Below are 57,671 nucleotides of genomic sequence, written 5' to 3'. Positions count from 1 at the left end.
CTGTTCTCTCTGAGAAGAGCTACTGTTTTTGCCAGCTGACGTAGAGCCACCGGATATCTGGCAGGCGCCACACTGTAACGAAGTACCACTGCGTGATAGCCCATTCCCATAAACCGGACAGCAATGGCTTCTGCTTCTCTGTCTGAAGTCATGCAATAAGCTCCGCCCGGACAGATCACTATGACCGGACGCTTCTGTCCCGGATAGAGTTCTTCCGATTCCTGCCAGAAATAAGTTTCTATCCATGCCTCATTATAATCCTTTGTTTTCTCTTCGATCACAATTCTTTCGTTGACCATTCCGGTTTTCCCCTCTTCATTTCATCGCTTCTCTGATCGCTGCAAGAAGTTCATCGTATTCTTCGTAAGCAGGAATTTCCGGATGATCTGCACGGATCTGCTCTGTACTGCGGAAAAGGAAGCCTGCTTTGCTTGCCTGGATCATTCCGAGATCATTGTAGGAATCCCCGCTTGCGATAGTCTCAAATCCCATGGACTGCAGTGCTTTCACAGTTGTCAGCTTGGATTTCTCACAGCGCATCTTAAAGCCTGTGATCTCTCCATTCTCTGCTACTTCCAGGGAATTACAGAAAAGTGTCGGTCGTCCAAGCTTCTCCATCAGTGGAGTTGCAAACTGTGTAAAGGTATCACTAATCAGTATCACCTGGGAAAAAGATCTCAGCTCATCCAGAAATTCTTTTGCTCCCGGAAGGGGATCGATCTTTGCAATAGTCTCCTGGATCTCTTTCAGTCCCAGACCATGCTCCTTCAAAATTCCAAGTCTCCAGTTCATCAGTTTATCATAATCCGGCTCATCACGGGTTGTTCTCTTAAGCTCTGGGATTCCGCTTGCCTCTGCAAATGCGATCCAGATCTCCGGTACCAGTACACCTTCTACGTCCAGACATGTAATATACATCTTTCATATCCTCCTCTTGATCCAACTTACCGTTGATATTTCACAGAGTCTGACTTCTTCCGGCTGTCAGAACTCTTTATTCTTTTAGCGCTTTACCCTGATATTATCATATGCTCTCAAGGTCTGTAAACCGTTTTATTTTTTCTTCTTTTCCGATTCATAGATTTTCAGCTCTTTCAGTGCTTTTTCCCCAAGAGGATACAGCATGAAAATATTAAAGATCGTCATCAGGCCAATTCCTACATCTCCCAGATCCCATACAAATGTGTAAGCCGCGATCCCACCGATAAACAGCATCACCAGTGCCAGCACCTTATATCCTGTCTGTGAGCCCCAGTTATCACCGAAAAGATAGGACACATTGCCTCTTGCATAAAACAGGATTCCCAGGAATGTGGAAAAGCTGAACATAAACAGTGTTGCAGCAATAAAGATCACTCCAAACTGTCCCATATGATAATGCATGGCAGTCTGAAGAAGTTCCATTCCGGAAAGTCCCTGTACCAGATTTTCCGGTGCCAGAAGCATGATCATGGCTGTACAGCTGCAGATCACGATCGTATCCACAAATACACCCAGGGCCTGGACAAATCCGGCTTTTACCGGACTGTCACATTCTGCTGCCGCTGCTGCACAGGGAGCGGAGCCGCTTCCCGCTTCATTGGAAAAAAGACCTCTTTTTACTCCGTTCATCAGCACGACGCCAAATCCGCCGGCAGCAGCCTGACGAAATCCGAAAGCTTCTTCAAAAATCCGTTTAAATACTCCTGGCATACTTCCGAGATTTGTAAATATAATAAACAGTGTGATCACAAAATAAAGCACTGCCATCACCGGCACCAGAATATCCAGAACTTTAACCGTTGCATTCTTCCGAAGCACGATCACAGCTGCGATCACTACCAGCACGATGGTAGTATACAGCGGCGGAATATCAAAAGCATTTTTGAAAGACGCCGTGACGGAATTGCTGATAACCTGACTGATCCCACACCAGCAAATCAGGCCGGAAATGGCAAACAGAACGGAAAGCAGAACCTTTTTTCGTTTTCTGCCCTGTTTTTCTTCCCAGTAGCGATGGATATAGTATGCAGGACCGCCCCTGTAGCCACCATAAAGAGGATCCTTTTCTTTATAGAGCTGTGCCAGGGTCGCTTCGATAAAAGCAGTGGAGGAACCGATCAGCGCCGTGATCCACATCCAGAATACCGCTCCTGCACCTCCTGCTGAGATTGCAGCTACCACACCGACCAGGTTTCCCATTCCCACACGGGTAGCTGTAGATACGATCAGCGTCTGAAATGCTGAAAGATTTTTTTTGTCACTTTTCTTTTCTGACAGGGCTCGCACCATATCCGGAAAAAGACGGATCGGCAGAAGCTTTGTCCGGATGGTAAAATAAATACCAGTCGGAATCAGAAGCAGGATCAGAAGTGAGATTCCCAGCGTACTTCCTCCCGGAAGCGGGATCCTTATCAGATCTCCCCACAGAAATGAATAGACCTTTTCGATCATTGTTACTATCATGTTACTGTTTCCTTTCCCCAATCACCCCATGTGATCGTTTTGTTCTCTTTTTCTGCCCGTTGTTTGTATTTATTTCTGCAACGTTTTAAACGGGCAAAGCGTATCTTTTATTATAGTAGCTTTCTGTTCGTATGTAAAGAAAAATCCCGAATCTTTCGATCCGGAATTTTTTTATATTGGTAACTTTTCTGTTATTCGACAGATTTCTGATATCTGTCTCTTTTTATGAGCATAGCTGCATTTTACTCTCAGCCAGTCAGGTGGAACATCTCAATCAGGAATATCCAGCTCATTCCATAGTATGTTATCACGGCTACAAGGTCATTTACCGTAGTGATCAGAGGACCTGAGGCTACTGCCGGGTCCACACCAACCTTTTTGAAAAACAGCGGTATGCAGGTTCCCACTGCACTGGATACCAGCATGGCCACCAGCAGGGATAATCCGATACAGCCGGATACCGCATAGGCAAATACGAGTGTTTTTCCTTTGAATAAGAAAATATACAATCCGATCAGTACAAAAGACAGAATACCGAGCAGACCACCGTTGCAGAGACCGATCCGCATTTCTTTCAGCACAAGCTCTGCTTTCTGTCTTCCCGTCAGCGTCTCATCCATCAGTACACGGATGGTTACAGCCAGGGACTGGGTTCCAACATTTCCTGCCATATCCAGGATCAGAGACTGGAAGCACATGATGATCGGCAGACAGGTAACTACTTTTTCAAACATTCCCACAACAGAAGATACCAGCATACCAAGGCCCAGAAGAACGATCAGCCAGGGCATTCTTTTTTTCATGCTTTCAAAAAGAGGTTCTTTCAGATCTTCCTCTGCAGTCAGACCGGCCAGCTTTGCATAATCCTCTCCCATCTCATCATCTACCAGATCGATGATCCCTGCGGATGTGATCACTCCAAGGAAACGATTGTCATCGTCCAGCACAGGAATGGAATCTTCGGAATAATCCTTCAGTCGTTCCATACAGTCGTCGATCTGCTCAGTACCATACACATATGGATAGGAAGTTACGATCAGCTCTTCCATAGGGTGGTCCTGTCTTGCTGTGATCAGATCCTTCAGATCCAGGGCTCCATAAAACTCCCCTCTGTCCGTCACTGCAAAGATCGTAGAAATATTATCATTATCTGCCGCCTGAGAAACCAGCTCACTCATGGCCTGCTTTACGGTCAGGTTTTCACGGATCACAATGCAGTTCGTTGTCATTCTGCTTCCGATCTCATCCTCATCAAAGGAGCGGATCATTTCAATATCTTTCCGCACCTGTTCATCCAGAAGCTGGATCAGAAGCTTGCGTTTTTCTTTATCGATCTGCTTTAAAACATCTGCCAGGGCATCGGTTTCCATTTTGGAAAGAATGGCTGCCGCTTTTTTAACATCCATCTCCTCCAGATATTTTACGGTTTCTTCTTCCTCCAGATATTCAAAAACATCTGCCAGCATACTGCTTTCCAGGATACGGTACAGTCTGCTGCGCTCCGCAGTGCTTAATTCTCTTAATACTTCCGCCAGATCGTTTTCGTGGAAATCCTGCAGCCTTTCACTTAAAACTGCCGGAGAAACACTGCTTCGGATCAGACTCAGAATATCTTTTGAAAAATCCTGATTTCTTTTTGTCATTTTCTCATCCTCCTCACATAGTATCGCACAAAATACGCACACCAAAAACAGACATGTTAAAGCATGTCTACGTGCTGTTTGATTTTTGATTGTGTTTCCTTGGGATTTGAGTATAAAGCGAAATGAATTTATACATGATCGCTTTATTGTAAGATTCTCAGAATGAGAAGAATGAAAAAAATATGTATTATAATCCTGCTGCAATTATAATGTAATAACACCGTACAGGTTCTGCTGACATCGTTACATCCTGTCATACATATCCTTCCGATATGCAGATATACTATTCTCACAGATATTCTGTATACTTAAAACAGAATGGAACAGTCTCATCCTTCTCTGTTCTTTCCATCTTTCACTCTGAGAGCTACAACTTCGCCCATGAGAATCACAACTGTCCATTCTGTTCACCTGCCTTTTTTCTTAAAATATTCTATCAACCCGGCCATTATAACGTTCCCGGCCGGGTTTTGTCAACCGGATTTATGGTTAAATTTATTGTAAATCCGGGTAAAATTTTTCCACTTTACAGAGGTGGAGTTTATGCTGCTGCATTTCCGTTGATCGTATCAATGACTTTTTTTATTCCAAGCCAAACACTCATATCTGTAAAGATTTCTGAAATACTCCCACGATCTGTAAACGGAGATTCCAATAAAACAGAAAGATCCTTCATCATTCCATTATGAACAATATACTCAATGATCTGATTTACAAAATAAATCTGCCTGCTGTCCAGACTTACATCCTCAAGATACTTTGAAAAAGCTTCCTTGGCTGCATTCATATCAAGACCTACCATTTCTCTGATAAATTCTCCCAATGGCTTTCTGCCAAATTCTGCTTCATAATCCTCTTTTGTACCAAGCTCGCTCCAGAGAATTTTTTCCAGTTCATCTACATCTTTTTCTGTAAGTGGCTGATTCTTTTTCAACTTTGATATCACATGGTCATCCTGATGCTGCCGGACATAATATTCTACCCGTACCTTATAGTTTTTCAGATCATCGTTTTCCAATTCTGCTTCTTTCCATTCCGTTGAAAGAATTTCGTCTGTAAAATTGGTCATATATTTATTCCTGCTCTTATCCGGAATATACTTCATAAGATCTCTAAGATTTTCCCTGATATTTTCAAATTCATTGATTCCTGCATTTTCCATATAATCTGTATGCAAAATCTGATCGATCAGCCCTGCTTGTGCCTGAATCTCCGGTATATTTGCCACACCGGCAATTCCGGAAACCTTTTTTAAAAGATCTTTTCGTGCACTTGTATATTTCTTTCCAATCAGAGATGCAAGTTCTATTCCATACATAAGTGCATCAAAACGTACTGCTGTTACTTCATCACTTTCAGGCAAAATCAAGGGTGCAACTTCTTCCCGTACAAGTAAAGTATCTTCATAAGTAAGCATCTGATAGTTCGACTCTTCTGAATATAATTCTACATATTTCAAATGTTGGCGAACTGTAAAACTATCTCTTGGGAGCTCTTTTACTTTTTCAGTCATGTGCTTTACAAGCGCAGTCCTGTACGCAGTTAATTTATCTGTCTGATATTTAATATCCTGAAGCTTGTACGAAATCTCAAACTGAAGATTAAAAACCGCACTTTGCAACGCCATCAGATTTGCGCTTGCTTTTCCCTTATTCATTCGGAAAAACTCAAAATTCCCACAGAAATCAAAAATGTAAAACTTTTTCTTATCTTCCCCATCCAGCAATCCCGGGCATAGTCTTGTTCCTCGTCCGATCATCTGCCAGAATTTTGCTTTACTCATGACTTTCTTAAAGAATACAAGATTAAGAACTTCAGGTACATCAATTCCAGTATCTAACATATCTACAGAAATTGCGATCTGCGGTAGTTTTTTCGGATCTGAAAACTCATCAATTGCACTCTGTGCATATTTCATTCTGTTATCGATCACCATGGCATAATTCTTTAAATGCGGATATTCCTTATTAAAAATCTCAAGGATTTTTTCCGCATGATCATGATTTTTCGCAAAAATAATTGTTTTTCCAATCTTCTGTCCATATTCAATTTTAATTCCATCTCTCATCAGGACATGAAGAACTTTTTTAATTGTATCTTCGTTAAAAATCCAGGTATTCAATGCAGCCGAATTTATCGCTTCCGGAAGCTTTCCATTTTCGTCTTCAAAAGTATTTTCATAGATTTCTTTATCTGCTTCTGAAAGTTCATCATATACAATTCCCTGATCAATAAATTTCACCCTGGATTCCACCGAAAGATAATCAACCAGATATCCATCCTTAACCGCCTGCGCCAGATCATATCCATAAGTGGGATCTCCGTTTGCCAGTTCAAATACTTCATATGTATTTTTGTCAATCTCATCTTTCGGTGTTGCGGTAAGTCCTACAAGCAGTGCATCAAAATATGTAAAAATATCTTTATATTTATTATAAATGGATCTGTGCGCTTCATCACAAATGATCAGATCAAAATGACCACTGGTAAAAACTTTTCCTTCTTTGTCATTTATCGTATCAATACAGTTTATCATGGTCTGATATGTGGAGAAAACACATCGCGACATATAATTATTCTTTTCTTCAACCAGATTTGTACAGGAAAAATCCTGCATCCAGTTTACAAAACTTCTTTTCGCCTGTGTTACCAGTGAATTTCTGTCCGCCAGAAAAAGGATATTCTTTACCCAGCCCGCATCAACCAGTACCTTGCACAAAGCCATTACTGTTCTGGTTTTTCCGGAACCTGTGGCCATAACCAGCAGTGCTTTTCTCCGATTCTTTTCATCAAAACTCTGGCATACTGCTTTTATCGCGGCTTCCTGATAATAGCGTCCTGCAATTTTTTTATCTACAGAAATATCCTGCAGGCTTGTCCGCATATTCAAAAGATTAAACCATTTCTCCAGATCCCGTTTGGAATAAATAACCGAACATTTTCTTTCCGGATATTGTCCGTCTATGATCCGGGTTTCAAAACCATTGGTAAGGAAAATTACCGGGCGTCGTTCATATTTCTTTTCCAGCAGATCTGCGTAAAGTTTCGCCTGCTGCCTGCCCTCGGCAACGTCTTTACAGGTACGTTTTGCTTCAATAATTGCCAGAGGTTTCCCTGTATCATCATAGAGAACATAATCAATACGTCCAATTCCTGATTTATTCGGCATTCCTGTCACGGGCATCTCATTTAACCAGTCTTTTCCCTGTGTCCATCCTGCATCAATGAGCATAGAATCTATGTAAAGTTTTCTGGTTTCATATTCAGACAGATCCAGAGGTTTCGGAACATATGTCTGCTGCTGTTTCTCATGACGTGCGGACAGTTCTTCCCTGAGGAAAGTATTTTCTGCCATTAGTTTTTGTAGATCCAGTTCCTGCTGGGCAGTTTTTTCCTGTTCTTTCAGAAGTGTTTCCTTTGTTGTTCTGGCTGTTTCCCTGGATGCCTTTGCCTTCTCAATTCTGTCATCAATAATCGACTTGTCAAATGGATGCTCCTGATACTGTTCTCCATAACAATATGCAACGTAATCTAAAAAAATTGACAGATTTTCAAGGCAGAGCATCGCTGCATCTCTGCCAGGTTTTTTATTGCTATGTGCCACACTGTTTCCACATCTGCGGATATAATCCATCCGTTTCCAAAGATCCGGTCCCACTAACTGTCTGAATTCTTCTATATTCATCAGAGTATGAAGATTATCCTGGTACGGAATCTGCAAACTGTTTTCCACAGAATACAACCATTTCACAGCAAATTCCATAGCCCGCCGGCTGTTAAGAATACTCGCATCCGGATCTGCTAATATAATTTTCTCTGCAGAGATGGCAACATTCGCAAATGCAGAGAATTTTGATTCATTTTTTAAGTAATCAAAGTTTGTTACCATTGTAAAACCTCCCTCTTTTACTTTCACTTTACATTGCCAATAAATTCATTACCAAATTAACCATAATATCTTTTTCTTTTGGATCTGACTCTGCAATCATCAACGTAATTGCTACTAATGCACCATCACTTATCCTTTTCTGTTCATCTTTGTAAAGTATATTATTGCGAGCTAAAAATTCCAAAAATAACGATGCAGCAATTCTCTTACATCCATCAGCATAAGGATGATCTTTTATCATAAAATACAAAAGATTAGCAGCTTTCTCTTCTAAAGAAGGATAAACCTCTCCTCCGAAAACATTTTGGTAAATTGCTGCAAGAATACCTTCAACTTTTCCCATTTCTTTTTCAACACCAAAGACATCCGAATGAAATGAATCTTCCATTGCATTCACCATATTTCTACAATCCTCGTATGTAATTCTGTATATAGCTTTATTTCCTGCAGGCTTTTTAATCGACTGATGATCATACTGATCTAATAACATCAAGGCATTTGTATATAAATCAACAGCTTTTAGCACCTCTGATTCATCTATTTCCAAAGTACATGCAAGCATTTTGGTTTGAATATTTACTGTTCTCTGTAAGGCTTCTAATCTTTTTTCATTGATTGCATAGCCTTGTAAGATATACTGTTTCAGAACATTATTTGCCCATTTTCTAAATTCCACACCTCGATTAGATTTGACTCTATAGCCTATAGAAATAATCATATCTAAATTATAATGTTCTACTTGGTACACCTTTCCATCTGAAGCAGTTGTCGCAAAATTTGCGACAACTGAATTATCCAGTTCTTCTTTTAATGCATTATTAATATGTTTACCAATTGTCTTTACGTCTCTTCCAAATAATTTAGCTAGCTGATTCCTATTAAGCCATACGGTATTATTTTTGACAGACACAGTTAATTTTATTTCCTTATCAGCAGTTTCAAATAAGATTATTTCATTTTGCATATTTAACCCCCTTCTAAAAATATACCATTGTAAATTTCATTCCCCTCGCAGTAAGCAATTTCTCTCATGTATCTTCAAAAACATTTCTTTTGCTTTATTTCACTTTCTCGATTGTATCGTGACATATATAATTCCATTTTCTATAAAAGCTGATTGATAAATTTTGATTTGTCGACCTGTTTAGCAAACTCGACAAAAGATTGTTGTTCTTCCAATGAAGGCAAAGGAATTTGTAAACTTCTGCACTGTTCAAGGCTTAAATTTTGTTGTCTGATTCCTACTGCTTGTCCAATAAAAGGTTCTAGGACTTTCGGTTGCATCAAAGCATGTAGTAAAAATCTAGGCAATATACGATCTTTTGCCCTAAATATTGCAATCGCCTGATTTATATTCCACTCATCAAATTCATCTGTAACAAGTGCAAATTTTCCCAATGGTGGTCCAACAATATTCATTAACACATCATTAGGATACACCTTTGATCGAGCCAACTTTCCATCATGCGTTTCTTTGGGTATATACTGAGGATTATTCTCAAATAGCATTTCCCCTGTAAAACTTAGATTATACACCTTCAAAAATGGAATCTTTCCATCATTATATTCTTCTGCAATTTCTCCTGTTGTAGGAGTTGTTCCCTTCGTTATAAAATCACATATTTCAGATGCTTTTACTATTTCATGATTTCCTTTTTCAAACATCTCGACAAATCGGGCTTTGATGAGATTATCCAATAACTGTAATTCTTGCTCACGAGCCTCTATAATGCTGGAAACTTTATTCAAATTAACAGCAATCTCTGCCTGCTTATCTAATGTTGGATATGGAATCAACGTCGCATCAAAATCTTTCTTTACGATATGTTTCATAGTTGCTCCATGTGTTTTCATTCCCATTTCGACTAATTTCCGACGAACAGCATATACAAAATAATTTTTGTCAATAGCTACTTTATCAAACACAACTTTAAAAATATGCTGATTTAATAAAGCTTTACCTTCGCTCCAAATATACACTCCTAAACTTGCAGACCAAGATATCAATATATCTCCGTCATTTATTTCCACTTTCTTTGGATACTCACCATTATAGAATCCTAAATCATGCGCATTACCAGTAAGATCCTGGATCCGAATAATTGGTAACCCTTCTTCACCTCTATCTTCTGGTTTGAAAGCATAACCATTAATATAAGTCGCAACATCTCCAAGCCTAATCATATTCTCATCCCTACAAACCCGAATTTGAATAAAATTCAGCTCATAAATTTCTGATGAGATGTTTTGACATTGTTTTGATTCACCATCGCATACTGCATCGTTGTATCAATTTGTGAATGTCCTAATATTTTTTGCACCTGTTCTATTGGCATTCCTTTATCTATTGCTCTGGTTGCCATGGTTCTTCGAAATTTATGGGGATGAATGCGTTCCAAATCAATTCGTCTTCCTAATTCCCTTAAACGAATTTCCACTCCGCTTATTTTTAGCCTGTCATGTGGTGCATCCAGGGTCACAAACAATGCAGAATTATTATCTTTTCGGTGATCAATATATTTTTTTAAATGCACCTTCGCTTTTGCATCAAAATATACACGCCGCTCTTTGTCTCCCTTTCCGTATACAATGCACTCACGCCCTTCTAAATCAATGTCATCAACATTCAGATTTACCAGTTCACCTACTCGTATTCCTGTAGAATATAGCAAATCTATAATTGCCAGATCCCTGATTTCTTTACAGTTATCCCTGAGTCGTTCAATCCCTTCATCTGTAATAATGCTTTTTACTACCGTTTTAGTTTTAATCTTATGAATCCGTTTCATAGGGCTTTTTAAAATATAATCTTCTTCCTCTAACCAGGAGAAAAAGCTGGAAATGTTTCTTCGAATGTTATCCACCGTAACATTTGAACATTTATTATTCTTCTGATATTCTGCCAGATATGTCCGTATTTCCTCTGTTGTGATCTTCCTTACAGATGTTTCAATATGGGATAGCAAATGTTCCACTGTAACTTTATAATATTGAATGGTTCTTTCTGAACAGCCTTCGATCCTCTTTGCATCCAAAAACATTCTAAGAAAATCTGTATTGGATATTTCCATTTTATCAGCTTCATTCTCTGCACATACTTTTAAGATTACTTCCTGAAGTTTTTTCATTTGTGTAATTGACAGATATTCTGACATTTCATTCAGTATTTTTACTATTTTTTCTTCCATGCTGGCATACTCCTTTCAAAATATACCAGCATCCTTCAACCATTTTGTTTATAGCATTTTGTTTTCTCGGTACGATTCAAATATATATGACGGATTTTCGTAATATACACTGCTGTTGTAGTCATCAATCTTTGCACTGATAAAAGAATTGTATACTTTTATTAAAGCTTCTATAATTCCAATACCTTCATCTGCTGCAACCATTTTTATCAGCCGCTTATATACTTTTCCAATATCCCAATGTGATGGAATGCTGTATTTACAATCACCCACATTGTCAAATTTTCCCTCTTGTATTCCTGCTTCTTCGATAAAATCATCACTGACTCTGTCAATGTTATCACAATGGTAGACATCTGCAAGGTCATAAATTTTATCAATCCTCTGCTTTCCAAGCTTATTTACAACATCTGCCCGTGTATTCTTTGTTTTCCGTGCAATGTAATCAATCAGGCTGCATGTGTAAAATAAATCATTATCTTTTTTGCTTTCACGTCCTTCTCCTGCCATTTATAGCACCTCACAATCTCTATACTTCAGGCATTTCAATGATTCTTTGGAACAAAATGCTATCTGATGAGTTGGATACTTGAACTTTGCCAGAACCCAGAACTGTTCTCTGGTAATCGTACCGTCCATGTAATCAGAAACAAAATTATAAATCTGATCGTCTGCCATTGCACCGATTACAATATCATATTCATGGTCTTTCCCACTTCGACATGCAATTATAAAATCCAACCATTCTTCTGTCATATCTTTGAATTCTTTTATTTTCAGATTCGATTTTAAACGCACATCATAGACAGATACAACCTTCGTATCATATCTCCTGGCCCATCTTTGAGCCTGTTCTTTTATAATCGTACAGTAAAAACCAGTTCCAAAATCTTTTGTATTACGACCTTTTCTGATTTCCGGTTTCTCTACAGCCTGATATCCACCATGATACACCGTCATTATCGCCATTCAGCTTCTCCCCTTTCTAGCCAAAGTATTGTTGCATCAGACTATCGAATAACTTTTGTGTTTCATCCAGTGCTTTTTGTACTTTAACTTTTGATTTGTCGACTTGTTTGACAAAATCTGCAAATTGATTTTGAAGTTCAATTGGCGGAACAGGAATGACAAGCGTGCCCAGTATCTGTTGATTCAAATTCTGAATATTTGCTCCTCTACCAGTCATTTTCATCCTCATTGAATCTGCCTTTAGTGCCCTTAACAAATACGGAACAATAATCTCATTGTCATGTTTTCTATATCTAATACAGAATCCACTAAAAGTTGTTGGAACATTTCCCGGATACACCGCTATACTACGTCCAACCAGGGCTTTGTTACCATTAGAACGAACAAAAACTATATCATCATCTTTTAACAGATATTCTTCTGAAGGCATTTCTTTTAATGAAACTGTCGGAAGTTCATCTGTATTGTCAATTATAGAAAGCTCTTTAAAATCTCCCACACCTAAACAATTAATTTCAACGCCCTCATCGTCATAATGAAAATTCATTCCATTCTTACACCGCCCCATATCTAATAAAGATTTCGTTATCCACCCTTTTTCATTCATAACCGGATCCCCAAACATCTCGACAAATCGGGCTTTGATAAGCTCATCTAAAGCAGATATTTCTTTATTCCTTTGCTGAATAATCTGTGTAAATTTATCCAAAACATCGACAATTTCACACTGTCTATCAATATCAGTTTCAATATTTACAGTAAACTCTCCAAACTGACTCTTATTTATTATCGGAACAACAGGAGCATTTGCTATGGCAACAAATCTTGGCTTATTGAACAACAAATTATATGCCAAATATTTGGGTTGTACCCTATCATTTGGAATAATTGCATTTATCTGCTGATTAAATGCATATTCTCCATCTGAAGCAATTCCAATTTTCCCAATACTGCCAATACAAGTAATAAAGATTGAGTTTTTGCCAACAATTCTTGCCTTTTTTCTTGCATTTTCAGATATATATTCATTTGAATCCACAATCTCGTTAATGCCATCATCTGCAATAATATCTGGTTTTATAAAGCAAATATCTTCTGAACTCCAAAACGCTTCAGTCTTTTTACTTGGTGTATTACCTGTGATAATTTCACCAAGTTCTTTCATCATTACTTCCATCTACATCACCCCTACAAACCCGAATTTTCGAATCTGCCATCCTTTCTTCTATAATCCCAACAACCGCTCCAACTCATCCATTTCTTTTCCGATCTCCAGCTCCAGCTCCCGAATATTGGCCATGATTTCTGATGTTGGCGGATATTCCACCGGGGTGTATTCGATTTCTTTGTATTTGTTGATACTGAGATCATAATCATTTTCCACAATATCTTTTTTCGGTACCATAAATGACTGGTCTGTTCGTTTCCGTTCTGCTTCTTTATCAAGGTTTTTGAAACGTTCTATAATATCCGGAATGTCATTTTCTGTAACAGGAGTACGTTTATCGTCCAGACTGAATCCGTCTGCTTTCATATCGTAGAACCATACCTGATCAGTTCCGCCATGTTCTGTTTTTGTGAAAATGAGGATTGCTGTGGATACTCCTGCATAGGGTTTAAATACACCGGAAGGCATGGATATCACAGCTTCCAGTCTCTGATTTTCAACAATTTCTTTTCGAATGGATTTATGTGCCCGTGATGATCCGAAAAGTACACCATCTGGTACAATACAAGCGCATCTTCCTCCGATTTTCATAATCCTCAGGAACAAAGCAAGAAATAAAAGTTCCGTTTTCTTTGTCTTGCAAACTTTAAGAAGATCTCCGGAAACAGATTCTGCATCCAGGCTTCCTTTAAAAGGAGGATTTGCCAGCACAAGGGAATACTGATCTTTATCTGCATTCTGATCAGATAAGCTGTCCCGATACTCAATATAAGGATTTTCTATTCCGTGAGTCATCATATTCATGGCTCCAATACGAAGCATGGTACGGTCCATATCGTACCCATGGAACATATGATTCATGTAATGATCTTTTTTCTGCTTATCATAAAAAATTTCTTCTTTTCTTTTTTCTTTCAGATATTCTCCTGCTGCAACCAGAAATCCGGAGGTTCCACATGCCGGATCACAGATAATCTCATCGCTGGACGGATCCATCATCTCAACCATCATCCGGATAATATGTCTTGGTGTACGGAACTGTCCATTCCGTCCGGACTGAGCTATTTTTGAAAGAAGATATTCATATACATCTCCTCTGACATCTGCTGTCTGGATTTCATTCATAAGTTTATAAATTTCATCCAGAGAATCCACCACTTTGGATAAAAGGAGTGGTGTCGGAAGCTTAAATATCGCATCGTCCATATATTTGGAATATGCACTGTTTTTATCATTATGAAGATTTTTTATAAACGGAAATACCCATTCCTGCATGATCATATACATTCTGTCTGCCGGAAAATCATGGAATACGGACCATTTCAGCTGACTTCCGTCAATTGTTCTCTCACCTATTTTTACTTCTCCGGCAAAAATACTCTGAAATGGCAAGCCAAGCATTGCACTTTCTCTTGCACGCATATTATCGGAATCATCCAGATCATGAATAAACATCAGGTATGTAATCTGCTCGATTACTTCCAGTGGATTGACAAGTCCTCCTGCCGCAAATATATCCCATAAACCATCTATTTTATTTTTTAATTCACCAGTGATCATTTTTATCTCCCATCTATCGTTCATTATTCCAGGTATATTTCGTATACCTGCCGCCGCCGATTTTTAAAATTTTTTCTGCTGTCAGTAATTCTGCCAGTGTTCTCTGTATCGTTACCACACTGATATCCGGACATTTTTCTGCGATTTCCTTTTTTGTAATTGTTCCCAGAGTATTTTTTATAATCTCTTCTATTCGTTCCGGTTTTGATATATTCTGTGTCATCAGCAATTTTATTCTTGAAGAAAACTCTCTGTATGCTCCTACGATAACGCCAAGCATATATTTTACAAATGGTATATAATCATTCTTATTCTCATACCAGTTCTCAGAACTTTCCCTTAAACATTCATAGTATAATTCCTTCGAATTTTCTATCATTCTCTCGATACTGATATATTTTCCCACAATATAGCCGGATCTGTACAAAAGTAACAGTGTAAGTAAACGGCTCATTCTTCCATTGCCGTCATTAAACGGATGTATGCATAGGAAATCCAGAATAAACATTGGAATCAAAAGAAGTGGATCTATTTTTCCTGTTGCCATTGCCTCTTCAAATGCTCTGCACAGTTCTTCTATTGCTTCCGGTGTTTCCCATGCCGGTACTGGTTTAAACCGTATTTTTTTTATTCCCTGAGAATCTTCTTCCTCAATGACATTATCTGCAGTTTTATATTTCCCTCCAATATTGTAGCTTTCAAATTTATACAAATCTCTGTGAAGCTGTAAAATAATCGCAGACTTTGGCGGGATATGGTCATGGCTTTCATGAATTGTATTCAATACATCTCTGTATCCGGCAATTTCCTGTTCATTTCTTGTCCTTGGCCTTGTTTTGTCTCTTACCAATTCCCGCAATCTGATGTCTGATGTATAAATACCTTCTATTTTGTTGGAACTTTCCGTACTTTGAATTTTAGCGATTTCAACTAATTGTGTAAGAGTATCTGCTTTGGCCTCAATAAAAAGAGTTTGTTCTCCCTTAAATTCATGTATCTGTGTCAGATAAGATACAATTTCAGGAGTCAACAGATTTTTCCACTTTTCCTGATAATCAAACCGTCTCATATATTTTCCATCACCTTCTTTGTCACTCTTTTTTCGATTTTATTTACTTCAAGTATATAAATCAATTTTATCATTGTCAACTTCAATTTAATCATTTTATCAAGATTGATCAAATTAAAATTAAAATGTTAAAATTAAAAAGCCCGGCAATAAATGCTTCTGCACGGATCTTCAGCATTTACTGTCGGACTTTTATTCTTTTTATTCCTTTTTGAAATATATCACAATATCATATTGTAGAGCAAAAGATTATTCTGCGTGGTCTTTCAGGTACTCTGCACGTCCCTCTTCGTAGAGATTATTTCCCTCGCTGTCAATGATGACTACAAGCGGCATGTCTTCCACATAAAGCTTGCGGAGTGCTTCTGCTCCGAGGTCTTCGTATGCGATAAGCTCTGCTTTTTTGATGCATTTTGCAAGAAGTGCTCCTGCACCGCCGATGGCTCCGAAATATACGCCGTCATATTTTTTCATTGCATCTACGACTTCCGGAAGGCGGGCACCTTTTCCGATCATTCCTCTGGCGCCTACGGACATCATGGTCGGTGCATAGGCATCCATGCGGCCGCTGGTTGTAGGGCCTGCGGAACCGATGACTTCGCCTGGTTTTGCAGGAGTCGGACCTACATAGTAAATGGTAGCGTCTGTAGGGTCAAAAGGAATCTTTTCTCCTTTTGCAAGGGCCTCGCACATTCTCTTATGACCTGCGTCACGGGATGTATAAATGGTTCCTGTCAGTAAAACCTGGTCGCCTGCATGGAGAGTTCTTGCCAGCTCTCTTGTCAGAGGCAGTGTGATCTTTCTTCTTTCCATATTAAAACACCTCCGTTTTATGACGTGTCACATGGCAGTTGATGTTAACTGCACATGGCATACCTGCGATATGAGTAGGCATAGTCTCAATGTTCAGACCGATAGCTGTTGTCTTTCCGCCAAAGCCCTGGGGACCGATGCCAAGCTTGTTGATCTTCTCCAGCATTTCTTTCTCAAGATCTGCATAGTAAGGATCCGGGTTCTCTGTGTTCAGAGGACGCATCAGCGCTTTCTTTGCAAGAAGTGCACATTTGTCAAAAGTTCCTCCGATACCAACACCAACTACCATAGGCGGGCATGGGTTCGGACCTGCCGTTTCTACAACTTCAAGAATGAAATCCTTGATTCCCTGAAGGCCTGCAGATGGCTTGAACATACGGATCTGGCTCATGTTCTCGCTTCCGAAGCCTTTTGGTCCTACTGTTACTTTCACCTGATCTCCGGGAACGATCTCTGTATAGATCATAGCCGGTGTATTGTCACCTGTATTTCCACGGCGTACCGGATCCTTGACAACGGATTTTCTCAGGTAACCTTTGTCGTATCCGCGGCGTACACCTTCATTGACGGCATCATTTAAATTTCCGCCTGTAAAGTGGACATCCTGGCCAATTTCAAGGAATACGCATGCCATTCCGGTATCCTGACAGATCGGAACATTCTCACTGTCCGCAATATCAAAATTCTCGATAATATTATCAAGGACACCTTTTGCGATCTCGCCGTCCTCGCAGGCGCGGCAGGTTTTGATAGCATCCTTCACATCTTCCGGGAGATGTTCATTGGCTTCGATACAGAGTTTTTCGATGACTTCTGTAAGTCTGCTTACTTCGATTTCTCTCATAATAGACCCCTTTCGCTTATCTCATATGTTTTCTACTATAATAGCACATTTTCAGCGTTCGTGACGAGCATATTCAGGCAAAAGCATAGGAGATACTTCTCCTGTGTCGATTCCTGCGTTTTTCAATTCCTCTTCATATTTTTTGATATGATCCAGGTTCATGGTGCCAAGCTCTACCTCTTTGCATTTGGCAGCTGCTTTTTTACCTGCATTTCGTCCGAATACAATTACATCAAGAAGAGAGTTGCCCATCAGTCGGTTTCTTCCGTGGATTCCGCCTGCCGCCTCTCCTGCAACCAGAAGGTTCGGGATTTCTTTTGTAAATCCGTCTCCGTTGATCTCAAGACCACCGTTCTGATAATGAAGGGTCGGATAGATCACGATCGGGACTTTTCTCATATCAATGCCGTAGTTCATATACATACGGAACATGGCAGGGATCCTCTTTTCGATAGTTCCCTCACCTCCCAGGATCTCGATCATCGGAGTATCCAGCCATACACCCTTTCGTCCGCCTGGAACTTCAACGCCACGGCCTTCCTCACACTCTCGGATAACACCGGAAGCATTTACGTCACGGGTTTCCAGCGGATGAATATAAGCTTCTCCGTTTGCGTTTACAAGCTGTGCACCAACGGAACGAACCTTCTCTGTTACCAGGGCACCAAGGATCTGTGACGGATAGATCGCACCTGTTGGATGATACTGGATAGAATCCTGATAAAGAAGAGAAGCGCCTGCTCTGTATCCAAGTACAAGTCCGTCAGCAGTTGCTCCGTAGTGGTTGGATGTCGGGAATCCCTGGTAATGCATTCTTCCTGCACCACCGGTTGCAATTACAACTGTTTTTGCTCTTGCAACGGAATAGTCTCCGGTTTCCATGTTAAGAAGGACTGCACCGGAAACCTGTCCTTTTTCATCCTTCAGAAGCTCTACGGCGGAGGTAAATTCCACTACCGGGATCTTAAGGTTTAAGACCTCATCACGGATAGTACGCATGATCTCTGATCCGGAATAATCCTTTGCAGCATGCATTCTCTTTCTGGAGGTACCGCCGCCATGTGTAGTGACCATGGTTCCGTCTTCTGCTTTATCAAACTCAACACCAAGGTCGTTGAGCCATTTGATCGCATCCGGGGCTTCCATTACCAGTCTTTTTACAAGCTCCGGTTTTGCGGCAAAATGTCCGCCTCCAAAGCAGTCCAGATAATGCTGTACCGGGGAATCATTTTCTTTATCTGCTGCCTGGATCCCACCTTCTGCCATCATGGTGTTGGCATCACCGATACGGAGCTTTGTGACGATCATAACGTTGGCACCTGCGTTATGAGCCTCGATGGCACAGGAAGATCCTGCTCCGCCACCACCGATGATGAGTACATCTACATCATAATCGATTTTTGTAAGATCGATTTTTTCGTTGAGCAGACGGCTTTCTGAATGGAGCATTTTTGTCAGTTCCAGTGGTGCTTTCTGTCCCTTGTTCGGTCCTACCTTGATCTCTGCAAATGCATCCGGGTTATAATCCGGATGGAATTTTTTGAGAAGAGCATCTTTCTCATCTGCACTCAGACGTCTTGGCTCTGTTGCCATACGCTCCGCTCTTGTAGCCTCTACCTTTTTGATGGATTCCATCATATTTTCTGGATATGGTGCATACATGTTTTACGCCCTCCTACTTCTCAATTTCTCTGCTGTTGTAAAGTTCCTGCATCTCTGTGATCGGCTTCTGCATGATCTTCTCGATCATATCATCAAATTTGCCCTCGTGGATCTCTTCCACACGTTTCTCCAGATGTTCACTTTTCGGTGCGATATATTTACCGGTGAGACGTCTTGCCAGAAGGCCTACCATCGGATGGGAAATTCCTGCCGGACATCTTACGGAACAGCAGCCGCAGCTTACACAGTCAAAGGATTCTTCTGCACATTTCTCAAGCTCGCCTCTCTGTGCATATGCAATATACTGCATGACATTTAAGTCCTGTGTGCAGGCCTTTGTGCAGGCGTTGCATCCGATGCAGCTGTAGATCTCCGGATAGAGTTCCATCATTACCTGCTGGTTCGGCTTAAGGTCTTCTATATTATAAAGTCTCTTGTCTGTAGGGAAGAACGGGATGCTTGCCACATACATTCCCTCCTGCACCTGTGTCTGACAGGCGAGACAGGTTTTCAGTTCATTCTGTCCCTTGATCCTGTAGATGGTCGCGCAGGCGCCGCAGAACCCGTGTCTGCAGCCGCATCCTCTTTTTAATGTATAACCGGCATATTCCATAGCTGTCATAATGGTCAGATCACCGGGAACGCTGTATTTTTTACCGAAAAAATATACGTTTACCATATTATTTTCCATGTTGGTGTCCTTTCTTTTATCCAAATCGTACGCCATGTGGAACAGCCATCTCACACGTGCCCGTCGCAACGCTCCTAAAATTGGCAGCTTAGCGAGATGGTTCCCATGGCTGTGTACTGTACCCCGCAGTGCCAGGCTCGATTCTGCTTCGCTTCATCTCGCTCGAGGGCATTCGCCCTATACAGCCGCCGATAAAAACAGCTGCTTACATGCAAGCATGACGCATCTGTTTTTATCAACGTCTGTGCACTGCTCATTGCTTATCAATACTCATTAGGTAATTCATCAACCTCATCACATCTAAATACCGGGCCGTCTTTGCAGACGTATTTGTCTCCGATGTTGCAGCGGCCGCATTTTCCGACACCGCATTTCATACGAAGTTCCAGTGTGGTATATACCTGATCTCTGGAGAAGCCCAGCTCTTCCAGTCCTGCCAGAACGAATTTGATCATGATCGGCGGGCCGCAGACCAGAGCGGTCTTATTGGTATCAAAGCCAATCTCCTTCAGATAATTCGGAACAAATCCCACATGACCGTCCCAGCCTTCCTGCTCGCGGTCAATGGTAAGATATACATTTACACCTTCTGTTTTCATCCATACTTCCTGGATTTCCTTAAGCTGCACCAGATCATCTGCAGAACGGGAACCATAGAGAATATCTACTGTTCCGTAATCCTCACGGTTATCCAGCACATAATTGATCACGGAACGAAGAGGTGCCAGACCGATTCCACCTGCGATAAACAGGAGATTTTTTCCCTTTAATTTATCTTCCACCGGAAAATGATTTCCGTATGGTCCGCGGACTGCGATCTCATCTCCAACCTGAAGGCTATGAAGATAATCGGTAAGGGATCCGCATTTTTTGATACTGAATTCCTGATAATCTTTTACAGTCGGAGAAGAAGTAATGGAAAACATACCTTCACTGACGCCTGGTGCACAGACCATGGCACACTGTCCTGGCATATGCTCGAAAAGCTTTCCACCCTCCGGAGCTTCCACACGGAAAGTTTTTACATCCGGTGTCTCCTGACGGATATCTGTGATCACGCCAACCTTGGGGATCAACGTATCCAGTGTATAATTTTTATGACAGGTACATTCACTCATTCTTTTCACCTCCCTGTTTTTCAAAGGCCTTGATGACTTTTACGATATTTAAAGATTCCGGACATTTCTCCACGCAGCGGCCGCAGCCAACACAGGAGAACATGCCGTCATTATTTAACGGATAATAAACAAGCTTATGCATAAATCTCTGACGGAATCTCTGCATCTGGCTGGTACGGTTGTTTCCGTGAGCCATCATGGTAAAATCAGAATACATGCAGGAATCCCAGCAGCGGTAACGGTGAACACCGTGTCCTGTGTCGTAATCCTTGATATCATAGCACTGACAGGTCGGACATACGAAGGTACAGGTTCCGCAGGCAAGACAAGGCTTGTACAGCTTCTCCCATACAGGAGAATTGAAACGATCCATGTATTCCTCCTGTGCCCATCCTTCCAGTGAAAGATGTGTATATGGAAGAAGCTCGATAATATCACTGATCGCCTTCTTTTCCTCTTCTACCCTTGTCTCATCAGAATCTGTCAAAAGCTCTTTCACAGTTTCTGTCAGAGCATTTCCCTTTTCTGTGAGAGGCTTCCAGAAAAGCTCTCCCTCGATGATCCAGGCTGCAACATCTGCTTCCGGATCTGCGGCATCAATGCCAAATACTTTACAGAAGCAGCTTTCCTCCGGTTCATGACAGGCAAGAGCTACGATAGTTCCATGTTCTCTTCTTGCCTGGTAAAAAGTATCCACCGGATCCCCAAGGAATACCTTGTCGAGAACCTTCACACCCTGTACATCACAGGCTCTCATTCCGAATACAACAAAATTCTGGTCTTTCAGTGCCTGAGGCTCAATGCTGATATTTTTTCCGTCTTTTTTACAGGTATAGAGATTTTCACTCTGCGGAAAGAAAGCATCCTTCGGTGATTTCACGGTTTTCAGTGTTTCAAGGGAAACTTCTGCATCCTCACTCCATGCCTTGAAGTTCACCTGTTCACTTACCTTTACCGGTAAATATAATTCCTGGTCTGCGGCAATTTTCCGGAATAATGCCGGCAGATTTTCTGCTGCGATCTTATACATACATTATCCCCTTTCTGCCACGATCCCTGGCTCTACATCCTCAAAGGTAAAGCTGGTAAGCGGACCCTTTGACTCCGCATCCTCGCCTGCCTGATACTCACCGTAAAACGCATCAATATCCTTGATAAACTTACGGTTAAACAGATGAAGGGGAATTCCCTGCGGGCAGACTCTGCTGCACTCGCCACAGTCCGTACATCTTCCGGCTACATGGAAGGCACGAATCACATGGAACATCTTTTCCTCAAAGGAATCCACATTTGCCTTCTGGGCGCTGTCGAATTTGTTGCTGTCAAAAACGCATTTGCGGCAGCTGCAGGCCGGACATACATTACGGCAGGCATTACAGCGGATACATTTACTCAGCTCGCTCTGCCAAAATGCAAATTTTTCTTCCGGACTCATTGCCTCGATCCGCTCAACTTCTGCGAAACGGTCAGCGTCCTTTGTCTCCTTTGACTCACCGATCAGTTCATCGTAAATTTTATGCTCTTTTCCTTTACATACATGGCAGCGTTCCAGCATGGCATCTTTGTATGCACAGGTTTTTTCTCCGTAAACAGTATCCACAGTCAATGTCTCTGCATCTCCGGTAATCTCTGCTCCGGAAATTCCCCGGATACCCTTGATCCCCATTTTGCGGATCTTTTCAATATCCAACTTTCCTTTACAGCCAACGCCTACGATATAGGCTTTTTCTCTATCTACACGATGCTCTTTCAAAAGCTGATTAAAGCTATATGTATCGCAGGGCTTCAGACAGACCATGGTTTTTCCTTCCAGCTTGGAAGCTTCGATCATATATTTGCTTAAATTGGCACCGCAGAATCCATCATAGACAAAATCCTCCAGAGATTCCGGTGTTTCAAAATAGGCTGGTTCCGGATTAAAGGCAAGATCTCCGGCTTTCCACCCAAGAACCCGGACTACCGTGCCATCTGCAAGCAGTTCTTTTGCACGTTTTATCAGCTCCTGCATCTTATATCCTCCAATCTAACGTTTTTACCAAGTGAATGGATCTTCTCAACAAACTCACTCATAGTCTGTGAAAATTTCACGCCTTCTGCGGCAGATACCCATTCCACACGTGTTCTTCCGTTTTCCACCCCAATATAATCCAGCATTGAAAACAGAAGTGTCATACGTCTTCTTGCATAATAGTTTCCGGTACTGTAATGGCAGTCTCCCGGATGGCATCCGCACATGATCACACCATCAGCTCCTTTTTCAAAGGCACGGAGGATGAACATGGGATTGACACGGCAGGAACATGGAACACGGATGATCTTTACATCCGCCGGATAGCTCAAACGGCTGCTTCCTGCAAGGTCTGCTCCGGCGTAACTGCACCAGTTACAGCAGAATGCCACGATCTTTGGTCTGAATTCTTCCTTTGTTTCTATCGACATATTGCATCCACCTCCGCGATAATCTGTCTGTTGGAGAAGCCCTGAAGGTCCATGGCTCCTGACGGGCAGGCTACTGTGCAGGCACCGCAGCCCTGGCAAAGTGCTGTATTGACAACCGCAACTCTTCTTGTCTCACGGATACCGTGATCGTTGACCTGTTTCTCCTCATAGGAAATCGCTCCGTAAGGACATACATTAGCACAGGTAGAGCATCCGTTACAGAGAAGCTCGTCGGATTTTGCCGTACATGGATTGGTGGTCAGCTTGTCCTTTGCAAGAAGTCCTATAGCCTTTACAGCCGCAGCTCCTGCCTGGGCAACTGTCTCCGGGATATCCTTTGGTCCCTGGCATACACCGGAAAGGAAAATTCCTGCTGTCGGTGATTCTACAGGACGAAGCTTTGCATGGGCTTCTGTAAGGAAATTGTTGGTGTCAATACTTGCAGTAAGCATGGTAGCGATCTTACGTACATCCGGATTCGGCTCAATGGCTGTTGCAAGAACTACCATATCTGCTTTCTTGAAGATCTGCTTATTGTCAAGAAGATCCGAGCCCTGAACAAGAAGTGTTCCATCCGGCTGCGGGATCACTTTTCCTACCTGACCTTTGATGTAGTTTACGTTATACTGCTCAACTGCTCTTCTGTAAAACTCATCGAAGTTTTTACCAGGTGTACGGACATCAATATAAAATACCGTCACATTGGTATCCGGATATTTATCACGGATCAGCATGGCATGCTTAGCTGTGTACATACAGCAGATCTTGGAACAGTATGGCTTTCCACGGTCATCGGAGCAACGGCTTCCAACACACTGGATAAATACGATCTCCTTCGGTGCTTTTCCATCGGAAAGGCGTTCAAGATGTCCTTTTGTAGGTCCTGCAGCATTCATGATACGCTCCAGCTCCAGAGATGTGATCACATCCTTGCTCTGGCTGTATGCGTATTCATCATATTTGTCAAGCTTGATGGTATCAAATCCGGTTGCAACCACGATAGCTCCGTATTTCTGTGTTACGATCTCATCCTGCTGATCGTAATCAATGGCTCCCGCCTGACATACTTTGGAGCAGACACCACATTTGCCTGTCTTAAATTTCAGGCAATGCTCTCTGTCGATCACAGGAACATTTGGAATCGCCTGTGCAAACGGAGTATAAATAGCTGACCGGTTGTTCAGCCCTCTGTTGAACTCATTGGGAATCTTTTTGGAAGGACATTTTTCCTGGCAGACTCCACAGCCTGTACATTTGTCCATGTTGACACTTCGCGCTTTTTTGCGGATATCAACAGTAAAATCTCCTACAAAACCTGCAACTTTTTCTACTTCACTGTATGTATAGATATTGATCTTTTCGTGAGCTGCAGCCTCCACCATTTTTGGAGTAAGGATACATGCGGAACAATCCAGAGTAGGGAAGGTTTTGTCAAGCTGTGACATTCTTCCGCCGATACTTGGTGTTTTTTCCACAATATCAACTTCATAGCCTGCATCGGCAATATCAAGAGCCGTCTGGATTCCGGCGATACCGCCTCCGATGATCAGGGCTCTCTTTGTAACCCGACTTTCCCCCGGCTGAAGAGGAGCATTTAAATTGACTTTTGCTACTGCTGCTCTTGCAAGGATCACGGCCTTTTCCGTAGCCTCCTGCATATCCTTGTGGATCCAGGAACAATGCTCACGGATATTTGCGATCTCCACCATATATGGATTCAGGCCGGCCTTTTCCGCTGCTTTACGGAAAGTTGCCTCATGCATACGCGGAGAACAGGAACAGACAACCACTCCTGTGAGATTTTTTTCACGGATGGCTTCCTGGATCCTGGACTGTCCTGCTTCGGAACACATATACTGATAATCTTCTGCGTGGACAACTCCAGGCTCTTTTGCAATGATCTCCACAACTTTTTTCACGTCTACCGTAGCGGCAATATTACTTCCGCAATGACAGACAAATACACCGATTCTCTGCACTTTCTCACCTCCTGTATCTTCTGAACGCACTTACAAGCAGCTGCTGAGGAAGCTCCGGATCAAGAAGCTCCGGAATTTCATTTGGTGAAAGATAGTCGCCGCCTTTTTCCCGAACAACCAGCTGTCTTGCCCCGTCAATGATCTTTCCGGGTTTTACGTCTCTCGGACACCGCTCCACACAGGCAAAGCAGGAAAGACATTTCCACAAAGATGCTGAATTTACAAGTGCTTCGATATTTTCATTGATCACGTAGGACACAAACTGATGAGGCTTGATATCCATCTCGTCAAAGGATGGGCAGGTAGCAGAGCATTTGCCACACTTCATACATTTCAGAGGATTGGTTCCGCTGATCTCCTTTATTTTTTCCGCAGCAGAATGGTTATCTCTCATTTTGCCACCTCCTCTTTGACGCCAAGGGCTTCTGCCAGAAGCTCTGTAAAATAGTAAACCGGCATTTTATTTCCGGAATTTTTATTCAGATTGTATTTGCAGAGCGGACAGGCAGTGATCAGCATATCTGCGCCAAAGCCTGCTGCGCTTTCTTCAATCTTTTCACACATATTCTGTGACATTTCTTTTTCTTTCAGGGATATATATCCTCCACAGCATTCATTTCTGTAAGGATAGATCACAGGCTCAGCGCCAAGGGCACGGATAAAATCTTCCATGATCCTTGGATTTTCCGGATCATCAAATGCCATGATCTTTCCAGGTCTCAGAAGCAGACATCCGTAATAGGCTCCGATCTTCTTTCCGGTAAGAGGATTTACTACTTTTTCTTTCAGTTTATCAAAACCGACTCTGTCCCGGAGAACCTCCAGATAATGGAGAACGGTTGTCTCTCCTTCATAGGGAGCTTCCAGCTGCATATAATTGTTGGCTCTGGTCCGGATATCTTCCACGTTTTTCATATCATCATTGACACGCTTGATCACATGATGACAGGCAGAACAGATTGTCACCAGATCCTGGCCTTTTTCTTTTGCCTGGTTCAGCGCACGGACGGAAGAAAGCTTTGTGGCGATCTCATCTGTGCCAAGCGGATAAACACCACCACAGCACTGCCAATCCTCGATTTCCTCAAGCTCAAACCCAAGGGCTGTGGCACTGGCTCTGGCATACTCATCCAGATCTCTGGCCTTTGTTCTCAGGGTGCAACCCGGATAATAACTGTACTTCATACCTTTCATTATCCTTTCTTAGTCTAAAATCTGACGTTTATAGTAGATATTCTTGTTCATATATTGTCTTTTTTTTAACAATATATGAACAAAAAAATGAAATCCCAACTAACACTTATTTGAGTTTTTTTATCAATTTGCACCCAAATAAAAGAGAAAAACACTCTTCCTCCGCAATCAAGAAGTGTATTAGCTCGATTTCCGGAATCATCATATCACGTTATTTCTGTTTCGACAAGACTTTTTCGATATTTTTTGTGTTTTTTTTAACGTACTTTTGAAAAATCTTATCATTTACTATCCTGCTTCCATGATAATTTTCATTTTCAGGCATAAAAAAAACTCCGGATCTCTCCGAAGCTTTTTTGCTCATATCAGTAAATAATGATCGGATAACCTGCATCAATGATGTTATAGATCAGTGCTGCCTGATCCTTAGGCAAATTGATGCAGCCGTGGCTTCCGTTGGTTTTATAACGGCTCCCGCCAAAGGATGACTGCCAGGACGCATCATGAAGTCCCTGCCCGTAGACAAAAGGCATCCAGTAATTAACCTTTACATCGTAACCATATTCATTGCTGGTAAGGTTAAAGGGACTCGCCTTGTAGGCGATCGGCCATGCACCACGATATGTTTCACGTCCCTTCACCGGCTTACCGCTGACAATGTCTGTTTCCGTCACAAGGCTTCCGTCCTTATACAGCCACAAATGCTGTGCATCCAGACTGACCTCTATGTAACTGCCTGCCAGATCGTCTGTTCCGTTTCTCTGATATCCTTTTTTGCTGTAAACAGGCTCTCTCGTTACAGCAGTACCGCTTTTCAGGTCTTCCAGAAGCTGAGCATATTCTCCGTCCTGATCGATCCGGTAGCCGTACTCATTTCCCTCAATGGTCACATCAGTTCCCGCAGATGTATGAAAGGTGCGGGGAACATAAATGGTATTGTATTTGTTGGCAAGCTCACTGATGTAGGCTTTAATGGCTTCTTCATCCAAAGTCAACGTCTCCCCTTCAGCCTTCAGCCAGGATGTGATCGTATCGGAATCCAGAACAGCCGTTTCACTTCCGAATGTATAAGTTACTGTACTGCTGCGGTATTTCTTCAGCTGGCTGTTCAGGTCTGTAACCTTATTTTTCATATCCTCTGTTGCAGTGACAGCCGGACTTACATACACATGCTTGTTGATCGGTACTGTAATGATATCTCCAAGAAGAGCCGTATCAAATGCTGCGTTCAGATTTATATCCACAGTAGTCTCCAGCTTATCCGGATCGATCTCCGTCCCCTGTACCTGCTTCACAAGGGTGAATTCTTTTTTCTCCTTATCGTACTGAATAGCTGCATCAACAGAAGCTTTTCTATCTTCCATACCGAAATTTGAAAGATCAAGAGCCTGCTTTTCCTGCTCCTCATCTTCCTCGATCTGACATTCCGGTTCTATATTTTCTTCCTTTGGAAAAAGCTTCCTGCGCTCTTCCCGCTGTTTCTGAATTTCTGTAAGCTTACTCAGAAGGGCTTCTTCATTGAGACTGTAGCCCAGCTCTTTCAAAGTAGTACTGTAAACTTCCTGATCGTTTTCCTGAAAGGATACCGGACGATCTGCAAATTCCGCAGTGATCTTTTCTTCTGCCTGCTTTGCATCCAGTCCGGAAACATCCACTCCCCATATGGAAATCTTCCGTCCCAGCGTATTGTGATCTGCCAAGTATGTATAGACAAATAACCCTGCCACTGCAAGAATCGCTGCGGCAATGCAGATCCCAAGTATGATCTTCAGTGTCTTTTTACTGATGATTGATCTTTTCTCCATACCCTTATCCCTCGAGTCTTATGTAGTATATGTTGTGTCGTCACAATAGTGTTATTATAATACAATAAATCCCATTTTCTGTAAAAATAACTTATCCAGGACCCTTCTGATCCGGTAAAAAAAGACAGACTGACGCCTCTGCGAAAATCTGTCTTTTTCATACGTTTCTTTATCTTTTTCTGGCAGCAGTATTTCTCTCGGGATCTTCTGCTTCTTATTCCGGCATTACGATCTTGCCTGCAACGGCACAGGCTGCTGCTGTTTTCGGAGATGCCAGATAGATCTGAACCTTGGAAGTTCCCATACGTCCCAGGAAGTTACGATTGTTGGTTGCCACAACCTTCTCACCGTCTGTCAGGATTCCGCCGGTTCTTCCGCAGCAAAGTCCGCAGCCCGGATGCGTAATGATAGCCCCTGCTTCCGCAAGAGTATCCAGAATGCCAAGCTCAATAGCCTGACGGTAAATTTTGCGGCTGGCAGGAGTCACGATCAGCTTTACAAAGTCTGCAACCTTTTTGCCCTTCAGCACCTCTGCTGCCGCCATAAGATCCTCCAGACGTCCGTTGGTACAGGAACCGATGAATACCTGGTCGATGGTCTCGCCCTGAAGCTCACTGACATCACGAATCTTGTCCACCTGAGACGGACATGCCATTACCGGCACAAAATCCTCTGCCTTATAAGTTATGGTCTTCATGTATACAGCATCCGCATCTCCCACAAGACTCTTCTGATAATCATCAAGCTCTACGTTGCAGTAAGCAGCTGTCTTCTCATCCGGCGTGAAAAGTGCACATTTCGCACCGGCCTCAATTGCCATATTCGCCATAGTCATACGGCTTGCCACAGACATATTTTCAATGGTGCTTCCGGAAAATTCCAGGGCACGGTAAGTAGCTCCATCTGCACGAAGGTCACCGATCAGGCGGAGGATGATATCCTTGGACATGACATTCTCCGGAAGTTCTCCGTCGATCACAACCTTTATGGTTTCCGGAACCTTGATCCACATGGTTCCTGTTCCCAGGATGCTGGCCATCTCTGTGTAACCGATACCAGAAGAAAACGCACCGACACATCCATAAGTCGTTGTATGGCTATCTGTACCAAATACAATATTGCCAGGTTTAACATAACCTGCCTCAGTCATAAGCTGATGACAGATACCGTCACTTCTGTGTACGTTTTTCATGCCGTATTTAGCTGCAAAAGCATCTCCCACATGGAAATGTCTGGTATCATCCTGCTGACTTGCCGGTACAAGATGGTCATAGATCAGAACAACCTTGTCCGGATCCCACAGCTTCTGAAAGCCCATCTCCTCAAATTTTTCCGCTACAAACGGAATAAAGATATCATGGATCATCACCCGGTCCACATTGACCGTCACGATATCGCCAGGCTTTACTGCCTTGCCTGTATTATGTCTGATAATTTTTTCAATGATCGTCTCGCCCATTATTTCTCTCCTCTCCGTTTTTTAGTCCAGGCCGTTTAGCTTACGCATGGCCTTTACCAGTCCGCCAGCCTGGATGATATCCATCAGATTCTCCGGAAGAGAAGCGATCGGGTACTGTTTTCCATTGTGATCTACATGCTCATTCATTACTACTGTAACCTGATCTCCTTCTTTTACATTGTCATGAAGATCCGGCTGCTCAATAAGAAGAAGGCCGTTGTTAATGGAGTTGCGGAAAAAGATCCGGGCAAAAGATTTCGCAATGACACACTGCACGCCCAGTGCCTTGATGATCTCCGGTGCCTGCTCTCTGGAGGATCCGCAGCCGAAGTTTTTTCCTGCTACAATAATGTCTCCCTTTTGAATCTGTCCGGCCAACTCCGGACGAAGGGGGCTGAATCCGTACTGTTTCATATCATCAATGGTTTTCAGTGCAAGGTACTCCGTCGGGATAATGATATCCGTATCAATATCATCACCAAGTACCCACACTTTTCCTGTAAATGCTTCCATATGTATATCTCCTGTTTATTCCGTTCCGTATCATCAGGCAAATGTTTTCTGTCTGCCCTGTTATAAGAACCCACGCCGAAACGGATTATCCTCTGATAATTTCTGAATATATTGTTTAAATCTTTTCTGAAACTCTTATACTCTGTCAGCAGTCGCGATCTCGCCTGCAACGGCAGATGCAGTAACAGTCGCCGCAGATCCCAGGTAAACCTTGGAGCTCGGATGTCCTGCACGTCCCTTGAAATTACGGGTTCCTGTGCTGATCAGGACCTCATTCTCGCCGATAACACCCTGGCAGCTTCCCCAGCATACACTGCAATTCGGGTTCATAACAATAGCTCCTGCTTCCATGAAAATATCGATAAGCCCCTCCTTTAATGCCTGACGATAGATGGTCTGGCTTGCAGGAACAACCAGGAAACGAACTCCCTCTGCAACTTTTTTGCCTTTGATCACCTCTGCGCCTACACGGAGGTCTTCAATACGGCCATTATTGCAGGAGCCAAGGAACGCTTCGTTAATCTTGATGCCGCAGGTTTCCTCAGCCGGAACCACATTGTCAACAAAGTCTGGTTTCGCTACAACCGGACGTACTTTTGAAAGATCAAAGGTATACTCTCTTGCGTAAACGGCATCCGGATCGCTGTGATATACCGCTTTTGGCTCACGTCCATGCTCTTTCAGATATTCCAGAGCTTTATCATCAGCCTCAAAGATTCCTGTCTTCGCACCAGCCTCGACAGCCATGTTGCAAAGCGCCATACGGTCGCTGATGCTTAATGTTCTGGCGCCTTCACCTGTAAACTCCATTGCCTGATAGTTGCAGCCGTTTGCCCCGATCTCACCGATAATGGTAAGAATCAGATCTCTTGCGTAAACACCCTCAGGAAGCTTCCCTGTCAGGTTAAATTTTACGGTTTCCGGAACCATGACCCAGGAGGTTCCGGTTACCATTCCGTAAAGGAAATCTGTGCATCCTACACCGGTACCGAAAGCACCAAGTGCTCCGTAGGAACAGGTATGGCTGTCAGCACCGAAGATCAGCTGTCCCGGACGGACATAATTCTCGATCATGATCTGGTGGCAGACACCCTTTCCCTCCCAGAAATCAATATTATTATCTCTTGCAAAATCTCTCATCTTTTTCTGGGATGCCGCTGTTTTCGGGCTGTCAGACGGTACGTTATGGTCTACGATAAATACCAGCTTCTTTGTGTCTGCAATATGAGGATTTTTTAATTTATTGTTGTACATATCAACAGTCAGATGTGTGGTTCCGTCATTACTCATCAGATGATCCAGTGAAACTGTATAGATATCTCCGGGTTTTACATTGTCCACTCCAGCCGCTGCCGCGATGATTTTTTCTGCGATCGTCATTCCCATCTCTTATTCCTCCTCACGGTTCAGAGAAGCGATAAGGCCGCCCTGATTCAGTATATTCTGCATGTATTCCGGCAGTTTTGTGCAGGAATAAGTCTTGCCATTGGCAACAGCAGTTCCCTCGGACATATGAAGTTCCATGGTATCTCCTGTCTTCACGGCATCCGGGAGATCCTTACAGACAATTGCCGGAAGTCCGATATTAATGGCATTGCGGAAAAAAATACGGGCAAAAGATTTCGCAATAACTGCCTTTACTCCAAGTGCTTTAAGAACACCCGGTGCCTGCTCTCTGGAGGATCCGCATCCGAAGTTCTCTCCCCCAACTACAAAATCTCCCGGTTTAACCTTTTTGGAAAAATCTGGATCCAGTGATTCAAATGTGTGGCCCTTCATTTCATCCAGATTCGGCAGAAGCAGATACTGGGATGCAATGATCTGATCGGTATCAAGGTCATTATGAAATTTAAAAATTGTTCCCTTATCCATAAAACAAGTTCCTTTCTGATCGTTATCCATTTCAAGGCAGTCATTCCTCTGCTGCCCTATTCGTCCTATATTCTAACACAAAACATCGTATAATTAAAATGTATATTTTTGATACTTAATATAATCTCAGGTTATGAAATTACTATTCACTCCATTCTCAGTAACACCCTTCGCGATGCACAGAATTTATACTGATCGCATAAATTCGTGCGGTATGTCTCGGGTTTTCTATGACCTTCGCTCACAAAAAACACCTCGCGGGACATTACCGGTAAACATTAACGTTATAAACTCAATTTCCAGACTGTAAGCATTGTCTGCTGTCCAGGAGCAAACGCCGAGCCAGCTTATTTTATTTTCCCCGTAAATGCAGAAAAGCGGAACTATGTCCGCTTTCTCTGATATTCTACGTATTAATTTTATTATGCAGTTTCTCGTGAAAGCTGGCTATGCACCTTCCGTCTTACAAACCAAAAACAGATCACCTGCATAACGATCGTAAAGATCCAGGATGCCGGGTAGGAAATAAACAGTACCTTCAATGATCTGTGTGCCGGGAAAATTCCGAATATCCATACGATCCGGAGCCCGACGGTTCCAATGATCGACAGGATCATGGGGACACCGGAGCGGCCCATTCCGCGCAGTGCTCCCGGAAACAGATCCATCTGGCCGCAGAGGAAATAGGTAACTGTGGTATAGGCAAGAATCTCCATTCCGCATTGGATAACCTTAGGGTCTTCCGTATAGATCTTCAGGAGCTGCGGACCGAAAAAGTATGCACCACAGCCCATGGCAAAGGATACGGCAAAGGACAGGATCATACAGTCAACAAGCACCCGGTCCATACGTTTCGGTTTTCGCACACCATAATTCTGACTGGTAAAGCTCATGCAAGCCTGGGTAACTGAATTTACAGACACATACAGAAATCCGAAGATATTGTTTGCTGCCGTATATCCTGCCATTGCAATGGAGCCAAAAGAGTTTACGGAGGACTGGAGCAGCACATTGGAAAAATTGATCACCGTACTCTGGATTCCTGCCGGAAGTCCTACCTGGAATATCTGTTTCAGATATTCCGGCTTTATGGACAGCTTCGAAAAACGCAGCTGATAGCTTCCCTCTGTCTGACACAGACATCGGAGAACAAGGATACAGGAGATCAACTGAGAAATCACAGTTCCGATTCCAACACCTGCCACACTTAAATGACAAACGATCACAAAAAACAGATTCAGAAGCGCATTGGCACAGCCGGAAATGATCAGAAAGACCAGTGGTCGCTTGGTATCTCCCACTGCACGCAGAATTGCTGCGCCATAGTTATATAGCATAAAAAACGGCATTCCCAGAAAATAGATACGCATATAAAGAGTAGAAAGATCGATCACATCCTCCGGCGTATCCATCAGCTCCAGGCAGATTCTGGCAAAGATCACTCCCAGAAATGCCATGATGATCCCGCTGATCAAAGCCAGCAGGATCGATGTATGTACTGTTTCTGACATTTCGTCATCCTTACCGGCAGCATAAAATCTGGCTGCCAGCACATTGGCACCAAGAGAAATTCCGATAAAAAGGTTGGTAAACACATTGATCAGTGCGGTAGTGGAGCCTACTGCCGCCAGTGCCTCACTTCCGCTGAAACGTCCCACTACCACGATATCCACTGCATTGAACATCAGCTGCAGGATACCGGACAGCATCAGCGGCAGTGAAAACGAAATCAACTTGTCCATGATCGACCCATTACACATATCGATCTCATACTTGTTTTTTTTCACGATTTCATCCCCCATGTTCATACTTACATAAAAATATTATAGCACCTTTCGTCGGAAAGCTACAATGAAATATTTTTATGAAGAATATGCAGCGGCTGCATAAAATACGCAGCCGCACAGTAACATGTGTTTATCATTTCACTATCTTTCCAAGAGTCCTGCATCACGAAGGTTTGCAAGAAGTGCATTAAAATCCTCCACGATATCATCTACTGTTGTTGCATTTCCAACAGCAGCTGCCGGGGTTACTGTTCCGGCAGGGCCGGTGGCTCCGGCTGCTCCTGTTGGGCCGGTGGCTCCGGCTGCTCCTGTTGGACCGGTGGCTCCGATTGCACCTGCCGGACCTGTTGCACCCGCTATTCCCGCTGGACCGGTGGCTCCTGTTGCTCCCGTCGGACCTGTTGCACCTGCCGGACCGATGACTCCCGCCGGACCGGTAGCTCCTGTTGCTCCCGTCGGACCTGTTGCTCCCGTCGGACCTGTTGCTCCCGCCGGACCGGTAGCTCCCGCCGGACCGGTAGCTCCTGTTGCTCCCGTCGGACCAGTGGCTCCCGCTGGGCCCATTACTCCTGCCGGACCTGTTGCACCTGCCGGACCGGTGGCTCCCGTATATCCCTGTATTCCCGGTTCTCCCTGCGGTCCCTGAGGGCCCATAGGACCCGGAACTCCCGGACAGCCTCTTGGACCGGTTGGTCCTGTAGGTCCCACAGGGCCCGGGCAGCCTCTTGTTCCACACCTGTCACATCCACAGGAACTATGATTTCCATAACAGGACATACAAGACAAATCCTCATGACTGTCCTGCTGCATTTCCATTTCCTTACGTTTTCGATGCCTGAACAGCATTCCTCGATCACCTCATAGGAAAATAACTTTCCCTACAGTATATGACAACAGCTTTTACCTGTGCATAGGATCCCCGCAAGCCTGTACCCTGCCAGGAAAATATAATAAAGATATCTTTTCTTTCCTTTTATGTCAGACCATATTTTTCCCGGAAATATTTCTGGTCGTACAATACTCCCGGATCTTCCGGCTTCTGTTCCATCGCTTTCTTATGAAAAAAGAATGCCTGCTCCGGACATTCCATCTTATCATAACAAACGCAAAGCTGCATATATGGCACAAATCCATGACACTCAGCCATAAAAAATCCACCTTTTTTCTTATCTGACGGCACAGTAAGTGCCTGCCCGTACCAGTAGGCAGCCTGTCTGGGCAGCTCTCTTTCCAAAAAAATCTTTCCGACCTCACAGCAGATTTCCGCCCTCGGCACATCCATAGTCAGACTGTACAGAAAAGCTTCCAGTGCGGACTTTTTCTCTCCCATTTTCCGGTAGCACTGTCCAAGTACAAAACAGGCATCGATCTTATTTTCCAGCCATCCGGACGGATTTTTCAGGAACTCCACCAGCACAGCCTCTGTCTCCGGATACCGCTGATGATAATACAGTTCTCTCCCATAATAAAGCTGATGTCTGGGTTCCAGCGTTTCTCCTCCTGCCAGCATTTTTTCATAAATACGAAGATTACGGTCCGGATCACTTTTTCCACATTTCCGATGCTGGATCACCACATCTGAATAGATGATATTTCCCTCCGGAATCACGGTTTCATGAACTGCCCCATTCCATCTGAAATTTCTGGATGTTTTCATTATCCGCTCCCGAAAATAAGAAAATGTTGTTCTCCCACTCTGGTCAAAGCCTGCCGCATATTCCATCATTACAACATCTGTTCCAGGATCCAGGGTTTCTTTAAGACTCCTCAGTCTTTCCAGATTTTCTTCATCCAGGACATCATCCGCATCCAGCCACATCCAATAATCGGTGCTGACTTTTTCCAGAAGGAAATTACGCGGAGCAGAAAAATCGTCACACCAGGGAAAATCAAACACCTGCGACGTATACTGCTCCGCGATCTCTTTTGTTCTGTCTGAAGAACCGGTATCTGCGATCAGAATCGCATCCATCACCTGAGAAACCGGCTTTAAAATCCTCTCAAGAACTGCTTCTTCATTTTTTACGATCATACATAGACTGAGGGAAATCATATTTCAGGATCCTTCGGATTTTTATAATATTTATGCCGTTCCCGTCAGTCCTATGCCTTCTGTCAGTGTACAGCTTCTGTTTTCAGATAAAGCTGAACTCATCCTCGTATCACCAACTGTGGTATTTCCTCTATATGCTCTGCAAGATGATCTGCTCCGTTCAGCTCCCCTTTCTCACCATATCCATACAGACATCCTATAAATGGGCTTTTGCAGGCTCTGGCACATTCCAGATCCTGCCTCCTGTCTCCGACCACCAGATAAGGGCCTGTATATTCCCGGATAATTTCCTGCACAATTTCTGTCTTTGGACGGAATCCATATGATTCACAGTCATAAAAATGATCGAACCATCGTTCCATCCCAAATTCCTTCCAGTGCGCCTCACGATATGAAGCCTTACAGTTACTTAAGATCACAAGATGATATCCCCGGTTCTTCAAAGCTGTAAGCATCTCCTCTGCTCCCGGATACCACACTGCCTTATGCTTCCTGATCTGTCTGACCATCAGTTCTCCTACCATCCTGCTTGCCTGCTCTTTATAGCTCTGATCCAGCTCCGGCAAAAATGTATTCCACATCTCCTTACTGTTAAATCCCAGCCAGCCGGCAATTTCCGCCGAGCCTATCTCCCGTTCTTCTGCAGCCTTCTGTTCTGTCAGCCACTGATAGGTTTCACGAAATGCCGGTTCATAGATTCCAAGGGTATGATGGATCGTTCCATCATAGTCGAATATGATCGTTTTTGTCATCATTTATTTTCCTGTCTTTTAGAGCTGCTTCATCAGATTGACCATTTCGATCGCAGATAATGCACAGTCATAGCCTTTATTTCCTGCTTTGCTTCCTGCACGCGCAATAGCCTGCTCGATATTCTCAGTCGTGATCACTCCGAATAAGACCGGGATCCCTGTTGCAAGTTCAACCTGTGCGATCCCCTTGGCAGATTCATTGCACACCAGATCATAATGTGAAGTATCTCCACGGATGACAGCTCCCACGCAGATAACTGCATCATATTTTCCTGACTGTGCCATTTTCTGTGCTGTAAGCGGGATCTCAAATGCTCCCGGCACCCATGCTGCAGTAATATTCTCCTCTTCTACTCCATGTCTTACCAGTCCGTCGACTGCCCCTCCCAATAATTTATTCACAATGATCTCATTAAATCTCGCTGCCACGATACCAACCTTCATTCCCTCCGGTGCTACTACTTTTCCTTCTACTAAATTGATCTGTCTCATTTTTTCTTCCTCCTGATATTTGCTGTTTTTTTATAAATTTATTTCTTTAAAAATATGACCCATCTTTTCCTGCTTCGTTTTCATATACTTCCGGTCATACTTTTGTACCGGAATCTCCAGAGGTACTCTCTCATTGATCTTCAGACCAAATTCACCAAGTCCATAAACTTTATCCGGATTATTTGTCAGTAATCTTAATGATTTCACACCAAGGTCTGACAGTATCTGTGCCCCAACCCAGTACTCTCTGAGATCCGGTGCAAACCCTAACTTCACATTAGCCTCCACGGTATCGTATCCCTGTTCCTGAAGCGCATAGGCTTTGATCTTATTGATCAGCCCGATTCCTCTGCCTTCCTGTCTCATATACAGAATGATCCCTCTGCCTTCCGCCTCTACCTGGCGCATCGCTGTCTGCAGCTGCAGGCCGCAGTCACATCTGAGTGATCCGAATGCATCTCCTGTCAGGCACTCCGAATGTACCCGGCAAAGCACATCTTCACCATCTCCCAGATCACCTTTTACCAGTGCCAGATGATGCTCTCCTGTAATGTCATTGATATAACCATACATTTTAAAATCACCGTACTGCGTTGGGAGGTTTGCAGCTGCTTCCTCCTTTACATGCTTTTCATGTATTCTTATATAATCCTGCAGATCACGGATCGTAATAAATGTAAGGTTATGCTCTTTTGCCATTTCCCATAGCTGTGATGTACGCATCATAGTTCCATCTTCTTTCATAACTTCACAGCACACGCCGCATTCCTTCAGTCCGGCAAGTCTCATAAGATCTGTTGTTGCCTCCGTATGGCCATTCCGTACCAGAACCCCGCCTTTTCTGGAAATAAGTGGAAATACATGTCCCGGTCTTCTGAAATCCTCCGGTTTTGACTGATCATCCACGCACTTCATAATGGTATAGGAGCGCTCTGCCGCAGAGATACCGGTGGTTGTATCTGCGTGATCCACTGCCACGGTAAATGCTGTACTGTGATTGTCCGTGTTCTCAGCAACCATCGGCGGAAAGTTCAATCTCGCCGCAATTTCCGCACTCATCGGTGTACAGATAAGCCCCTTTGCATAAGTCGCCATGAAATTAATATTTTCCCGGGTTGCAAACTCTGCCGCACATATCAGGTCTCCCTCATTTTCTCTGTCCGGATCATCTGTGACCAGAACTATTTTTCCTTCCTTAAGATCCCTAAGTGCCTCTTCAATTGTGTTGTACTGATAATTTTGTGACATAGTGTATATCCTCCTGTTCTAAAACCCGAATTCTTCAAGAAACTTCATCGTAATTCCGGATTCTTTTTTCTCTTCTTCATTTTTTCTGATGCCAAGCAGTTTTTCTACATATTTTCCGATCACATCATTTTCCAGATTAACCAGATCCCCCGGCATCTTTTCCAAAAGGGTGGTTTCTTCTCCTGTATGTGGAATGACCGACACCTGAAAACCAGCTTCATCAACCCTTGCAACTGTCAGGCTGATCCCATCAATACAGACAGATCCTTTTTCCACGATCAGATGCAAGATCTGCGGCGACGTCCCAATTGATACCCAGATGGCATTTTCTTCCCGGAGCATGGAACGTATCACGCCAGTCCCATCAATATGGCCGCTTACTATGTGTCCCCCGAACCTGCCATCTGCAGCCATTGCACGTTCCAGGTTTACCTGGCTTCCGGCTTTACAGCTGCCAAGACTGCTTCTTCTGATCGTCTCTGCCATCACATCGGCAGTAAATCCATCCGGCTGGATCGACGTGACTGTCAGACACACACCATTTACGGCAATGCTGTCACCGATCCTTGTCCCTTCCAGGACCTTCCTGGCTTTCACTGCCAGGATTCCTGATTCTCCTGTCAGCTGTATATAACGGACTTTTCCTTTCTCCTCTACGATTCCTGTAAACATGATTCCTCCTGTTTTTTCTCACACACCTGACATCTTATCCGAATATCCTCACCGATCTGGCAGATATCTGTATATTTCAGTTCCACTGCATCAGACGGGAATTCAACTCCGATACCTTCTACCGGTGTCTTCCCGGCCACCCCGCCAAACAGCTTTGGTGCCACAAAAGCCTGTACTTCCTTTACAATTCCGGCTCGCAGGGCACTGTCATTTAACGTACCGCCTCCCTCCAGGAGGATGCTGTCAATACCTCTGTTTCCAAGATCTGCCATCAGCTTCTTAAGGTCTATCTGATTCTTTTCATCGGGACAGTAAATGGTCTCAACTCCCATGGTATGTAATATTTTTATTTTTTCTTCTGTATTTTTCTGATCTGCATAAGCCACGATCGTCCGGTACTTTTCCGCACTTTTTACGATCTGACTGTCCGGCGGGATTCTGAGCTTACTGTCGCACACAATCCTGACAGGACTTTTCCAGCCTTCTACCCGGACGTTTAACATCGGATCATCTGCAAGCACAGTTCCAATACCTGCCATGATCCCCATGTACTGATGCCGCATATGCTGTACTTCTTTTCTTGCCGCTTCTCCGGTAATCCATTTTGATGCTCCTGTCTTCGTTGCGATCTTCCCATCCAGTGTCATGGCATACTTCATCACCACATAAGGAGTCTTCGTAGTAATATAATGGAAAAACACTGGATTCAGCTGATCACATTCTTCTCTCATAAAATCTTCAACTACTGTTACACCGGCTTCCCTTAACATCTGCACGCCTTTTCCTGCCACTTTCGGATTCGGATCCCGGGAACCGATCACCACTTTTCTGATCTTCTGTTCAATGATCGCTTCCGTACATGGAGGTGTTTTTCCATGATGACAGCAAGGCTCCAGCGTAACATAAATCACCGCACCTTCTGCTGATTCTGTGAGAGAAGCAATTGCATTACGTTCCGCATGAAGTTCTCCATACTTTTTATGATAGCCTTCCCCGATGATCCTTCCGTCTTTTACGATCACTGCCCCTACCATCGGATTGGGATTCGTCCAGCCTTCTCCTTTTTTTGCCAGCTGGATCGCCCGAAGCATATATTCCTGATCCGTCATTTTTATTCCTTCTTTCTTATTCCTGTTCTTTGTCTAGAGCGTGTTTGAAAAAGGCTTTCTGCAAGATGTGCGTCACAATTTGTGGGAGATTTTGTCCGGATGAGGGCGCCGTAGCGGGCTACGGCAACTGAATTCGGGCAAAATATACCGCAAAGTGGGGCGTGCAGATTGCAGGAATGATTTTTCAAACACGCTCTGGTACGCCGAAACTTTTAGACCTGTGCAATCGTATTCACAGACAAGTAAGTGGTATATTTATTTCGAAAACGATGTACCAGATACAAAAAAAGCCTGCAGAAATATCTGCAGGGTGGAATTGATCGGTTACATCTGATCGATAAATGAATGTCTGATTTTCTATATAAAAAGCTCTGAAATGGATCACCATCTCAGAGCTCTGATACTACATTCATTCATACAAAAAATCAACTGTACTATCATCTTCTTCCATCCAGACTGTACTGTCGGCCCCGGAATCTCACCGGATCATACCTCTCGGCTCGCGGGCTTTACCGCCGGTAGGGAATCTCACCCTGCCCTGAAGATATCTTCTTGTTTATTTTAATACTTTATCTGTAATTTGTAAAGCGGAATTTTTATTTTACTTGGTTTACATAGCCGTCACCTCCATTATCATATCATAAAGATAGATCCATGTTCTGAAAAGCAACTTCTTGTTGCTATAATCTATCCATATTTTATAATGCAGTATATGAAGTGAATAATATAAAAAAACCCTTGAAAATACTGATTTTCAAGGGTTTTATGGATCTTATTAAAGATATGCAGATAACAGATTATTTGCCCATCTGTTTTGCAACTTCCTCAGCGAAGTTCTCTTCTTTCTTCTCAAGACCATCGCCTGTCTCGTAGCGAACGAAGCCTTTGATCTGGATCTTAGCGCCGTTCTCTTTTGCTACCTGCTCTACGTATTTAGCAACGGACTGTTTTCCGTCCTCTGCTTTTACGTATGTCTGGTCAAGAAGGCAGATCTCTTTAAGCTCTTTCTTGATACGTCCTGTGATCATTCCCTCGATAACCTTAGCCGGTTTCTGGGACTCCTTCGGATCATTCTGGATCTGAGCCATAAGGATCTCTTTCTCATGCTCAATGTACTCAGCGCTTACTTCTTTGTCGCTTGTGTACTGCGGTTTCAGAGCTGCGATCTGCATAGCTACGTTCTTAGCCATCTCTTTAACAGCATCGTTAACAACATCTGTCTCAACGTCTACAAGAACGCCGATCTTTCCACCCATATGAGTGTAGGAAGCGATGAATCCGTTCTGCTCCTCAACCTGAGCAAATCTACGGATGTTCATGTTCTCGCCGATTACTGCGATCTGAGCTGCAAGAGCCTCTTTTACAGTCTTAGTTGTATCAAGTGCCCATGCCTCAGCAAGGAAAGCATCGATATCAGCTGCTGTTGTGTTAAGTGCCTGTGCTGCAACATCTGCAACATAGCTCTGGAATTTCTCATTCTTTGCAACGAAGTCTGTCTCAGCATTAACCTCAACAACGACTGCTTTCTTTCCATCCTCTGTTACCAGAGTTTTGCAAAGACCCTCTGCTGCGATACGGCTTGCTTTCTTCTGTGCTGTAGCAAGACCCTTCTCACGCAGGAACTCAACTGCTTTATCCATATCGCCTTCTGTAGCTGTAAGAGCTTTCTTACAATCCATCATTCCGGCGCCGGTCATCTCTCTTAACTCTTTTACCTGTGCTGCTGTAATAGCCATTGTTCGTTTCCTCCTGAAATATTCTGTTTATACGAATTATTCCTCTGTAGCTGCAAACTCCTCAGACTCAGCCTCGATCTCGCCATCTGCCTCAGCAGTTCCCTGCTTAGCCTCGATAACAGCGTCAGCCATCTTGGAAACGATGAGTTTTACTGCACGGATAGCATCGTCATTTCCCGGGATCACATAGTCAAGCTCTTCCGGATCACAGTTAGTATCGCAGATACCGATAAGCGGGATTCCAAGTGTATGAGCCTCCTGTACGCAGATTCTCTCTTTCTTAGGATCTACGATAAAGATAGCATCCGGGATTCTCTTCATCTCTTTGATTCCGCCAAGGTTCTTCTGAAGCTTAACAAGCTCTTTGCGAAGCTCGATAACTTCTTTCTTAGGAAGTACGTCGAATGTTCCGTCAGCTTCCATTGTCTCGATCTCTTTCAGTCTTGCGATACGGCTCTGGATTGTCTTGAAGTTTGTAAGCATACCACCAAGCCATCTCTCATTTACGAAGAACTCTCCACAACGCTCTGCCTCTGTACGGATAGCATCCTGAGCCTGTTTCTTAGTTCCTACGAAAAGGATGTGTCCACCGTTGGCAACGATATCTGCTACTGCATTGTAAGCATCGTCAACCATTCCTACAGACTGCTGAAGATCGATGATATAGATACCATTTCTCTCTGTGTAGATGTACGGAGCCATTTTAGGGTTCCATCTTCTTGTCTGATGTCCGAAATGAACACCTGCCTCTAAAAGCTGCTTCATTGAAATAACGCTCATGTCTTTTCTCCTTTTTGGTTAAATTCTTCCGCACAGGTCGCCTTCTCTCTGGACCCATCCTCACACCGTAGGGCACCATCCTTATAGAATCGCCGTGCGTGCTTATTTTTGCAACTTCTGAATTATAGCATAGAAAATCCCCTTATGTAAAGGGGATTTTTCCAATTTTTTTCTGTTTTTCAGCGGTTTCCGGCAGACTTCAGAAGCTCCAGCTCTTTTTCGGTGAGCGAACGATATTTTCCTGTCGGAAGATCTGAAGGAAGCGCCAGCGGCCCCATGGATAGTCTTTTCAAATAAGTTACTTTTTTTCCCAGTGCCTCCATCATCCGTTTTACCTGATGGAATTTTCCCTCGTGGATGGTAAGTCGGATCTCAGATTCCCAGTTCTTACCGGCTTCTGCAGATTCTGTACCGGACTCCCAGGTAGAAAGGATCTCCAGCCTTGCCGGTCGTGTGAGATCTTTTTCCCCGATATCCACGCCTTCTGCCAGCTTCACGACATCTTCTTCTGTCACTTTCCCGGATACTTTTGCATAGTAGGTCTTATCCACATGCTTTTTCGGAGAAAGAAGCTCGTGTGCCAGAGGACCGTCATCTGTGATCAGAAGAAAGCCTTCTGTATCTTTATCCAAGCGTCCCACCGGAAAAAGACCCTTTCTTCTGTCTTTCTCTTCAATATAGTCGAGAACCGTTTTATCTCTGGAGTCCTCCGTTGCGCTGACACAGCCCGCCGGCTTGTTAAAAAGATAGTATACATATTCCGGTGCAGCATGAATTTCCTGCCCGTTCATAACCACCTGATCTTCTTTTGCTACTTTCAGTTCCGGTTTCTTCACAGATTTCCCGTTAACCTGCACCTGACCCTTCTGTATGTATTTTTTTACCTCGCTTCGTGTACCTGCGCCGGCATCTGCCAGAAATTTATCCAGCCGGACTGGTTTTTCCATTAATCATTTACCTCCCATTCTGTTACATGGGCTGCCTTTGCATCTGCTCTGATGAAATCCGGGATCTCACCGGCAAATATCATATAAAGTCCGGAATCCCCGTCGGTGCTCTCCTGTCCTTCCAAAACCACTTCCATTGTGACATCTGCATTCCAGATAGTCCATCCGTTTACCAGCTGTGATGGGCGAATACACTTTTTCAGGGTTTCCAGCTGTTCCTTTTTATCGTAACGGACTTTATAACCGTTCTCTGTTTCTTCAAGATCCGAAACAGGCTCAATGTCGGAAAAAACCTCATCATCTTCGCCGGCAGCTTCGGAGCTGAAGTAATAAACATTAATATACTCAACAGACAGCTCATCCATGGAAAGAGGATATCCTGTTTCTTCCAAAATTGCAAGTGTTCTCTTATATGCCGGATACACCAGAACAGATGTAGACACCCTCTCTCCTTCCTGAACAGCCGGTACATTCATTCCCCATTCATCTATGTATCCTTCTGACGGAATTCCCGCATAATCGAACATCAGCATTGCGCATGGCTGGTCTTTTACTGTCTGACCGCCGTTTTCCAAAATGTCCTTTCTCAGCGCCTCTGCCAGCGCCTGACGCTTCTCTGCATTTTTCTCAAATAATGTTTGAATATCTCCGTCACAGAAAGTACCGGTGACCTCTTTCAGATACTGTTTGTCCAGCTGGAAAAATGAATATCTGTCTTCTTTCCATGTCTGCTCATCATACAGGGCTTCCATAAGATTCTGTGCCTGTGCAGAGGATACATTATAACCTCTGCATACACTGAATCCCTGTTTATTTATGTAGCGCACATACACGCGCTTTCCTGATTTTTTTCCTTTTTCATTCTGAAGCCTGATATCCTCCAGACTGTTATATAATGCTTTACTTTTCATCACCGGCTGATCCACCAGACCAGAACTATTGTCTGAGGTGGCAGTATACCGGATCTTATAGATTCCGTCTTCTTTTTTTTCCACATTGCAAAGCTGCTCTGTATATGAAAGATTGCTTACATTTATCACAACTCCCTGAAGATTGTCATAAGCCGGAAAATAACTGTCATATCCCAGAAGATCCATTTTCATGGTCAGCGCACAGATTGCCACAACACCTCCAAAGATCATAAGTTGCACTTTTCTGCAGAAAAATCTGCGAAAATCCATTTCGTAGATCACTTCCAGAATTCCATGGACCAGGATCGTTCCCAATATCATTCCGAAGATCCACCATGCTGTTTTGGATGAATCTTCCGGAATCATATAAAAGATCAGACCGATCCCCAGTCCGGATGGTATTGTGATCAGGGCACTTAAGACCGGCTCCATCCAGGTATATACCAGAGCTTTTCCGGTATTCTCTGACCTTCGTCTGCAAAATGCCATCCAGGAAAGTGCTGCCATGATAAACAGCGTAAGGATCAGTATCAACAACTGCTTTCCAAAGCTTCCGCTGCTGTATCTATCTATAAAGCTTACGATCGCCATAAGAGGAGATCCCAGATTCCGCACTGCTGCCAGAATTCCGTAATTGCCCTCGTACCAGGTATCAAAAAATAAATGTCCGCTTAACTGCAGCATCACTGCCAGAACGATACTGTAGGTAAACAGCCCTGCCCATGCAAGTGCTCCCATCAACATGGTACCGGTGCAGGCGATCACCAGCACTGTGGAAAAATACACCAGAAGATACATCAGGAGATGGAGAACCAACAGGATCAGTGCCTTTTTCATAATGGAAAGGCTGTAATATCCTCTGGCTGCCCCGATGCATACCGCAGCAAATTCCATGATCACATATGGCACCAGATAATAAAGAACAGCCAACAATACTCTGTGCAGAAACAGTGCACTTCGCTTTACCGGAAGGCTGTGATAGAAATCCACTTTTCTCGGGGAATACAGATACCAGAAGCCGCTTACTGCTGCAAAAAATGCGGTTACCGCAGCCACAGCTGCTCCCATTGTGAGAAAGTCACTGCTCCACAGGCTGGAATACAGATAGGAAAGCTGACTCTGAGTATAACTGCGCTCATTCCATTTTCCCATCAAAATAAGTTCCGCTACCGGAAATGCAAGGAGAAATGCGACCATGGCAAATGCTGGGATCCATCTTTGTCCTTTAGAAGAGGATTTCATATACTCACTGGAATAAATTTTTGACTTCATAGCCTGCCACCTCCGTTTCGCTGATAAATATTTCTTCCAGAGTCAGTGGGAGCACTTCGCAGAAAAGAGGATTTTTTGCCTGTATCTTCTCCATGATCTCTCTTCTTGTTCCCCTTGCAGTAATAAGCAGCAGGGAGCCCTGATGCTCTGTTTTCAAAACATCCAGCTCTTTCTTTAATTCTTCTTCTTTCTTTTTGTCAGCAAGTACACACTGGATCTTATGGATGTGGAATTTCATATCCTCCAGATCTCTGGAAAGGAGAATTCCTCCCTGATGAAGAAGCCCGATGTGATCACAGATATCTTCCAGCTCACGGAGATTATGGGAAGCAATCACCGGCGTAAATTCACGACTCATGATCTCCGATGCAAAAATACTTTTTACTGCCTGGCGCATTACCGGGTCCAGGCCATCAAAGGTTTCATCACAAAACAGATATTTCGTTCCTGTACTGATTCCCAGGATCACCAGAAGCTGTTTCTTCATTCCCTTGGAAAAAGTGCTGATTTTTCGTTTTCCATCCAGATGAAACTGCTTCATCATTGTCTCAAAACGTGCCTGTTGAAATCCCGGATAAATACAACGGTAAAATTCTGCCATGTCCAGAGCATTGTAATTTGTCGGAATATATGCATCGTCCGGGATGTAGAAAAAATGCTCTTTGATCCTTTCATTTTCAAAAACCAATTCTTCATCCATCAGCACCTCTCCTCTGTCCTGACGGATGATCCCGGCCATGATACGGAGCAGAGTACTTTTTCCCGCACCGTTGGAACCGATCAGTCCAAAAACCTCCCGTTCCCCGATATCCATGGTGACCTTATTTACTGCCTGTATCTTACCAAAAGCTTTGCTGCAGTTTTTTATCTCAATCATTGTTTCCCTCCTTATAGCATAAGCGGATCACACCGATCATTTCTTCCTCCCCTACTCCCAGAGCCATTCCCTTTTCTGTGATCTTTTTCAGCTCACTTAAGGTTTCTTCCATACCGATCTGCCTGATCCTGCTGCTGTCTGTGACAAAACTGCCTTTTCCCTTCACCGGACAGATCAGCCCCTGCTGCTCCAGTTCCATATATGCCCGCTGGATGGTATTGGGGTTGATGGATAATTCCACGGCCAGCTGCCGCACAGACGGCATCTTGGAAGATGGCTCCACAGCTCCTGACAGGATCAGCATCCGGAATTTCTCTACGATCTGCTCGTAAATGGGACGTCTGTCCTGATAGTCCAAGAATAACATACGATGCTCCTTTCTCTGTAATCTGCGTATTAAGTGTATTAATTCTTTTAATACACTTATAATAGCACGTGATACAAAGATACGCAAGAAATGGTCTCTTAAATAAATATAAAATCTGTATAAATTTACCGGCAAAAAAAGATTCCGACATATTTTTATAAAAAAATCTGTAATGGCATCCCTATACTATGATCCCACTACAGATTCTCTGTAAAGCAAATATTTATCTATCACTCTGCCTGAGCCAGTAGCAGGCAGACATTCGTGATTCACATCGGATCAGACAGCCCGGTAGCCACGTTTTTCTCCCCGGCGTGCAAAATACTGATATCCTCCGACCATCGCTGCCGCAAAAACACCATAGATCATCAGAAGGTTTCCTGCTCCGGATTTTTCCACCAGAGTCTGGGCGTATTCACTGAAAATAAGTATCCAGGTATTGGCTCCGATGTGCATCAGCACGCTGGTCCACTTATTACCGCCCATCTCCAGAAACCACGCAAAAATTCCTCCCAGAACAAACGCATACACAGCCTGCAGGACATTTCCGTGATAAATTCCGAAAAACGCCGCAGAGATCACAGCGGAAACCAGCACTGAAAAGTGATCCCGAAGTCGCAGATAGATCAGCCAGCGAAAGATCATTTCTTCTGCAACAGGTGCTATGATCCCCATCCAGAAGATCATCATAAATAAACTCTTTCCTGAGGTAATCTTCGTCATCGTTTCTCCATAGCTGGATGAGATCCAATTCTGCAGGATCGCCACCAGCACATTGGCATACTGGGCAAATCCGGCTCCAGCTGCAAGAAGAAGCAGCATTTCAGGAATAGATAGCCGTTGTTCCTCAACGGAAGTCAAACCGCCGATCAGCCTTCCTATACGATCCTTTCGATAAAAATATACTGCCGGAAACATGACCAGCACTCCGGTAAGTCCGGTGATCACCAGCGTATAACTATAATACCTTTCCTGTACGTTGCCGACATGCCCTGCCAGCCAGAGAAGCACGGCACTTCCGAGGATCTGTCCGATAAGATAATGGATTCCTGCCGGATAAAGCTCCCTCCACACTATTTGAAAAATATTCTGTCTGTGCAGAGGGGTCAGACGAAAAAATTCAGAAGTTCATCTGCGGAAGCTACGATCTGAAGAGGCTGTGCCTTTTCCAGTTCTTCTCTGCTTCCATATCCGTAAGATACAGCCACACACTGGATCCCGCATCGTCTGGCTCCAAGAATGTCATGTTCTCTGTCACCCACCATGATCACCTGGTCACGGTGATCAGAAAGACTCATTCTTTCCAGAGCTTCCTCGATCACCTGGGATTTGGTTACTTTCGGTCCATTTAGATCCGTCCCGGCAATCACCTCAAAATACCGACTCAGATTAAAATGGTCCATGATCTGTGTCACATAAAAGGTCGGTTTCGCAGACGCCACAGCCAGTCTGTAGCCACGACGTTTCAGTTCTGCCAGAGTGTTTTCCACGCCCGGATAAACAGTGTTCTCATACATTCCTTTTTCTGAATATCTCTCTCTGTAATATTCAATTCCCTTCTGCGCTGTCTCTTTATCAAATCCCGCATATTTCATAAACTGTTCCAGAAGCGGCGGACCCACAAAAACTTTCAGTGGCTCCAGATCCGGTGCTGAAACTCCAAGCTTCTCCAGTGCATACTGTACGGATTTCGTAATCCCCTCTCCGGATTCTGTTAGTGTTCCGTCAAGATCAAAAAAGATTGCCTTATACATAAATTCCTCCTATTGTATAAAATAATCAGCAAGTATGCCTATTGTATCACTGTTTTTCTGGTAAGTCCATGCTTTCATAGTACAGCTTACCGGATTTCACAAAACCCAGGAGTTCTGCTTTCCAGGAATTTCTGCTTTTTTTCGGTAATTCCGCCAGAAGCTTTTTTCCTTGCCAGTAAAAATCACATTCTTTTCCATTGATCCGAAATGAAAGGATCTGGAACGGAATATCCGGACTGATCTCTATCCGGATCCTGTTACCGTCTGTTTTCATTCGGATCACCGGTTTTTGCTCTTTTTCTCTTTTCTTATCCGGCGTTCCTGTTGGTTCTGTCTGATAGTAAGATAATGCCGGATTTTGCTTCTTCTCCCCCTTTGATGCATCTGTTGCTGACTTTCGAACTGGTTTTTGAGTCAACGTTACAGATGGACTTGCTGCCACTGTCTGTATAGGGATCGGTTGTTCAGTCAGTATTGGCAGTTTTGTTGGTATCGGCGTTTCCGTCAGTTTTTCCGCAGGCGTATCAGCTATATCTGCTTCTTCCGGAATATTTCCATTTTCCATAAGGCTTTCTTCCTGAGAACGTGCCTCATCTGTCTGAAAATCTAAATTCCATTGTGCAGACTCCTCCTGATCATTTTCTGATTCTGCCCAGGCAGCGGAATGCTCCTCAGTATTTCCTTCTTCTCTGTTCCAATTACTGTCATCACTTCCTTCTCCTGCATAGCTTTCTTCCCAGTCTTCCGGCAGCTGTCCGGTTCCTTCTCCCACATTCATATCAAATCCGCCGGTATCAAAACTGTCCATCCCTGACACATCAAATCCATAAACAGCATTAGAAGGAATCATCCAGCTGCATAAGACCACCAGAAACAAAACAATACAACAGATTCTCTCACTGGAGATTTCCGTTTCTTTTGGTTTTTGTTGATCACTTTCTCTTCTTTTTCTCATTGATCTCCTCCCAAAGCTTCAGATTTCTGCTCTCACTATCATCCAATAATTTTGCTTTTTCTTTCTTTTTATAATCTTCCCACAACTTTCTGCTGGCCTCTTTCTGACCGGTCCGAATAAGAAACATCCCATATTCTCCGTAGGCCACAGGATATTCTGCATCATACAGAAGAAGATTTTCATAATACAAAGCTGCTTTTTCCGGTTCATCCAAAAGCTCCGCATTACATGCCAGCAGCAGTTCAATACGACGCTGCTGCTCCTTTTCTCCATAATTTCTGTTTAACTTCTGCAGTTTCTTTTCTGCTTCAATACAGCACTTTTTCCGACCTTTTGAGTCTTCCGGATACTGTCTGGCTTCGTAATATAAATCTGTTACTTCTGAGATCACAATAGAAAACTCTTCCGGTTTCAGTGTTCCTGCTATCAAAAGCAGTGTTCCTATCAGAATCCCCGCAGCTACCGCTTCCAAAAATCGTTTTCTCCAGGTGATCGTCCGATATCTGTTTTCCAGCTTTTGGATTTTCTTCTGAACCACTGACATATCTGAATATCGGTATTTTTCCTGTTTTCTGGTACATCGGAACAGAAACCAGAAAAAATCCGGATATAAAATCCACTGCCATTTCTTTTTTCTGCAAAGTTTTTCCAGGGTCTTCCCCAGAGCATAAATATCACTTCCCGGTCTTAAGTAGCCCTGATACTGCTCCGGCGCCGCATAGCCTTTCGTTCCTTCACAAATCTGTTTTATTTTTCCATGATCGAACATGGCACTTCCAAGATCTATCAGATACAGATGCCCGGTTTCAGAAAACATAAGATTATCCGGTTTCAGATCCCCGTAACAGACCGGTGGCTTCCGACTGTGAAGATATTCCAATACTCTGGCAATCTCCTTTCCCAGAGCAAGGATTTCCCGTAAAGAAAACCGTTTCCCTGAACGGAGAAGTTCTCCCAGCGACTGACCCTTGATATATTCCATGATCAGATAACAGTTCTCCCCTGTTTCCACATAATCGATAATCTTCGGTATTGCAGGATATTCCAGATACTGCATGAGTCTGGCTTCTTTTTTCTTTGCGATCGGTATCTCTTTCACTGCACGACAGATACCAAGCTCCATATCTTTTGCCAGATAAAGGCTTCCACCTCCGCCATGTCCAAGTTGTTCCACAATACAATAACGTTCTTTCAGAACATTTCCGATCAGACAGACCACCTTCCTCTCATTTCTGTCAGACAATATTTATGATTACATTTCTTATTGATTTGGGATAATCCGGTGAATTCCGGTTTGAAAAAAATCAGACAACTTATAGTCAGGCAGAAATTCGTGATCTGCCCTCATTTAAGATGAGCTCTATTATAGCACATCCTGTTCCTTTTGCAAAGAACTTTCTATATAAAAAGTCCGCCGAATATAGCAGACAAAAAATGTCTCTTTATCCGGCGGTCTGTCATTATTTATAGTGTTTGTATCTGCAAAACTATACCTTACATACGATCCGGTGCAGAGAATCCAAGAAGATCGATGCTTGTCTCAAGTACTCTTCTTGTAAGCTGGAGCAACTGAAGGAAGGATTCCTTCTGTGCCTGATTCTCTTCGCTTAAGATCTTAGTCTCATGGTAAAAGCTGTTAAATGCATTGGATACCTCATAGATATATGCACAGATCTTATGTGGTGCTTTTTCTTCAAAAGCGTTCTCAACCATTGCTGCAAAGCCGGAAAGCTGAAGCATCAGGTTCTTCTCACTGGCATTGACTGCCGGAAGGATCTTACCTGCACTTAAATCTCCTCCTTCCTGCACATAACGGTTCAGGATCGACTTAATACGAACGATAGTATAAAGGATATACGGACCTGTATTTCCCTCAAAGGATGTAAAGCGGTCAACATCAAAGATGTAATCCTTGGTCGCCTGGTTGGAAAGATCTCCGTATTTGATCGCGGAAAGCCCTACAATCTTGGCAGTATCCTTTGCATCTTTATCTTTTACACTGCGATTCTCCACGATCTTACGATACATTTCCTCATCAATATCTGCGATCAGGTTCTCCAGACGCATAACACCGCCTTCTCTTGTCTTAAACGGTTTACCGTCTTTTCCATTCATGGTACCGAAACCAAGGAAGGAAAGCTTGGTTTCCGGATTTACAAGACCAGTTTTTCTTGCGCAGCGGAATACCTGAATAAAATGCAGCTCCTGACGCTTGTCAACAACATAAAGGATCTCATCCGGCTGAAAAAGTTTCATACGCTCTACGATAGTAGCAAGATCTGTGGTTGTATAGAGAGAAGCTCCGTCTGATTTCAGAAGCATACATGGAGGGATCTCCTTGGTATCATTCTCTTCTTTTACATCTACAACAAGAGCGCCCTGATCCTCATAGGCAAATCCTCTCTTCTTCATATCCTCTACCATATCCGGGATGTACGGCTGTGCATCGGATTCTTTTTTCCAGAGGTCAAAGTCTACATTCAGGTTCGCGTAGTTTCTCTTCAGGTCTGTTACAGATACATTCATGATGTGGTTCCAGAGAGCCATGTATCCGGGTTTGCCCTGCTGAAGAAGATGGGTTGCTTCCAGTGCCTCATTACGGTAAGCCTCATCCTCTTTTGATTTCCCACTGGCACATGGATAGATTTCTTCCAGCTCGCTGATGGTAAACGGTGCCTCTGCCGGATATTCACCGGTAAAGCTGTCATCAAAATATACCAGCTCCGGTTTCCGGTGTTTCAGCTCGGTGATGATCAGTCCCATCTGAAGGCCCCAGTCTCCAAGATGTACATCACCGATCACCTTATGTCCTACAAAACGTCCGATACGCTTGATGCTCTCACCGATGATCGCAGAACGGAGATGTCCTACGTGAAGCGGCTTGGCAACGTTTGGTCCGCCATAGTCGATAATGATCGTCTTCGGATCCTTGGCAGTCTCAACAGAAAGCTTCTCATCCTCTGCCATCTTATTCATGTATTCTGCAACAAATTCCGGTTTCACATCCAGGTTGATAAATCCAGGCTTTACAACTTCTGCTCTGGAAAAGATCCGGCTGTCTGACAGCTGTGCTACCACATCATCAGCGATCATAAACGGTGCCTTGTGATATGCTTTGGCTCCTGCCATAGCACCGTTACACTGATACTCACATAAGTCCGGTCTGTTGGAAACAGTAACTTTTCCGTAGGATGGATCATAACCTGCTTTTTCAAATGCGGCGGAAAGTTCTTCCGCCATCTGTTCCATAATCTTTTTCATGTTTCAAACTCCTCATATCTTTATTTCTGTATTTTATGCTTATAATGTCACTTTTCTTGAACATGCGACTGCAAGGGCACCATAACCGATATGGCAGGCAACACTTAAGGAAAGGGGATCCATATGTATCTCCATTCCCGGAAATACCTCCTGGATCTCTTTTTTAAATTCTTCTGCTTCTTCCAGATTTCCTGCATAAGCAGCCTGAAGACACATCTCACCGTCGGATGCATATTCCTTAAAACGTGTTTCCCAATCATTCTTCATTGCCTTCAGCATGGCACGTTTGGCCTGCTTCTTGCCACGAACCTTAGCATAGGCATCCAGCTTCTCTCCCTGGATCTGAAGTACAGGCTTCAGATTCAGAACTGTTCCGATGGCTGCGGCTGCCGGTGTGATCCTGCCACCTTTTTTCAGATATTTCAAGGTGTCAAGTGTGATATAAATGCTGGAATCGAGTTTCTGATCCGTAAGGATCTTCTTGATCTCTGCGGCACTTTTTCCCGCCTCAGCAAGCATCTTAGCATCCATTACAGACTGTCTCTGTGTTACGGAAATCCGCTGATTGTCCACTACCTGAACACGACCATTATAATCAATAGCAAGTCCCATCGCAGTAGAACAGGATGCACTCAATCCGCTTGACATTGGAATGTGAATGATCTCTTCATAATCTCTCAGCAGTTTGTCCCACAGATCACAGAGATCAGCCGGACTTGGCTGAGATGTAGAGATTGGTTCATCCTTCTTAAGCTTCTCATAAAACTCTTCCTGAGTAAGAGTTACACCTTCAAGATACATTTTTTCATTAATATAAAACGGCATCGGGATCACATAAACGCCAAGCTCTTCTGCCTGTGCCTGTGTGATACCGCTGTTGCTGTCTGTTACAATGGCAATTTTGCCCATTCTTTCTCTCCTCCTGGTCTGTTATCTCACAGTTCAAAGAATTAATGCATCAGCCCTTGATGGACTAATTCTTTGAACTGCTGTAAAAAGCCATGATGTTAGTGTATCATATTTTTTTCTATACCACAATTGGAAATTTTCCATGAAAATCCCGCAGAATATTACCACTAAAAAAACAGCTGCCATACAAATATTTATGCACAGCAGCTGTCACACTATTTATCAAAAATATCCTTATCTATTTATGATCTGTGTTTTATTTCATCTCTCTAACGATCTTTCGAACCGGAAGAACAAATGTCGGAGATACGGACAACTCGTCCAGTCCCATCTCTACAAATCTCTCAGTAAGTGTAGTATCTGCACCAAGCTCACCGCAGATTCCGGCCCAGATACCTTCTTTGTGTGCATTATCCACAACCATCTGGATCATACGGAGAACTGCCTCATGATGGGAATCATAAATGTTGTCAAGCTTTGCATTCTGACGGTCAATAGCCAGTGTATACTGAGTCAGATCATTGGTTCCGATACTGAAGAAATCAACCTCTTTTGCAAGAAGATCACTGATCATAACCGCAGCCGGAGTTTCGATCATGATACCCTGCTCCACGTCATCACGGAACGGGATCCCCTGTTCCTTAAGCTCTGCTTTCACTTCTGCTACAATGGCCTTGATCTGCTTCACCTCTGTTACAGAGATGATCATCGGATACATGATGGAAATATTTCCGAACATGCTTGCGCGGAAAAGTGCTCTCAGCTGTGTCTTAAATACTTCCGGACGGTCCAGGCAGATACGGATCGCACGATATCCCATTGCAGGGTTCTCCTCATGCGCCATATTAAAATAATCGATCTGCTTGTCTGCTCCGATATCCAGAGTACGAATGATAACTTTTTTGCCGGCCATATTCTGAGCTACAGTCTTGTAAACCTGGAACTGTTCTTCCTCTGTAGGATAATCTTCTTTCTCCAGGTATACGAACTCACTCCGGAAAAGTCCGATGCCTTCCGCATCATTGGCAAGCACATTCGCAACATCACCTGTACTTCCGATGTTGGCATAGAGGTGGAGCTTACGGCCGCTCTTGGTAACAGTTTCTTTACCTTTCAGTTCTTTGAGCATTGCACGCTGTGCAAGTTCATCGACACGCATATCCTCATATTTTTTAAGGATCTCTGCATCCGGCTCAACGATCAGATTTCCGCTCTTTCCATCTACGACTGCCATCTTACCGTCCATGGACTCATCGTATTCAATATTGATCAGCGCCGGAATATTCATGGTTCTCGCAAGAATCGCAGTATGTGAGTTAGAAGAGCCTTTTCTTGTGACAAAAGCAAGAACCTTGCTCTTATCCATCTGTACAGTCTCACTTGGTGCAAGATCCTCTGCAACTACGATCACCGGCTCGGATGCTTCAAGCTCTCCATCTCCATGGCCGGAAAGCACCCGTACCAGACGGTCTGAGATATCCTTCACATCAGCTGCTCTTGCTTTCATATAATCGTCGTCCATCTGTGCGAACATTGATGAGAAGTTATCACCAGTTGTTGCAACCGCATATTCTGCGTTTACAGATTCTGTACGGATAATGTTGTGGATGGAATCCAGATAGTCATCATCATCCAGCATCATCTGATGAACCTCAAAGATTGCCGCTCCGGACTCTCCAACTTCCTGAAGAGCCTTGTCATAAAGCTTCTGAAGCTGTGCCACAGCCTGCTCTCTGGCTGCCTCCACACGCTTTACCTCTTCTTCCGGATCCTCCACGTGAACACGTTTAACACTGGCGTCAACTTTCTGGAGGATTGATATCTTACCGATCGCAATACCGGAAAATACAGATTTACCTTCCAAAACCTTCATGAAATTATCTCCTTCTGTTTTAATATTTGCCCACTTATGATGTATTATAGCACATGATCCTGAGATTCTGCTACGATTTTTTTGTTATCTCTGAAAAACCTGTAAAAACTCTATTTATACTTTCTTTTTTTGCCCTATATACAGCAAAAGTGACTAAATAAAGACCTCAGAGTTTCGTAAAACATGAAGGATACTTTATTCACTGCGAAGTGCATCGATCGGATTAAGATTAGACGCCTTTACAGATGGCAGTAATCCAAAGATGAGACCGATCAGCATGGAAAACACCACAGAGCCGATGATAGACGGAACGCTGATGGCTGTTGGTGCTCCGGACACCTGAGACACCACTTTTGACAGGATGATTCCAAGGACCACACCAATGATTCCTCCGATACTGGTCAGCACCGAAGCTTCCGTCAGAAACTGCCCCAGGATCACTTTTTTTCTTGCTCCGATAGCTTTTTTCAGTCCGATCTCACTGGTACGTTCTGTGACAGATACAAGCATGATATTCATAACACCGATACCACCAACAAGCAGGGAGATACTTGCAATCCAGATCAGCTGCTGATTGGTACTTTCGCTGAGCTTCTGGAGATTCTTGACCTTCTCCATAATGTCTTCCGCTTTATATTTAAAGTTCGATTTGTTTTTTTCATTCTGGATCCCTGTATTCAGAATATCCTCTGCTGCTTTTCCTACAGAACTCATATTATCTGTGCTGTCTGCACGGACTGTCACATTTTGCGGCTGATCAAATTTAAATGCAACAGGCCAGGTAGTATCCGGGATCATCACGCTTCCCATGATCGTCTGCGAATATTCCTCGTACTCAGAAATCGTATTGATCTTAGGCATGCTGTCCTCACTCTGAGTGATCACACCTACAATGATATACGGTTCTGATCCCACCTCAATGGTTTTCCCTACAGGGCTCTCACTTCCGAAAATATTCTGTGCAGCATTGGAATCCACAAGAGCAACCTTTCGGTAGCTGTCATAATCTTTTTGTACAAATCCCCGCCCGGACTGGACCAGGTATCCCATCGTTTTCAGATAATTGCTGTCGATCCCGTACACGGTTCCGCCCTGAAAGCTTGTGTTTTTATAATAAACACCGGCAGACTGGCTGCTGTAATAAAATGTAGAACTGATCACATGATCCAAGTCTCCGATCGCCGTTTTCTGGGAATCAGAAATAACCGGCGGTTTGGCCGAGCTTCCGTAAGAACCATAATCCATATCGTATGTACTGTCTCCGTCATAGAGCATAACCTGTACGGTATTGTTTCCGGACCCGATCAGATCTTCCTTGATCTGCTCACTGGTACCTTTGATCGTAGATACAATTGCAATAATAGATGCAATACCAATAATAATACCTAACATGGTCAGAAAGGATCTCATCTTATGTGACCATATTCCCTGAAAAGCCAGGCGTATATTTTCAAACATGAAATTTCTCCTTCCTGTTATTCATTGTACATATCATCCAAAGTCACTTCTTTTGTCTTGGCTCCTTCCTTCACGGCATCACCATATGGGAAAGCAAGAAGATCATCGGATTTCAGACCTGAAGTTACAACTGCATAA

At 43.4% G+C, this 57,671-nt stretch carries 52 protein-coding genes, 2 pseudogenes and 1 riboswitch (2 of these 55 cut by a window edge); of the genes and pseudogenes, 1 reads left to right on the top strand and 53 read right to left on the bottom strand.

Annotated features, from left to right (window positions below):
• The 38 genes and pseudogenes from DWX61_RS03225 to DWX61_RS19505 form a co-directional block, all read right to left on the bottom strand.
• On the bottom strand, window positions 1-299 hold the beginning of the coding sequence (locus DWX61_RS03225) for an alpha/beta hydrolase (RefSeq protein ID WP_118623762.1). 550 nt of this gene lie to the left of the window's left edge; only the first 299 of its 849 coding nucleotides appear in the window; the start codon lies at window positions 297-299; its stop codon lies off the left edge, out of view.
• Window positions 300-315: 16 nt separating this feature from the next.
• On the bottom strand, window positions 316-918 hold the full coding sequence (gene thrH, locus DWX61_RS03220) for a bifunctional phosphoserine phosphatase/homoserine phosphotransferase ThrH (RefSeq protein ID WP_015524708.1): 603 nt from the start codon (window positions 916-918) through the stop codon (window positions 316-318).
• Between the two features lie 135 nt (window positions 919-1,053).
• Window positions 1,054-2,445: an alanine/glycine:cation symporter family protein gene (locus tag DWX61_RS03215; protein ID WP_110102164.1), complete on the bottom strand. Its 1,392-nt coding sequence runs from the start codon at window positions 2,443-2,445 to the stop codon at window positions 1,054-1,056.
• A 248-nt stretch (window positions 2,446-2,693) separates the two neighbouring features.
• Entirely contained in the window at window positions 2,694-4,088 is a 1,395-nt protein-coding gene (gene mgtE / locus DWX61_RS03210) for a magnesium transporter (protein ID WP_118623760.1), read from the bottom strand.
• Between the two features lie 541 nt (window positions 4,089-4,629).
• Window positions 4,630-7,977, bottom strand: a complete 3,348-nt coding sequence (locus tag DWX61_RS03205; protein ID WP_118623758.1) for a DEAD/DEAH box helicase family protein — start codon at window positions 7,975-7,977, stop codon at window positions 4,630-4,632.
• A gap of 28 nt (window positions 7,978-8,005) precedes the next feature.
• On the bottom strand, window positions 8,006-8,941 hold the full coding sequence (locus DWX61_RS03200) for a virulence RhuM family protein/type II toxin-antitoxin system death-on-curing family toxin (protein WP_118623756.1): 936 nt from the start codon (window positions 8,939-8,941) through the stop codon (window positions 8,006-8,008).
• Between the two features lie 140 nt (window positions 8,942-9,081).
• On the bottom strand, window positions 9,082-10,161 hold the full coding sequence (locus DWX61_RS03195) for a restriction endonuclease subunit S (RefSeq protein ID WP_118623754.1): 1,080 nt from the start codon (window positions 10,159-10,161) through the stop codon (window positions 9,082-9,084).
• Window positions 10,162-10,196: 35 nt separating this feature from the next.
• The gene (gene xerA / locus DWX61_RS03190; RefSeq protein ID WP_118623752.1) at window positions 10,197-11,165 is read right to left on the bottom strand and encodes a site-specific tyrosine recombinase/integron integrase; all 969 of its coding nucleotides are present in this window, start codon (window positions 11,163-11,165) and stop codon (window positions 10,197-10,199) included.
• A 48-nt stretch (window positions 11,166-11,213) separates the two neighbouring features.
• Window positions 11,214-11,675 (bottom strand): hypothetical protein, encoded by a 462-nt coding sequence (locus tag DWX61_RS03185; RefSeq protein ID WP_118623750.1) that lies wholly within the window; start codon window positions 11,673-11,675, stop codon window positions 11,214-11,216.
• Window positions 11,676-12,134 carry a DUF3990 domain-containing protein gene (locus DWX61_RS03180; RefSeq protein WP_118064813.1) on the bottom strand — a complete coding sequence of 153 codons (459 nt, stop codon included), beginning with the start codon at window positions 12,132-12,134 and terminating at the stop codon, window positions 11,676-11,678.
• 16 nt (window positions 12,135-12,150) lie between these two features.
• Window positions 12,151-13,311, bottom strand: a complete 1,161-nt coding sequence (locus DWX61_RS03175; RefSeq protein WP_118623748.1) for a restriction endonuclease subunit S — start codon at window positions 13,309-13,311, stop codon at window positions 12,151-12,153.
• Between the two features lie 48 nt (window positions 13,312-13,359).
• Entirely contained in the window at window positions 13,360-14,862 is a 1,503-nt protein-coding gene (locus DWX61_RS03170) for a class I SAM-dependent DNA methyltransferase (protein ID WP_118623746.1), read from the bottom strand.
• Window positions 14,863-14,875: 13 nt separating this feature from the next.
• Window positions 14,876-15,931: a Fic family protein gene (locus DWX61_RS03165; protein WP_118623744.1), complete on the bottom strand. Its 1,056-nt coding sequence runs from the start codon at window positions 15,929-15,931 to the stop codon at window positions 14,876-14,878.
• Between the two features lie 249 nt (window positions 15,932-16,180).
• A complete protein-coding gene (locus tag DWX61_RS03160) occupies window positions 16,181-16,744 on the bottom strand; it encodes a Fe-S-containing hydro-lyase (protein WP_022426051.1) in 564 nt (187 codons plus the stop codon).
• Between the two features lies 1 nt (window position 16,745).
• The gene (locus DWX61_RS03155; RefSeq protein ID WP_118623743.1) at window positions 16,746-17,588 is read right to left on the bottom strand and encodes a fumarate hydratase; all 843 of its coding nucleotides are present in this window, start codon (window positions 17,586-17,588) and stop codon (window positions 16,746-16,748) included.
• Window positions 17,589-17,639: 51 nt separating this feature from the next.
• Complete coding sequence (locus DWX61_RS03150; RefSeq protein ID WP_118515692.1) at window positions 17,640-19,250, bottom strand: FAD-dependent oxidoreductase; 1,611 nt, start codon at window positions 19,248-19,250, stop codon at window positions 17,640-17,642.
• Window positions 19,251-19,263: 13 nt separating this feature from the next.
• Entirely contained in the window at window positions 19,264-19,977 is a 714-nt protein-coding gene (locus tag DWX61_RS03145) for a 2Fe-2S iron-sulfur cluster-binding protein (RefSeq protein WP_330383239.1), read from the bottom strand.
• Window positions 19,978-20,204: 227 nt separating this feature from the next.
• Entirely contained in the window at window positions 20,205-21,059 is an 855-nt protein-coding gene (locus DWX61_RS03140; protein WP_015524689.1) for an FAD/NAD(P)-binding protein, read from the bottom strand.
• Window positions 21,052-22,089: a 4Fe-4S dicluster domain-containing protein gene (locus DWX61_RS03135; RefSeq protein WP_118623741.1), complete on the bottom strand. Its 1,038-nt coding sequence runs from the start codon at window positions 22,087-22,089 to the stop codon at window positions 21,052-21,054. Before DWX61_RS03135 ends, DWX61_RS03140 begins: the two co-directional genes overlap by 8 nt.
• 3 nt (window positions 22,090-22,092) lie before the next feature.
• Window positions 22,093-23,067 carry a 4Fe-4S dicluster domain-containing protein gene (locus tag DWX61_RS03130; RefSeq protein ID WP_015524687.1) on the bottom strand — a complete coding sequence of 325 codons (975 nt, stop codon included), beginning with the start codon at window positions 23,065-23,067 and terminating at the stop codon, window positions 22,093-22,095.
• The gene (locus DWX61_RS03125; protein ID WP_118623739.1) at window positions 23,055-23,498 is read right to left on the bottom strand and encodes a hydrogenase iron-sulfur subunit; all 444 of its coding nucleotides are present in this window, start codon (window positions 23,496-23,498) and stop codon (window positions 23,055-23,057) included. The genes DWX61_RS03130 and DWX61_RS03125 overlap by 13 nt, the downstream gene beginning before the upstream one ends.
• A complete protein-coding gene (locus DWX61_RS03120; RefSeq protein ID WP_118623737.1) occupies window positions 23,489-25,477 on the bottom strand; it encodes a CoB--CoM heterodisulfide reductase iron-sulfur subunit A family protein in 1,989 nt (662 codons plus the stop codon). The genes DWX61_RS03125 and DWX61_RS03120 overlap by 10 nt, the downstream gene beginning before the upstream one ends.
• Window positions 25,478-25,481: 4 nt before the next feature.
• The gene (locus DWX61_RS03115; RefSeq protein ID WP_015524685.1) at window positions 25,482-25,871 is read right to left on the bottom strand and encodes a 4Fe-4S dicluster domain-containing protein; all 390 of its coding nucleotides are present in this window, start codon (window positions 25,869-25,871) and stop codon (window positions 25,482-25,484) included.
• Window positions 25,868-26,662, bottom strand: coding sequence for a CoB--CoM heterodisulfide reductase iron-sulfur subunit B family protein (locus DWX61_RS03110; RefSeq protein WP_118623982.1), 795 nt, complete (start codon window positions 26,660-26,662; stop codon window positions 25,868-25,870). The genes DWX61_RS03115 and DWX61_RS03110 overlap by 4 nt, the downstream gene beginning before the upstream one ends.
• 374 nt (window positions 26,663-27,036) lie before the next feature.
• A complete protein-coding gene (locus DWX61_RS03105; protein ID WP_118623735.1) occupies window positions 27,037-28,476 on the bottom strand; it encodes a L,D-transpeptidase family protein in 1,440 nt (479 codons plus the stop codon).
• Between the two features lie 214 nt (window positions 28,477-28,690).
• Window positions 28,691-29,935, bottom strand: coding sequence for a 3-isopropylmalate dehydratase large subunit (locus DWX61_RS03100; RefSeq protein WP_118515683.1), 1,245 nt, complete (start codon window positions 29,933-29,935; stop codon window positions 28,691-28,693).
• 21 nt (window positions 29,936-29,956) lie between these two features.
• On the bottom strand, window positions 29,957-30,448 hold the full coding sequence (locus DWX61_RS03095) for a LeuD/DmdB family oxidoreductase small subunit (RefSeq protein WP_118515681.1): 492 nt from the start codon (window positions 30,446-30,448) through the stop codon (window positions 29,957-29,959).
• Between the two features lie 135 nt (window positions 30,449-30,583).
• Window positions 30,584-31,834: a 3-isopropylmalate dehydratase large subunit gene (locus DWX61_RS03090; RefSeq protein WP_118623733.1), complete on the bottom strand. Its 1,251-nt coding sequence runs from the start codon at window positions 31,832-31,834 to the stop codon at window positions 30,584-30,586.
• 3 nt (window positions 31,835-31,837) lie between these two features.
• Window positions 31,838-32,320 (bottom strand): LeuD/DmdB family oxidoreductase small subunit, encoded by a 483-nt coding sequence (locus DWX61_RS03085; RefSeq protein ID WP_118515706.1) that lies wholly within the window; start codon window positions 32,318-32,320, stop codon window positions 31,838-31,840.
• Window positions 32,321-32,742: 422 nt separating this feature from the next.
• Window positions 32,743-34,107, bottom strand: coding sequence for an MATE family efflux transporter (locus DWX61_RS03080; protein WP_330612678.1), 1,365 nt, complete (start codon window positions 34,105-34,107; stop codon window positions 32,743-32,745).
• A gap of 141 nt (window positions 34,108-34,248) precedes the next feature.
• On the bottom strand, window positions 34,249-34,953 hold the full coding sequence (locus DWX61_RS03075) for a collagen-like domain-containing protein (protein WP_207664983.1): 705 nt from the start codon (window positions 34,951-34,953) through the stop codon (window positions 34,249-34,251).
• Window positions 34,954-35,080: 127 nt separating this feature from the next.
• Window positions 35,081-36,139, bottom strand: a complete 1,059-nt coding sequence (locus tag DWX61_RS03070; protein ID WP_330612679.1) for a tetratricopeptide repeat-containing glycosyltransferase family 2 protein — start codon at window positions 36,137-36,139, stop codon at window positions 35,081-35,083.
• A gap of 119 nt (window positions 36,140-36,258) precedes the next feature.
• The gene (locus DWX61_RS03065; protein ID WP_118623727.1) at window positions 36,259-36,915 is read right to left on the bottom strand and encodes an HAD family hydrolase; all 657 of its coding nucleotides are present in this window, start codon (window positions 36,913-36,915) and stop codon (window positions 36,259-36,261) included.
• 15 nt (window positions 36,916-36,930) lie between these two features.
• Window positions 36,931-37,395 (bottom strand): 6,7-dimethyl-8-ribityllumazine synthase, encoded by a 465-nt coding sequence (gene ribH, locus DWX61_RS03060; protein ID WP_436286269.1) that lies wholly within the window; start codon window positions 37,393-37,395, stop codon window positions 36,931-36,933.
• Between the two features lie 39 nt (window positions 37,396-37,434).
• Window positions 37,435-38,652: a bifunctional 3,4-dihydroxy-2-butanone-4-phosphate synthase/GTP cyclohydrolase II gene (locus DWX61_RS03055; protein WP_118515669.1), complete on the bottom strand. Its 1,218-nt coding sequence runs from the start codon at window positions 38,650-38,652 to the stop codon at window positions 37,435-37,437.
• An 18-nt stretch (window positions 38,653-38,670) separates the two neighbouring features.
• Complete coding sequence (ribE, locus tag DWX61_RS03050) at window positions 38,671-39,324, bottom strand: riboflavin synthase (RefSeq protein ID WP_118623725.1); 654 nt, start codon at window positions 39,322-39,324, stop codon at window positions 38,671-38,673.
• A complete protein-coding gene (gene ribD, locus DWX61_RS03045; RefSeq protein ID WP_118515665.1) occupies window positions 39,306-40,433 on the bottom strand; it encodes a bifunctional diaminohydroxyphosphoribosylaminopyrimidine deaminase/5-amino-6-(5-phosphoribosylamino)uracil reductase RibD in 1,128 nt (375 codons plus the stop codon). Before ribD ends, ribE begins: the two co-directional genes overlap by 19 nt.
• 2 nt (window positions 40,434-40,435) lie before the next feature.
• Window positions 40,436-40,561, bottom strand: a pseudogene (locus tag DWX61_RS19505) (DUF6783 domain-containing protein); the annotation flags it as partial.
• Here DWX61_RS19505 and DWX61_RS19500 point away from each other — a divergent pair.
• A pseudogene (locus DWX61_RS19500) lies at window positions 40,511-40,753 on the top strand (DUF6783 domain-containing protein). The pseudogenes DWX61_RS19505 and DWX61_RS19500 overlap by 51 nt on opposite strands.
• Before the next feature lie 115 nt (window positions 40,754-40,868).
• A riboswitch (FMN riboswitch) is annotated at window positions 40,869-40,983 on the bottom strand.
• Window positions 40,984-41,230: 247 nt separating this feature from the next.
• Here the strand turns inward: DWX61_RS19500 and tsf are convergent.
• From tsf to DWX61_RS02960, 15 genes are all read right to left on the bottom strand, one after another.
• Window positions 41,231-42,169 (bottom strand): translation elongation factor Ts, encoded by a 939-nt coding sequence (gene tsf, locus DWX61_RS03030; RefSeq protein WP_118623723.1) that lies wholly within the window; start codon window positions 42,167-42,169, stop codon window positions 41,231-41,233.
• Window positions 42,170-42,205: 36 nt separating this feature from the next.
• Complete coding sequence (rpsB, locus tag DWX61_RS03025; protein ID WP_044960678.1) at window positions 42,206-42,949, bottom strand: 30S ribosomal protein S2; 744 nt, start codon at window positions 42,947-42,949, stop codon at window positions 42,206-42,208.
• A gap of 179 nt (window positions 42,950-43,128) precedes the next feature.
• Entirely contained in the window at window positions 43,129-43,896 is a 768-nt protein-coding gene (locus DWX61_RS03020) for a pseudouridine synthase (protein WP_118623721.1), read from the bottom strand.
• Window positions 43,896-46,079, bottom strand: a complete 2,184-nt coding sequence (locus DWX61_RS03015; RefSeq protein WP_118623719.1) for a DUF6449 domain-containing protein — start codon at window positions 46,077-46,079, stop codon at window positions 43,896-43,898. Before DWX61_RS03015 ends, DWX61_RS03020 begins: the two co-directional genes overlap by 1 nt.
• On the bottom strand, window positions 46,054-46,956 hold the full coding sequence (locus DWX61_RS03010) for an ABC transporter ATP-binding protein (protein ID WP_118623717.1): 903 nt from the start codon (window positions 46,954-46,956) through the stop codon (window positions 46,054-46,056). Before DWX61_RS03010 ends, DWX61_RS03015 begins: the two co-directional genes overlap by 26 nt.
• The gene (locus tag DWX61_RS03005; protein WP_015524662.1) at window positions 46,949-47,323 is read right to left on the bottom strand and encodes a GntR family transcriptional regulator; all 375 of its coding nucleotides are present in this window, start codon (window positions 47,321-47,323) and stop codon (window positions 46,949-46,951) included. Before DWX61_RS03005 ends, DWX61_RS03010 begins: the two co-directional genes overlap by 8 nt.
• A gap of 279 nt (window positions 47,324-47,602) precedes the next feature.
• A complete protein-coding gene (locus tag DWX61_RS03000) occupies window positions 47,603-48,397 on the bottom strand; it encodes a CPBP family intramembrane glutamic endopeptidase (protein WP_244791154.1) in 795 nt (264 codons plus the stop codon).
• A 32-nt stretch (window positions 48,398-48,429) separates the two neighbouring features.
• Window positions 48,430-49,077: an HAD family hydrolase gene (locus DWX61_RS02995; protein ID WP_118063528.1), complete on the bottom strand. Its 648-nt coding sequence runs from the start codon at window positions 49,075-49,077 to the stop codon at window positions 48,430-48,432.
• A 46-nt stretch (window positions 49,078-49,123) separates the two neighbouring features.
• A complete protein-coding gene (locus DWX61_RS02990; RefSeq protein ID WP_118623715.1) occupies window positions 49,124-50,032 on the bottom strand; it encodes a hypothetical protein in 909 nt (302 codons plus the stop codon).
• Window positions 50,010-51,251, bottom strand: a complete 1,242-nt coding sequence (locus DWX61_RS02985; RefSeq protein WP_182433935.1) for a serine/threonine protein kinase — start codon at window positions 51,249-51,251, stop codon at window positions 50,010-50,012. Before DWX61_RS02985 ends, DWX61_RS02990 begins: the two co-directional genes overlap by 23 nt.
• Window positions 51,252-51,526: 275 nt before the next feature.
• Complete coding sequence (gene argS / locus DWX61_RS02980) at window positions 51,527-53,293, bottom strand: arginine--tRNA ligase (RefSeq protein WP_118623711.1); 1,767 nt, start codon at window positions 53,291-53,293, stop codon at window positions 51,527-51,529.
• A gap of 39 nt (window positions 53,294-53,332) precedes the next feature.
• A complete protein-coding gene (locus tag DWX61_RS02975; RefSeq protein WP_118623709.1) occupies window positions 53,333-54,202 on the bottom strand; it encodes a DegV family protein in 870 nt (289 codons plus the stop codon).
• Window positions 54,203-54,458: 256 nt separating this feature from the next.
• Window positions 54,459-56,075, bottom strand: a complete 1,617-nt coding sequence (gene ptsP, locus DWX61_RS02970) for a phosphoenolpyruvate--protein phosphotransferase (RefSeq protein ID WP_118623707.1) — start codon at window positions 56,073-56,075, stop codon at window positions 54,459-54,461.
• 195 nt (window positions 56,076-56,270) lie between these two features.
• Window positions 56,271-57,533, bottom strand: a complete 1,263-nt coding sequence (locus tag DWX61_RS02965; protein ID WP_118623705.1) for an ABC transporter permease — start codon at window positions 57,531-57,533, stop codon at window positions 56,271-56,273.
• 17 nt (window positions 57,534-57,550) lie between these two features.
• A protein-coding gene (locus DWX61_RS02960) for a hypothetical protein (RefSeq protein ID WP_118623703.1) crosses the window boundary here: on the bottom strand, window positions 57,551-57,671 show its 3' end. The gene runs 1,961 nt beyond the window's last position; only the last 121 of its 2,082 coding nucleotides appear in the window; its start codon lies off the right edge, out of view — the gene reads right to left on this strand; it ends in the stop codon at window positions 57,551-57,553.

It is taken from the genome of Ruminococcus sp. AF20-12LB (assembly GCF_003478985.1).
Classification (GTDB): Bacteria; Bacillota; Clostridia; order Lachnospirales; family Lachnospiraceae; genus Blautia_A.
This window is presented reverse-complemented; position numbering and strand designations above follow the sequence as displayed.

Excerpts from the sequence above, each read along its gene's own strand:
- thrH (WP_015524708.1), bottom strand. The coding sequence starts at position 918 with ATGTATATTACATGTCTGGACGTAGAAGGTGTACTGGTACCGGAGATC.
- DWX61_RS03215 (WP_110102164.1), bottom strand. The coding sequence starts at position 2,445 with ATGATAGTAACAATGATCGAAAAGGTCTATTCATTTCTGTGGGGAGAT.
- mgtE (WP_118623760.1), bottom strand. The coding sequence starts at position 4,088 with ATGACAAAAAGAAATCAGGATTTTTCAAAAGATATTCTGAGTCTGATC.
- DWX61_RS03205 (WP_118623758.1), bottom strand. The coding sequence starts at position 7,977 with ATGGTAACAAACTTTGATTACTTAAAAAATGAATCAAAATTCTCTGCA.
- DWX61_RS03200 (WP_118623756.1), bottom strand. The coding sequence starts at position 8,941 with ATGCAAAATGAAATAATCTTATTTGAAACTGCTGATAAGGAAATAAAA.
- DWX61_RS03195 (WP_118623754.1), bottom strand. The coding sequence starts at position 10,161 with ATGATTAGGCTTGGAGATGTTGCGACTTATATTAATGGTTATGCTTTC.
- xerA (WP_118623752.1), bottom strand. The coding sequence starts at position 11,165 with ATGGAAGAAAAAATAGTAAAAATACTGAATGAAATGTCAGAATATCTG.
- DWX61_RS03185 (WP_118623750.1), bottom strand. The coding sequence starts at position 11,675 with ATGGCAGGAGAAGGACGTGAAAGCAAAAAAGATAATGATTTATTTTAC.
- DWX61_RS03180 (WP_118064813.1), bottom strand. The coding sequence starts at position 12,134 with ATGGCGATAATGACGGTGTATCATGGTGGATATCAGGCTGTAGAGAAA.
- DWX61_RS03175 (WP_118623748.1), bottom strand. The coding sequence starts at position 13,311 with ATGGAAGTAATGATGAAAGAACTTGGTGAAATTATCACAGGTAATACA.
- DWX61_RS03170 (WP_118623746.1), bottom strand. The coding sequence starts at position 14,862 with ATGATCACTGGTGAATTAAAAAATAAAATAGATGGTTTATGGGATATA.
- DWX61_RS03165 (WP_118623744.1), bottom strand. The coding sequence starts at position 15,931 with ATGAGACGGTTTGATTATCAGGAAAAGTGGAAAAATCTGTTGACTCCT.
- DWX61_RS03160 (WP_022426051.1), bottom strand. The coding sequence starts at position 16,744 with ATGGAAAGAAGAAAGATCACACTGCCTCTGACAAGAGAGCTGGCAAGA.
- DWX61_RS03155 (WP_118623743.1), bottom strand. The coding sequence starts at position 17,588 with ATGAGAGAAATCGAAGTAAGCAGACTTACAGAAGTCATCGAAAAACTC.
- DWX61_RS03150 (WP_118515692.1), bottom strand. The coding sequence starts at position 19,250 with ATGTATGCACCATATCCAGAAAATATGATGGAATCCATCAAAAAGGTA.
- DWX61_RS03145 (WP_330383239.1), bottom strand. The coding sequence starts at position 19,977 with ATGGCGTACGATTTGGATAAAAGAAAGGACACCAACATGGAAAATAAT.
- DWX61_RS03140 (WP_015524689.1), bottom strand. The coding sequence starts at position 21,059 with ATGAGTGAATGTACCTGTCATAAAAATTATACACTGGATACGTTGATC.
- DWX61_RS03135 (WP_118623741.1), bottom strand. The coding sequence starts at position 22,089 with ATGTATAAGATCGCAGCAGAAAATCTGCCGGCATTATTCCGGAAAATT.
- DWX61_RS03130 (WP_015524687.1), bottom strand. The coding sequence starts at position 23,067 with ATGCAGGAGCTGATAAAACGTGCAAAAGAACTGCTTGCAGATGGCACG.
- DWX61_RS03125 (WP_118623739.1), bottom strand. The coding sequence starts at position 23,498 with ATGTCGATAGAAACAAAGGAAGAATTCAGACCAAAGATCGTGGCATTC.
- DWX61_RS03115 (WP_015524685.1), bottom strand. The coding sequence starts at position 25,871 with ATGAGAGATAACCATTCTGCTGCGGAAAAAATAAAGGAGATCAGCGGA.
- DWX61_RS03110 (WP_118623982.1), bottom strand. The coding sequence starts at position 26,662 with ATGAAGTACAGTTATTATCCGGGTTGCACCCTGAGAACAAAGGCCAGA.
- DWX61_RS03105 (WP_118623735.1), bottom strand. The coding sequence starts at position 28,476 with ATGGAGAAAAGATCAATCATCAGTAAAAAGACACTGAAGATCATACTT.
- DWX61_RS03100 (WP_118515683.1), bottom strand. The coding sequence starts at position 29,935 with ATGGGCGAGACGATCATTGAAAAAATTATCAGACATAATACAGGCAAG.
- DWX61_RS03095 (WP_118515681.1), bottom strand. The coding sequence starts at position 30,448 with ATGGAAGCATTTACAGGAAAAGTGTGGGTACTTGGTGATGATATTGAT.
- DWX61_RS03090 (WP_118623733.1), bottom strand. The coding sequence starts at position 31,834 with ATGGGAATGACGATCGCAGAAAAAATCATCGCGGCAGCGGCTGGAGTG.
- DWX61_RS03085 (WP_118515706.1), bottom strand. The coding sequence starts at position 32,320 with ATGGATAAGGGAACAATTTTTAAATTTCATAATGACCTTGATACCGAT.
- DWX61_RS03075 (WP_207664983.1), bottom strand. The coding sequence starts at position 34,953 with ATGCTGTTCAGGCATCGAAAACGTAAGGAAATGGAAATGCAGCAGGAC.
- DWX61_RS03070 (WP_330612679.1), bottom strand. The coding sequence starts at position 36,139 with ATGATCGTAAAAAATGAAGAAGCAGTTCTTGAGAGGATTTTAAAGCCG.
- DWX61_RS03065 (WP_118623727.1), bottom strand. The coding sequence starts at position 36,915 with ATGATGACAAAAACGATCATATTCGACTATGATGGAACGATCCATCAT.
- DWX61_RS03055 (WP_118515669.1), bottom strand. The coding sequence starts at position 38,652 with ATGTCACAAAATTATCAGTACAACACAATTGAAGAGGCACTTAGGGAT.
- ribE (WP_118623725.1), bottom strand. The coding sequence starts at position 39,324 with ATGTTTACAGGAATCGTAGAGGAGAAAGGAAAAGTCCGTTATATACAG.
- ribD (WP_118515665.1), bottom strand. The coding sequence starts at position 40,433 with ATGACGGATCAGGAATATATGCTTCGGGCGATCCAGCTGGCAAAAAAA.
- tsf (WP_118623723.1), bottom strand. The coding sequence starts at position 42,169 with ATGGCTATTACAGCAGCACAGGTAAAAGAGTTAAGAGAGATGACCGGC.
- rpsB (WP_044960678.1), bottom strand. The coding sequence starts at position 42,949 with ATGAGCGTTATTTCAATGAAGCAGCTTTTAGAGGCAGGTGTTCATTTC.
- DWX61_RS03020 (WP_118623721.1), bottom strand. The coding sequence starts at position 43,896 with ATGGAAAAACCAGTCCGGCTGGATAAATTTCTGGCAGATGCCGGCGCA.
- DWX61_RS03015 (WP_118623719.1), bottom strand. The coding sequence starts at position 46,079 with ATGAAGTCAAAAATTTATTCCAGTGAGTATATGAAATCCTCTTCTAAA.
- DWX61_RS03010 (WP_118623717.1), bottom strand. The coding sequence starts at position 46,956 with ATGATTGAGATAAAAAACTGCAGCAAAGCTTTTGGTAAGATACAGGCA.
- DWX61_RS03005 (WP_015524662.1), bottom strand. The coding sequence starts at position 47,323 with ATGTTATTCTTGGACTATCAGGACAGACGTCCCATTTACGAGCAGATC.
- DWX61_RS02995 (WP_118063528.1), bottom strand. The coding sequence starts at position 49,077 with ATGTATAAGGCAATCTTTTTTGATCTTGACGGAACACTAACAGAATCC.
- DWX61_RS02990 (WP_118623715.1), bottom strand. The coding sequence starts at position 50,032 with ATGAGAAAAAGAAGAGAAAGTGATCAACAAAAACCAAAAGAAACGGAA.
- argS (WP_118623711.1), bottom strand. The coding sequence starts at position 53,293 with ATGAAAAAGATTATGGAACAGATGGCGGAAGAACTTTCCGCCGCATTT.
- DWX61_RS02975 (WP_118623709.1), bottom strand. The coding sequence starts at position 54,202 with ATGGGCAAAATTGCCATTGTAACAGACAGCAACAGCGGTATCACACAG.
- ptsP (WP_118623707.1), bottom strand. The coding sequence starts at position 56,075 with ATGAAGGTTTTGGAAGGTAAATCTGTATTTTCCGGTATTGCGATCGGT.
- DWX61_RS02965 (WP_118623705.1), bottom strand. The coding sequence starts at position 57,533 with ATGTTTGAAAATATACGCCTGGCTTTTCAGGGAATATGGTCACATAAG.